Source organism: Thermobifida fusca YX, from assembly GCF_000012405.1.
Lineage (GTDB): Bacteria > Actinomycetota > Actinomycetes > Streptosporangiales > Streptosporangiaceae > Thermobifida > Thermobifida fusca.
Map to the genome: position 1 here is coordinate 2,787,501 of NC_007333.1, position 56,344 is coordinate 2,843,844.

Consider the following 56,344-nt stretch of genomic DNA (forward strand, 5'->3'; position numbering starts at 1 on the left):
GTTCAGTTCCCGGACGTCCGACACTCGAGTATAGCCCGCCTCGGATGGTGCTCTGACCATCCCGCCGCGGCGGGACGCAGGGCTAGGACCGAACACCTTCCGCCCTGCCCTCTCTTCACCTTCCATTATACCCGTCTATCTGGGCAAATGCAGGTTTCTCGGGTCTTTCCCGTTGCGCACCACTACCCGTACTGGACGGGAGCAACTCCTCAGTGAAACGGACTCAGGGACCGGCGAGAAGCTGCGTCCCGCCTGCCCCTGTCTTCCCTGCCACGCACGCTCAGCCCAGCTCCCGGATCTTCTTGGCCAAAGCGCGGAACGCGACACCCCGATGGCTGATCGCGTTCTTCTCCTCCGGGCTCATCTCCGCGGTGGTCTGCGTATACCCTTCCGGCACGAAAATCGGGTCGTAGCCGAAACCGTTCTTCCCACGCGGCTCAGTGGTCAGACTGCCGCGCAGTACCCCTTCCACCACGTGCTCCTCCCCGTCGGGGAGAGCCAACGCCGCGGCACAGACAAACTCGGCCCCGCGACGCTCCGGCGGAACATCCGCAAGCTGGTCCAAGACAAGCTCGAGGTTGGCCGCATCCCGGTCACCGTGCTGCGCCCCGAACCTGCCCGACCAGCGGGCAGACAGGACACCGGGCATTCCGTTCAACGCGTCGACCCGCAGCCCTGAATCGTCCGCCACCGCAGGAAGCCCGGTGTGCTCCGCGATTGCGCGAGCCTTGAGCAGCGCGTTACCAGTGAACGTCGCTTCCGTCTCGGCCACCTCGGGAGCGTCCGGGTAGCCGTCGAGGCTGCGCACTTCGATATCCAGCCCGACCTCGCCCAAGATGGAACGCAGTTCAGGGATCTTCTTGCGGTTACGGGTGGCGAGGACAAGAGTGCTGATACGGCTCACTCTGACAGTGCCTTCTTCTGGATCTCGGTGAGTTCAGCGCACCCGGCAACAGCCAGGTCCAAAAGCGTGTCCAGCAGTTTCCGGTCGAAGGGAGCGTTCTCGGCAGTGCCCTGGATCTCGATGAACTCCCCGGTCCCGGTGACGACGACGTTCATGTCGGTCTCCGCCACCGAGTCCTCCAAGTAGTTCAAATCCAGCCGGGGCTGCCCTTGCACGATGCCGACACTGACGGCGGCGACAGAGCCGGTCAGCGGATTGGTTTTCAGGTCCAGTTGCTTGCGCAGGTAGCGGACGGCGTCGACCAGGGCCACGTAGGCGCCGGTGATAGCGGCGGTCCGAGTCCCACCGTCGGCTTGGAGCACATCGCAGTCGAGGGTGATGGTGTACTCCCCCATCGCTTTGAAGTCGACGACTGCACGCAGCGAACGTCCGATGAGGCGGGAGATCTCGTGAGTGCGGCCTCCGATCTTGCCTTTGACCGACTCACGAGCACTTCTGGTGTCAGTAGCCCGCGGCAGCATGGCGTATTCGGCGGTGACCCAGCCTTCCCCGGTGCCGCGGCGCCAGCGGGGGACGCCCTCTTCCACGGTTGCAGCACAGAGCACGCGTGTCTCACCGAACTCGATGAGCGCTGATCCTTCCGCGTGCCGGAGCCAGTTGCGGGTGATGCGCACCGGACGCAGTTGGTTTGGGGTTCGTCCATCAGGTCGAGGCATGCTGTCGAGCCTATCGGCGTGGCTCAGAGGGCAGAGCCACTTGTCCGAAATGTCACCGGGTTTCGGTGGGGTGCACCGGTTTGCGGACGATTTTCCGTCAGCTTCTTGCCGGGCTCAGCCGCCCGCGGTGATCTCGTAGACCTCCCCGGAAACGGCGAGGCTGATCGGCCCGTTGTAGGTGCTGCGCGCTTCGGCGAGGGTGCACTCGTTGTCGTTCCACGGCACCAGGTGGGTGAGCAGCAGACGGCGGGCGTTGGCCCGGGTGGCCTGCTCACCCGCTTCGCTGCCGGTCAAGTGCATGTCCTTGGGGTGTTCCCGGTGGTCGTGGAAGGAGGCTTCGCACAGGAACAAGTCAGCGTCCCGGGCCAGTTCCACGAGTTCGCTGCAGGCCCCGGTGTCCCCCGAGTAGGTGAGGACTGCACCGTTGTGCTCAAGGCGGATACCGAACGCTTCGATGGGATGGTTGACGTGGTCCACGGTTGCCGTGAACGGGCCGATACGGAAAGTACCGGGGCTGAGTTCGCGGAAGTCGAAGGTTTCCCGCATCCCGGGGTGGGGGTCCAGCCCGTACGCCTGGGCCATCCGATCGGCGACCCCGGTAGGGCCGTAGACGGGGATGCGGGGCCGGGGGCCGTCAGGGTGGTAGGTGCGGGCCACCCAGTAGGGGCACAAGTCCAAACAGTGGTCGGCGTGCAGATGCGAAAGGTAGACCGCATCGATGGTGTACATGTCCACGTGGCGCTGGAGGGTGCTCAGCGCTCCATTGCCCAGGTCGAGTAGCAGCCGGAACCCGTCAGCCTCCACGAGATAACAGGACGCGGGTCCGGCAGGTCCGGGGAAGCTCCCCGAGGAGCCGATGATGGTGAGTCGCACGTCGCACAACCTTTTCGGTGAAGACGTCTGCTGCCGCAGAGACGTCACTGTGTCACGGAGAGTTTCTCCGGGTTTTCCAGGTGGTTACGGTGTACCCCATGTACCAACACGATAGGTACGGACTGTGAGCCGTTACTTAGGCGATGTAGGCCACAGTTTTTCCTCACCGCCGGGTGCCGTCAGCGGCCGACCCGGGCTAATTGGCGGCTCTGTGCAACAAGGCGTCCCCTGGCATCCCATAGGTCGACGTTCTCATCGAACCAGCCGTCGCTGACCAGGGCGCAGGTGGAGCGGAAGGCCAGCGGCCCCGGTTCGGGGATTGCACGCAGGTGCCAGGTGAGTTCGACGGTGGGCGCCCAGCTCCAGTCCACCAGGAGACTGACGATGGGCGGCAGCGCGTCCACGGCGAGCGGGAGGAATGCCAGCGGGTCTTTCGCGGAGCCGCCGTCCCGTGCACTCAGGTCGACATATCCGCACAGTTCAGGGGTGGTTACGGTACGTTCCCGCGCGAGTGCCGCGTAGCTGTCCGGGCTGAAGTCCACGTCGACCCGGGCGAGGAATCCGTCGTCAGGCAGGTGGCTCTGCCGGGGGTCGACTCTTCGGCACTGGTGCTGGGGAGGGATAGCGGGCTGAGGGGCTGCGTAGCGTGGTTCGGCGTGCGGATCGAGCGTGGCAGTGGCGAGCGTGCCGGTGAGGATCGTCCGCCCTTCTTGGAAGAGGGTGGTCTGGACGGTGGTGACGGTCCGCCCGCGTTTGAGCACCCGGGTCTCGATCTCGGCCGGTCCACTGCTAGCGGGACGGTGAAAGTGGTAAGAGGAGGAGACCGCGTGCAGGTGGTCGGATTCGGCGAGTGCGGACCGTTGCAGCACCGTCATGAGGTAGCCGCCGTTCATTGCGGTCCCGATGAGGTATCCGGGATCGAGTTCGACGGCATATCGATTCTCACCGACGCGAACGACCTCGGTCGCGGAGTCGAAGCGGGTCATGGGGACCATTGAATCGAACGCCGTCTTTCCGCGAACGGGCAGGGGGCGGGTTGCTGTCCTACCGGTGCGTGCGCCTTGCGCGCAGGGTGCACCGGTAGGACGGTTCAGGCCCAGAGCTGGCCTTCGAGCCGCTGCGCAGCCTCTTCCAGCGTGCCTTCGTAGGCGCCGGTGGACAGGTACTTCCAGCCTGCGTCAGCGACGACGAATGCGATATCGGCACGCTGCCCTGCTTTGACGGCCTTCTGTGCCACGCCGAGGGCGGCGTGCAGGACCCCTCCGGTGGAGATGCCCGCGAAGATCCCCTCTTTGTCGAGGAGCTCCCGGGTGCGGCGCAGTGCCGCGTCGGAGGGGACAGAGTAGCGGCTGCTGAGGATCGTCTCGTCGTAAAGCTCGGGCACGAACCCTTCGTCAAGGTTCCGCAGACCGTAGACGAGCTCCCCGTAGCGGGGTTCAGCGGCCACGATCTGGACGTCCGGACGGTGCTCCCGCAGGTAGCGGCCGACCCCCATGAGGGTTCCGGTCGTGCCCAGTCCAGCGACGAAGTGGGTGATCTCCGGCAGGTCGGCGAGGAGTTCCGGGCCGGTCGTCTCGTAGTGGGCCCGGGCATTCGCCGGGTTGCCGTACTGGTAGAGCATCACCCAGTCGGGGTTCTCGGCGGCCATCCGTTTGGCGACGCGCACCGCCTCGTTGGAGCCGCCTTCCGCCGGGGAGTAGTAGATCTCGGCGCCCCACATGCGCAGGAGTTGGCTGCGTTCCGCGGAAGTGTTCTCCGGCATGACGCAGACCATCTTGTAACCGCGCAGCCGGGCGACCATCGCCAAGGAAATCCCCGTGTTCCCCGAGGTCGGCTCCAGAATGGTGCACCCCGGAGTGAGCAGGCCGTCCTTTTCTGCCTGCTCGATCATGTAGAACGCCGCGCGGTCCTTGATCGACCCGGTCGGGTTACGGTCCTCCAGTTTGGCCCAGAGCCGCACTTCGGGGGAGGGCGACAGATTAGGCAGCCCGACCAGGGGGGTACCGCCGAGCGAATCCAGAAGCGAATCGAACCTCATGACGCTCAGCGCATACCGCCGGCGACGGCCGGCAGAACCGTCACCGTGTCACCGTCGTTGACCGGAGTGTCAAGCCCGCCGAGGAAACGAACGTCTTCATCGTTGAGGTAGACGTTGATGAAGCGGCGCAGTTGTCCGTTCTCGACGAGGCGCTCACCGATACCGGGGTGGTTCTTGTCCAGGTTGGTGATGAGTTCGGCGAGAGTGCTCCCCTCGCCCTCAACCACCTTGGCTCCACCGGTGAGATTGCGCAGGATGGTCGGGATGCGGACCTCGATGGCCATGGATGTGTCTCCGTCTAGAAGTCTGTGGACGCGGATGGCGGATGCGCGGCGCTCCGCCAGATAGGTTCAACACGCGCGGCGCCCCGGTGATTCCAGGCTGCGTGTCTTCTCACCTTTGCTAGTCGATGATCTCGACTGGCTCCTCGGTGACGACCCCGTCGACGATCCGGTAGGAGCGGAACTCGACGGTCTCGGGATCCCGGGTTGAGACCAGGACGTAGTGGGCGTTCGGCTCGGAAGCGTAACTGATGTCGGTTCGTGACGGGTACGCCTCGGTGGAGGTGTGGGAGTGGTAGATCACCACGGGCTCTTCTCCCCGCTCCTCCATCTCCCGCCACACCTTGAGCTGTTCGAGTGAGTCGAAACGGTAGAACGTGGGGGAGCGTTCGGCGTTGATCATCTCGATGAATCGTTCGGGCCGGTCGCTGCCCTCGGGACCGGCCACAATGCCGCAGGCCTCGTCTGGGTGGTCTCGTCGGGCATGGGCGACGATCTTGTCGTAGATCGAGCGATCAATCCTCAGCATGGCTTTCAGCCTAGCCGAGCCCCACTTTTTCCCTACCCGACAGGTGGGGTGTCCTGGTCGCGGAGGGCGGTCGTGCAGGAGGTGCGGCCCGCGGCGCGCGCCGCCTGGAGCGGGCAGGTCCCGGTCACTCCTCCTGCCACACCGCGCGGACCAGGGAGTCCTGGACATAGGTGAACCATTCGTAGACGTGCATGGCAGCGGCGAGCGACTCGTCGCGGACGGCCGCAGCGCGAAGCGCGTCGGCGTCCTCCTCTGTCTCTATGCCTAGCCGGACCCCCAGGTACAGCCGCACATCGGTGAGGGTTTGGAGCCAGGCTTGCACGTCCTCTGCGTCGAGCACGATCTCGCCGCCCCACTCGGGGATCGCGGAGGCCACGCGACGGGCGTTCTCCCGCTTGTGTCGGCGCAGGTCGCTCTCGGTGTAGCGCCGGAAGTCCGCGGCCGCCTCGGCGTCGTCGGTGTAGGCGTCGGGGAAGAGGCGGGCCAGTGCCGGGTCTTCGGGTTGAGTGGCGGAGCTGCTGATGCCCACGAGAGCGGCGAGCTCGTCCTGCTGCTCGGGTTCTTCCACGACGCGCAGCAGAAAGTCGGCCATGGAGCGAAGGAGCTGGGCCTCGTCCGGGCCGATCGTGATCCGTGCCCCGCCGTGCGGCGCGGAGCGAATTTTGGCGGTCATGAACGGTTGGCCTCCGCGGTCACAGTTGCCTCCAGTCGGTCACTTGTCCTGCTGGAGCGTCGCCCAGAGCCCGTACTGGTGCAGGATGGTGACGTAGCGCTCCATCTCCTCACGGGTACCGCTGGAGACGACCGCCTTCCCTTTGTAGTGCACGTCTTCCATGAGCTTCTGCGCCTTGGCCTTGGGGTATCCGAAGACTTTCTGGAAGACGTAGGTAACGTAGCTCATCAGGTTGACGGGGTCGTTCCAGACGATGGTGACCCATGGCAGGTCCGGTCGGATGTCCTCGCCGATCCGCGGTTCGTCGAGTTCGACCGGCATAGCGGTCACGGTTGCCTCACCTCTCTTTAACTCTCTTGTTCGTCGCCGGCGACGTGTCGCACCTCAAACCTCCTCCCATTGTGGGAAGAGACCGCAGTGTCCGGGGACACCTCACCGGTTTTCTTCCTCATAGTCACAAACTAGGGTGGAATACCATGACTGAACGCTGGAGCAGTGCGCTTCTCACCGACCACTACGAACTGACCATGGTGCAGGCCGCGCTGCACAGCGGCGCAGCGCACCGGCGGTGTGTTTTCGAAATGTTCGCGCGTCGACTACCGGAAACGCGCCGTTACGGTGTGGTCGCGGGGACCGGACGGTTCCTCGATGCGCTCGAACACTTCCGTTTCACCCCCGAGGTCTTGGAGTTCCTCGAGCGGAACGGGATCGTCAACAGCTCTACCCTGTCGTTCCTCGCCGACTACCGGTTCTCCGGAAACATCTGGGGTTATGCCGAAGGGGACTGCTTCTTCCCCGGCTCCCCCATCCTGGTGGTGGAAGGCACCTTCGCTGAATGCGTGGTGCTGGAGACGCTGGCCCTGTCGATCTACAACCACGACTGTGCGATCGCTTCTGCGGCCTCGCGAATGGTCAACGCCGCGCACGGGCGCCCGCTGATCGAAATGGGTTCCCGCCGCACTCACGAGGAAGCCGCGGTGGCCGCAGCCCGGGCCGCCTACCTGGCGGGGTTCAACGCCACCTCCAACCTGGAAGCCGGGCGCCGCTACGGGATTCCCACCACTGGGACGAGCGCGCACGCGTTCACCCTGCTGCACGACAGCGAGCGCCACGCGTTCACTGCCCAGCTCGAATCGCTGGGGACGGGAACCACGCTGCTGGTGGACACCTACGAGGTGATGCGCGCGGTGCACACCGCCGTGGAACTGGCTGGTCCGGACTTGGGCGGGGTGCGGCTGGACTCCGGTGACCTGGAAGAACTGGCGGTGAAGGTGCGCGCGCTGCTCAACGAGAAGGGGGCCGCGAAGACCCGCATCATCGTCACCGGCGACCTCGACGAGTACTCCATCCAAGCCTTGGCGATCGCCCCGGTCGACGGCTACGGGGTGGGCACCGCACTGGTCACCGGGTCGGGGGTGCCGACCGCGTCCCTGGTGTACAAGCTTGTGGCGCGCGCCCAGAGCGACGACCCGGACGCGCCGCTGTCGCCGGTGGCCAAACGTTCCGTGGGTAAACCCAGTAAGGGAGGGCGCAAGTGGGCGGTGCGCCGCTACGACGACAACGGGGTGGCGACGTCGGAGCGGGTCTTCGTGCATGAACCGGAGCTGACTCCGTTGGAGCGGCCTCTGCTGGTTCCGCTGGTGCGCAACGGCGAGGTCGTGGGGCGTGAGCCGCTTCAGGAAGCCCGGGAGCGGCACGTCCGCTGCGTCGCGGAACTTCCGGCGCCCGCGCGCCAAATGTCGCGGGGCGAACCCGCGATCCCCACCGTCTTCGAGCAGCGCCCAGCGCTCTGAGGTGCTTGTTTCCCGCTCAGCTGGTCCGGCGCACGAGGAAGGAAGATCTGCGATGGCGAAAGCACTGATCGTCGTTGACGTACAGAACGACTTCTGTGAAGGCGGCAGTCTGGCCGTGTCCGGTGGTGCCGGCGTGGCCACGGCTATCTCCGACTACCTGGCCAAGCAGGGCAGCCAGTACGCCCACATCGTGGCTACCCGGGACCGCCACATCGACCCGGGGGACCACTTCTCCGACAACCCCGACTTTGTGGACTCGTGGCCGCCGCACTGCGTGGCGGGCACCCCGGGGGCGGAGTTCCACCCCAACCTGGTCACCGGACCGATCGAGGCGGTGTTCGACAAAGGCGCCTACGAGGCCGCGTACAGCGGTTTCGAGGGGAAGACCGCGGATGGCGTGTCTTTGGAGGAGTGGCTGCGGCAGCACGGGATCACCGAAGTGGACGTGGTGGGTATTGCCACCGACCACTGTGTGCGGGCTACTGCCTTGGACGCGGTCCGGGCCGGGTTCCAGGCGCGAGTGCTGCTGGGAATGACCGCAGGGGTGTCCCGCGCAACCACGGAGAAGGCTCTGCGGGAGCTGGCTGAGGCAGACGTGGCCCTGGAAGGTGAGCCGGTGGTGGCCGCCTAAGCGCACAGGTGTCGCAGCGCCTTCCGGCAGAGCGCTTGCCGCAGGGCTAGTCTTCCTCGCTTCTGGAAGCGAACTCGCCGTCGGCGAGGATGGCGTCGATGTCCTCGATCCCGTATTCGTCGACGATGAGGATCTGGGATTCGGGCAGGAACCAGCTCCGCTGGGTGTAGTAGAGCAGTTCCGGGTCCCTGCCGTCAGGGTTGCCGCAGGGCGTCAGGTATTCCCGGTAGAGGGCGCTGCGGTCGCCGACCGGGGCGAGTTCCTCGACGAGAGGGGACTGTCCCGGGAAAGACGCGGGATCAGCCTCGTACGCGTCGATTCCGGGGATGCAGGGCAAGGGATTCTGGGACGGGGCGAACAACCCCGCATCGGGTTCTTCGGTGATCGGCTCATACACTGCGCCTCCATAGGTGATGCCTCCCGGACCGAGGATTCGGATGTGGGGGCATTCCACGAGAGCAGCAGGCCATTCCCAGTGATTCCAGTCAACCTCGGCACAGCCGGGGTTGCCGGGGGGATGGGCAGCGATCCAGTCGTCCACGATTTCCCTGCCCTCATGGTCGGGGCCGAACCCGACGAATTCGATGTCCTCGATGACGTGGACGGTCCAGTCTTCGGGGAACCACAGCGTCAAGTTGCGGAAGCGAACCTCTTGTCCTTCTTTTTCGTCTTCCTCCGGGGATGGTGCCAGGGCAGCAGTCGCGCTCGGTTCGGGGTCGGTGAAGGGCAGCAGCGGCTGGTCGGTGACAGCGCGTCCGACAAGCCATCCTCCAGCCACCGCTGCAGCGGTGGCTCCGGCAGCGACGGTGAGCATTGCTTTACCGCTCAGCCCGGTTCCGGCGGCGGTGACGGTTGCGCTTTTCGTGAGTGTTCCCGCGCCAGCGCCCCAGGATGCTCCTCCCCCGGCGGCGCTTGCCGTGCCGACGAGCTTCCCGCTGCCCGCTGCTGCGCCGCCGCCCGCGGTTCCTTGGGTGGCGAGGGCCGCAGCCCCACCGGCGGCGACGCCCACCCCGCCTGCCGCTGTCCCGAGCGCCATCCACAGTTCGGGGCGGTGCCCGGCCGCGTCGAACCCGGTCCACACCCGGTGCAGCAGGGCGCGCAGCCGCTTCCGGTGGATGGCAGCGGCGTCTTCGCCGGGTTCCTCGATGGCGTCCGCCGCGACCGTGTCCAGAGCCAGCACGGTGTGGAACGCTTCTACCGCGGTGGGCCGCGCCTCGGGGTCGGTCGACAGGGCGCGGGCCACGAGTTCCATGAGCTCTTCAGGGACTCCGGTCAGGTCGCAGTCGCCGGCGCGCACCCGCTCTAAGAGCTCCGCGGAAGTTCCCGTGCCGAACGGCGAGCGTCCAGTGGCCGCGAACACGATGAGGCCGCCCCAGGCGAACATGTCGGCCGCCGGGGTGCCTGGCTGCCGGTCGAGACGTTCCGGGGCAGCCCATCCCGGTGTGCCATACACGTTCTTGTCTGTGGTGTCGCCGATGGCCCGGGCGATCCCGAAGTCGAGCACTTTCGGCCCGTCCGGGGCCAGCATGATGTTGCCGGGTTTGACGTCGAGGTGTACCACGCCAGCCGCGTGGATCGCTGCCAGTGCTTCGGCCGTGCCCGCGGCGAACGCCCGCAGCGCTGCCTCGTCCAGCGGACCGAATTCGCGCACATGCTGCTGCAGGGTGCGCCCCGGCACGAACTCGGTGGCCAGCCACGGCTCTGGGGCGTTCGGGTCGGCGCCGAGGAACCGGGGCGTGCATTCGGCGTCGATGCGGGACACCAGTTCGGCTTCCCGGGCGAACAGTTCCCGGTATTCCGGCCGGCGGACGTGCTCGGCGTGGATCACCTTGACTGCCACGCAGCGGTGCTCCGCGTCCAAGGCTCCGTAGACTGCGCCCATTCCTCCCGAGCCCAATCGGCCTATGACACGGAACGGGCCGATCGTCACCGGGTCTGTGGGCAGCAGCGGCGCGAGTTCCGGGGGCAGCGGGGGAGGTGCGGCGTCGGGCTGGGGCGGCATCACCACTCCAGGAGACAGACGATGAGAAACCGGGACTTTCCTATCGTCTCCGCTTCCTCTGCTCTTCTGAGGCTGGTGGCCGTTTCCGGCCAAACGGCAGCCGCTGCCCTGGTAAAGGAGCTTGGTAGAGGAAAGGGCCTTCGTGGTGAAGGCCCGTGATGCTGCTTCGGGTGTGGAAGCTAGTCGATGCCGATTGCGGCGCGCACTTGGGCGAGGACACGTTGGGCGCGTTCGCGGGCACGGCGGGCGCCTTCGGCCAGCACGTCGTCGAGTTCACTGCCGGAGGCCATGAGCTCCTCGTAGCGTTCCCGCATCGGGGCGATCTCGGTGTTGATCGCTTCGAAGAGGTCGTTCTTCAACTCTCCCCAGCCCATGCCTCCCGCTTCGAGGCGTTTGCGGGTCTCGGCGATCTGCTCGGCGTCAGCGAAGTGGGTGAGCAGTTGGAAGACGACAGAGGAGTCCGGGTCTTTGGGCGCCTCCACCGGGGTGCTGTCGGTGGGGATGCGGCGGATGAGCTTCTTCAGCTTGTTCTCGGGCAGGAACAGCGGAATGTGGTTGTCGTAGGACTTGCTCATCTTGCGCCCGTCGATGCCGGGCAGCACGCTCGCGTCCCCTTCGGGGAAGACTCCTTGGGGGATGCGGAAGGTGTAGCCGTCCCCGAACAGGTGGTTGAAAGACCCTGCGATGTCAGCGGCGTATTCGACGTGCTGGGCCTGGTCGCGGCCGACCGGGACCAGGTCGGTCTCCATGATGAGGATGTCGACAGCCATGAGGATGGGGTAGTTGTACAGCCCCATGTTGATGCCGGCGTCCAGGTCGGTGACTCCGGCGGCGGCGTTGCGGTCGCGCGCGGCCTTGTAGGCGTGGGCGCGGTTCATCAGGCCTTTGCCGGTGACGCAGGAGAGGATCCAGGTCAGTTCGAACGTCTCGGGAATGTCGGATTGCCGGTAGAGGACCGTGCGTTCCGGGTCGAGACCGCAGGCCAGCCAGGTGGCGGCGACCGACCGGATGTTGTGCCTCATCGCCTCGGGGTCGCGGACGGTGGTGAGCGCGTGGTAGTCGGCGATGAAGTAGAACGCGTCGTACTCGCGCGCGGCCTCGAGGGCGGGTTTGATCGCGCCGAGGTAGTTGCCCAAGTGGGGTTCACCAGTGGGTTTGACACCCGTGAGGTAGGTCTTGGTCGCTGCCATGCCAAAAGCTTATCGGCGTGCCGGGTTTGCCGGTTCCCCTCCGTGGCCGGGTGAGTCCGTTTCCGGGCACGGGCAGGCTCGGGGCGCGGCGGTCCGCTGCTGGTGGCCCGGCAGCTACGGGGAGGGGGTGTGTTCTGTAGCCGGTAAGGCGGCAGTGTCCGGGCCGGGGGGCGGTGCGGTCCGGTTTTTCCGGAAGAGCCGGGACAGGGCGCGGGTGATTCGGGCGAGGAGGTGGAGGATTGCCACGATCCAGCCGGAGAGCAGCCACATGGCGAGGAATCCGGCGAGGAGCGCCCCCGTGCCCAAGAGTCCCCACGGCCAGGTTTTCACGGTGGTTTCGAATTCCACGGGTTCGTCCATGCCTGCGATCTCGCCGCGGACCGTGTACGTGCCGATCACCGGGGCAGGCAGGTCGACGGGGAATTCGTAGACGGCTTCGTGGCCTGGTTCGAGTTCGCGGATCCGGGGCGGGTAGACGAGGGTGGTTGCTCGGGTGCCGCGGCCCACGGCGACGGAGACGACGGGGTCGGTGACCGGTTCGACTCCGATGTTGGTTACGGTGAGCTGGGCGGTGCGTTGGACGGGGAGCCCGAACCATGCCTCCCAGTCGTGCCACCACGGGCCGTCTTCGGTGAGGATCCGGAATTTGGTGACGTCGAGCAGGCGGGTTGCTCTGCCGGGGTTGCGTTCGTCGATGCGGCGCTGGCGTTCCTCGGTGGTGAGCACGGGGACGCCTTCGATGGGGAATTCGGCGGTGGCCCGGTGCTGCCCGGTGAGGTCCAGGGCTTCAACAACGCAGGGGCATCCCACTGGCGGTTCGGTGATGGTGAGCAGGCCACGGCCTTCGCCGTTCTCGTTGATGGCCACGGTGATCGCGTCGGTGACCGCGCAGTCGCTGGAGTCGATGTATTCCCCGCCGCCGCAGACGCGGACGGTGACCACGCCTTGGGGCCAGCCGTAGAGGCGGACGGGCACGGTGTCGCCGATGCGGGCCGATGCCGCGTCAAGGGTGAACCCCGGGTCGGCGGGTTGCGCGGCCGCTGGGGTGGTGGCGCACAGCAGGAACGCGACGGCAAGGAGCAGCATCCGACGGAGTCGGGTCATGAGCGGGGCTCCTCGGGTTCGGTCTGCTCGTTGGCGGATCCGCCCTGGTGTGCGGCGGAGTCGGGCTGTTGCTCCGGGGAGTCGGTGGTGGGGTCGGCCGGTGCCTCGGCGGCAGTGGTCTGCGGTGCTCCCTGGTGGGCGGCGTCCTGTTTGCGGGCTTCGGCGACCGCGGCGGCCACTGCGGCTTGGAAGCGGCGCTTGGCGTGGCGGCGCCGCCAGATCAGCACGGCGGTGAGCAGGATCGCAGCGAGGACCGGGAGCCACGGGATGGCGATGACGGAGTCGCCGCGGGTGACCGGGTGCAGGTCGGGGGTCTGTGCGGACTGCGGTGCCGCTTGCGGGGTGAGGGTGACTTCGCCGTTGATCCAGAACAGCGGATAGATGTCCGGGATGGTGTGCGTGTATTCGTACACGGTTCCCGGCAGCATTTCGGGAACGTCTTTGTGGACCGGGTCGCCGAGTCCGACCCCGAAGGGGCCTGCGGCGCCGGCTTCTCCGGAAGCGGTCAGCCGCAGGTTTCCGGCGTTGCGCACCTGGTAGGTGATGGTGACTTCCCCGGTGGCGAAAGGGTTCCACCACGGGGGTGCCTGGTAGTCGGTGCGGATCGCGTCGATGTGCAGGGAGGGGCGGACGGGTCCGTCGACCCGCAGGTAGACGCGGGCGGCGATGCGCCGGTCGACGCGGACGAGCTGTCCTTGCGCGTTGAGGGCGTCGTGGGAGACGGAGGCGATGACCCCGGCGGCGTGGTCGCCCGGCTCGGCGTTGTCGGGGACGGTGATGGTGAACGGGATGACCCGGGTTTCGCCTCCTTTGACCTCGACGGTCTGGTCTTCCCGGGGGATTTCGATCCAGGTGCCGGCGAGGGCGGGTTCTTCGTCGGCGGGCAGGAGAGCGAAGGAGCCGTCGGGGGTGTTGAACGCGTCCGTCCCGTAGACGGAGAAGGTCATCGGCTCTTCGCCGTAGTTGGTGATGGCTACCCAGTCTTCAATGGTCTGGCCGGGTTTGACGTCGTGGACGAAGTAGCTGCGGCCGAGTTCGCCGTTTTCGTTGGAGGGGGCCACCGACCAGCGGAAGTCTTGTTCAGCGCGTGCTGCCGGGGAGGGCGCGCTGTTGTTGTCAGGGCTCGGGTCGGCGAGTGCCGGGGCCGGTGTGGTCAGGGCGTACAGCAGGAGGCCGACCACGCCGAGGCGCGCGATCCGGGATGAGCGGATAGCTGACACAGTTCTGCTCTCCAGGGGACGGGGTGATGTGTCCGACGGTGGGTCGGCCAGGGCGTCTGGGCTAGCTGAGGGTGAGGGTGAGGGTGCCCGCGTACTCTCCGGGTGGAGTGTCCGCGGGAATGCCGAGCTCCAGTCGGGCTTGGCAGGCGAATACTCCGGTGCTGGCGCCTGCTGCTCCTGCGCATAGGGTACGGGGCACCGCGAGGCCGTCACCGGGGCGGACTGCTGCTCCGGGACGGACGGTGGAGCTGTCCGGGCTGTCGAGGACGGTGGCGGTGGGTGCCCAGCCGAGCAGGTGGGCGTCGATGCTACCTCCCGCGCTGCCTTCCAGGTCGCTGACCTGGCCGACCAGGCTCCATCCTGCGTTGGTGCCGCGCAGGTCGACGACGGTGGCGGGGGCCAGGGTCCCGGTGGCGGTCTGGTGGAAGCTGTCCGCGCTCATCCGGGGAGCGGAGAGGTGGACGGGGCCTTCGGGGAGGGTCATCACGAGGACGCCGGGGGGCAGGTCGGCGTGGTCTGCCGCGGGCGCTTCCAGGTGCAGTGGGGCGGGGTCTTCGGGTTCAGGGGTGGCTGCAGGCTCCGTGCTGTCGTGCACCGCGGTGGCAGGCTCTGCAACTGGTGCTGGGGGTTCCGGTGACGGGACCGGCGTGTTCGCTGTCTCTTCCGGGGGTTGCCAGGGTTCGCGGTCGGGGGCAGGCCCGGTGTGGAGGGTGAGGGTGATCTCCGGGGCACCGTCGGCGCTGTCGGTGCGGTTGAGGAGCAGCACGGTGCCGTCACCGGTGATGAGGAAGACGCCCCGTTCGTCGCTCCGCACCGCGACCACGTCGAGGTTGTCGGGCAGGAGGTGGATGTCGACGGTGACGGCGGGTGCGGTGTCGGATCCGTCCTCCTGGTCTGCTGGCGGTTCTTCGGTGGTGTCGGGTTCGCGGTAGCTGGCCAGCAGGGTGTGCTCGTCTTCGGTGGTGTGCACGGTGTAGAGCGTGCTGTCGGGGGCCACGACCAGGAAGTCGGCGGGGGCTGCGACGGGGGTGTGGGCGACCAGGTCGTAGTCGTCCTCGCCGAGGTCTCCGGGGCGGGGGTCGGGGTGGGCGAGGAGTGCTGGGTGGTGGAGGCGGAGGAGTTCCTGGGTGGGAGCCTCGGCGTGTGCTCCGCTGCTGTCTCCCGTGGTGTTCTGTTCCTGGTCCGGCGGTTCCGTGCCGGGAAGGTCGCGGAGCAGGTAGGCGTCGCCGGTGAGCGGGTGGAATGCGTAGTGGGGGTGGTGGGGGTCAGCGAGCGGGGTGGCGAGCGCTGCAGGGCTGCCGCCGAGGGTGAGGAGGACGGCGGCGGCTGCGGCGCTGGAATGCAACCGTGCTTTGCGGGGGAAGAGGATGGGGAGCATCGCTACAACCATGGGATGGGGTGCGGGACAGGGTCCCGTCCCGCACCCGCCGGGATGGTTAGCTGAGGGTCAGGGTCAGCACTGCCGCGTAGTCACCGGGGACCGTGTCGGCAGGGATGCCCAGGGTCAGTTGGGCGTCAGCGGTGAAGGTTCCGGCTGAGGAGCCCGGGGCGGCCGAGGCCAGGGTGCGGGCGATGCCCAGGCCTTGTCCGGGCTGGACGGGGCTGCCGGCGGTCACCGTGCCGGGCGTGCCGACACCGGTGTTCACGGCTGCGGCGCTGGGCGTCCAGCCGAGGTTCTCCGCGCCGATGGTTCCCACGTCACCGGTGAAGTCGCTGACCTGGCCGACGAGGTTCCAGCCGGCGTTGGTGCCGCGCAGGTCGGAGACGGTGGCGGTATTGAGCGCACCGGTGGCGGTCTGGTAGGTGCCGTCGCCGTTCGGTGCGGACTGGGTGAGCTGGACCGTGTCCCCGGCGACCGACAGGATCAGCGGTCCGGCGGCCACGTCGGCGAGGATCTGCTGCTGGGCGCTGCTGCCGCCGTTGGCTGGAGGCTGGTTGCCGCCGCCGTTGCTGCCGCCGACAGTGGCGGTGAAGGAGATCGGGTCGAGTTCGGCTCCCGGCGAGTAGAAGCCCGCGAAGGCGGGGCTGCCCTCCTCGGTGAGGGTGGCCGGGGTAGAGCCGAGGCTCAGCGTGGTGCCGCTGAGGGTGGGCTGGCCGCCGCTGAGGTCGAGGTCAGCCAGGTTGACGTCGGGGTAGCTGACCATCTGCGGGTCGCTGGGGGAGCTGCTGGCCATGTCGGCGTAGAGCTCGCCCTTGCCGTTGGTGATCTCCAGGCGAAGGTCGTCGATGCGGACCCGGAGGACGCCGCCGTGACCCTCGTAGGCGACGGAGCCGCCGAACTGGATGACGGTGTCTCCGGTGGCGGTGTCGTAGCTTCCGGAGACGATGGGGAAGGAGTAGGTGCCGTCAGGGTTTTCGGTCACGCCGCCCGACAGCTCGGTGCTGCCGTGGGCGATGGGGCTCTTGATGTAGTTGCGGAAGGAGAGTTTGACGCCCCAGTCGCCGCTACCGCCGGTGACCGGGAGGGTCGTGGTGGCGGAGGCGGGCAGAATGCTTGCCGCCGCTGCGAGACCTGCGGTCACCAGGACCGTGGCGGCCCGGCGAATACCCAGGTTCATGTGGACTCCTTGTGTGTTGCTCGGTCCGTGGCGAGGACCAGAGGGGGGAAGGTGTGGTTGGGCCGTGGCGACCTCTTCACCCGGCCACACCCGAAGAGAAAGCAAGGTAAAGCTAACCTAACTCTCTTTTTCTGGCAATCGTGGATAAATGTGGGCAAAGTCCCCTTCTTTCCACTCCACAAACACAAAAAAGAGCAGAAAGAATGCGGGCTGTAGCCAGCAGATCCCAGGGAAAACCGCCGCGGCAGATTGCCAATTAAAGTGAGGCTAACCTCACCAATTCTGGACTTAGGTATACCTCAGCTCTTCTGGGCAACGCGAGCAGCCCGACCAGAATTACGTCCTTTTTGTTACTTTTTCTGACCTCTACCGAGCCGTTCGATCACTTTTCGTGCACCGGCGCGGGGCCGCGGGACAAGAGTCACTCCGCCCCGACAGCCCACGCCCGCAGCTTTGCAATGCGCTGCCGCAGTTGCTCCGCGGTTGCCTGCGCCACCGGGGGCCCGCCGCACACTCGACGCAACGTCGTGTGGATCGTGGCGTGCGGTTGGCCAGTGCGATGGTGCCAGGCCCCCACCAGGCTGTTGAGCTCCCGACGCAGCTCGGCGAGCACCTCGTGTTCGGGCCGCTCCCGCTGCTGCGGTTCACTCCGTGCGGTCCGCGCCCGCTCCTGGCGGCGCTTCCGCAGCAGCACCGCCACCTGGTCGGGTTCCAGCAGCCCTGGCAGGCCGAGGAAATCCTCCTCGTCAGGTTCGCCGCCGCCGATCTCGCCGCCGTCGTAGAGCGCCCGGTCGAACTCGGCTTCCGACTCCATGGTCTCGAACGGCAGCTCATCCCCGGCGTCGGGAGTGTCCCGCTTCTTGCGAGCCTCGTTGATGAGCTCCTGCTCCGGGACGAACCCGTCGTCCTCCCGGATCGGCTTGTCCAAGACGTGGTCGCGTTCCCGCTCCATCTCACTGGCGTACTCCAGCAGGACCGGGATGGAGGGGAGAAACACCGAAGCGATCTCACCGCGGCGGCGCACCCGCACGAAACGTCCCACCGCCTGGGCGAAGAACAGCGGCGTGCTCGTGGACGTGGCGTAGACGCCGACCATCAGCCGGGGGACGTCAACCCCTTCCGACACCATCTTCACCGCCACCATCCACCGGTCGTCCGACTCGGCGAACTGGGAGATCTTCCTGCTGGCGGTGGGGTCGTCCGACAGCACCACGGTGGCGCCGCGACCGGTGATCTGCCGCAGGATGCGCGCATAGGCGCGGGCGTTCTCGTGGTCGCTGGCGATCACCAGGCCCCCCGCGTCCGGGGTGTGCTTGCGCACCTCGGTGAGCCGCCGGTCAGCCGCGGCCAGCACTCGCTTGATCCAGTCGCCTTTCGGGTCCAGGGCCGCCCGCCACGCCTGGGAGAGCGCGTCCTGGGTCAGCTCCTCCCCGAGCCGGGCCGCCAGCTCCTCCCCCGCCCTGGTCCGCCACCGCATCTCCCCCGAATAGGCCAGGAAGATGACCGGGCGCACCACACCGTCGGCCAGCGCAGGCCCATAACCGTAGTTGTAGTCCCAGGAGCAGCGGCGCACCCCGGTGTGGTCCTGCACATAGCTGACGAACGGGATCGGGTTGGTGTCGGAGCGGAACGGGGTGCCAGTCAGGCAGAGCCGACGGGTCGCGGGGTCGAACGCCTCGCGGATGGCCTCCCCCCACGACAGCGAGTCGCCCGCGTGGTGGATCTCGTCGAAGATCACCAGGGTGCGCCGCGCCTCAGTGCGGTTGCGATGCAGTGCCGGATGCGCCGCGACCTGCGCATAGGTGACGGCCGCGCCGATGAAGTGCTTGCCGAGCGCTCCCTGGCTGTTCTTGAAGTCCGGGTCGAGGGGGATGTTGAACCGCGCCGCGGCCTCAGCCCACTGCTTCTTCAGGTGCTCGGTGGGGCACACCACGGTGATCGAACGGACCACGTGCCGGGCGAGCAGTTCGCTCGCCAGAGTCAAAGCGAACGTGGTCTTTCCCGCCCCGGGAGTCGCCACCGCCAGAAAGTCCCGCGGCTCGCGCCGGAAGTACTCCTCGAACGCCTCTCGCTGCCAGTGACGCAGTCCGCGCAACCGGTCATCGGTGCTGGTCGTCTGAAGCAGAGTCATCGTGCGCATCCCCTGATCATCACGGCTCGAGGGTATCGGTGGTGTTCGCCCTCGACAGCACTGTGGAGGCCGAGCCCGGCTCGACCTCCACCCCAGGCACCTGGAAACAGGCGGCGCCTACCCGTCCGTGTCCGGCTCGGGTGTCATCCCGTAGACCGATTCATCCCCCTCGACGGTCACGTCGTTGAACGGCAGATAGGGGTCGGCCCACGGAAAGACGACATACCACAGCAGCGCCGCCGCGCCCGCGATGAGCGCGAGGCACACCACGAGCTTGACCACCCAGGGTCCGGGAATGAGCCGCCAGATCAGACCGTACACGTGGCTCACCCCTCCTCGTTCTCAGGCGCCATGTGCGCGATGTTGTCGGGCATGCCCCGTTCCTTGGGGCGGGTGTCAACGAGTTCGGCGTGGACGATCAGCCGATGCGAGTTCTGCAGCTTGGGGTGGCAGGTGGTGAGGGTGAGATAGGCCTTCTCGGGTTCCTCCGTGGACTCCGGGTTGAACGGGTCTGGAGCGATCACCTCGATCGCGTTGGGCAGCACAACCTTGCTCTCCACTACCTGGTAGGTGTAGAAGTTCTCGGCGTCCTCCAGGACCAGTTCGTCGCCTTCCTCCAACTTGTCGAGGTCCCAGAAGACCGCGGCGACCCGGTGCCCGGCGACCGCGTAGTTGCCGGGCTGTCCGGCACGGGCCGCGGGCACCATTCCCTCCGGGGTCCAGGATTCGGGATACCAGCCCGGACCGTACTTGATGTCTTCCGGGCCGACCCCGCTGACCACGACCCAGTTCTGGTCGGTCTTAGGGATGTAGAGCCGGCTGTTGGCTGATCCGGGCAGCGGTTCAGAGTCGGGCCCCTGCTCCCACACCTCGGCGATGGCCTGCTCCAGCCGCTCCTGCTCGGCATCGGTCTGGAACTGCTTGCCCCAGATCTGGAAGGCCGCGAAGAACAGCATGATCAGGCCTGCCGTGAACAGGAGTTCACCGATGGTGCGGAAGATGACGCGCACAACATCGCCGATAGTGACGCGGCTGCGCGGAGCGGGAGCTCTCCTCCGACCCCTGCCGGAACGGCGGCGCCGGTCACTAGGGGGGCGTCGGGAAGTGGAAACCATGTGTCCTAACCCGTCGGGGTCGCTCCGCGCGGCAAAGGGTCATCGGACCGGCAGGACCAGCGGAACCCCGGTGCGCGGATGCGACACGATCTCGACTTCGTATGAGTAGACGTCGCTGAGAAGCTTCGCGGTGAAGACCTCAGCAGGAGGCCCGTATGCCGCGATCTGTCCTTGGGAGAGTATCGCGACTTGGTCCGCGTAGGCGGCTGCCAACGCTAAATCGTGGAGAACAACCACGATCGCATCACCCTGCGCGGCCCGTTGGCGGGCGATGCGCAGCACCGACTCCTGGTGGCGGATGTCGAGCGCGGCCGTGGGCTCGTCCCACAGCATGATCTGGGTCTGCTGGGCCAGGACCCGAGCGAGCATCACCCGGGCCTTCTCCCCGCCGGACAGGGACGGGAACTTGCGGGCGGCGAGCGCGGTGACCTCGGTGGCCGCCATCGCGTCCGCGACGACGCGGTCGTCGTCGACGTCGACGTCGACCGCGGCCCACGGGGCCCGCCCCATGTGCACGACGTCGACCACGTCGAACGGGAAGCTGACCGTGAAGCTCTGCGGCAGGACTGCGCGGCGCAGCGCGAGTTCGGCCGGACTCCACGCGGCCAGGGGGCGGTCCAGGACAGTGACTTCGCCTCTGTCAGGGGGAGTATCCCCGGTGAGGATGGACAGCAGGGTGCTCTTGCCTGCCCCGTTCGGACCGACCAGGGCCAGCACTTCCCCGGTGCGCACGTCGAGGCTCACGTCGTCCAGCACGGTCCGCGCGCCATAGGACTTGCTGAGGTGCCGGGCACCCAGCACCACGGTGCCGCTCGTCACCCGCTGCGGCGGGGTGAGGCGCCGCAGGCCCGAGCCGTGCACGACCGCGCGCATCGTCTGCCGGATGCGTTTCATGCCCAACCTCCCTGTCTGGCGCGGGTCCGGTACAGCAGCCAGAAGAAGAACGGGCCGCCGACCAGTGCGGTGATGATGCCCAAAGGCACCTCCTGGGGGGCGGCAGCGACCCGGGCGACCAGGTCCGCGGCGACGAGGACGAGGGCGCCGCCCAGCACGCTCGCTGGGAGCAGTACGCGGTGCCCCGGCCCGGCGATCATCCGCACCATGTGGGGCACGACCAGGCCGACGAAGCTGATGATCCCGGCGAACGCCACGGCAGACGAGGTGAGCATCGCGATGACGACGATCAGCGCCTGGCGCATCCGCTCTACGTCGACGCCCAGGTGGCGGGCCGGGCTTTCGCCGAGGGAGAGCAAGTCGAGGCGGCGGGCGAAGAACGGTGCCGCGATGATCCCCGCCACGGCCAGCGGCAGCGCGGCGGCCACTTTGAACCAGGTGGCCGCGGCCAAGCTGCCCATCTGCCAGTTGGTGATCGACCGCAGTTCCGCGTCTTCGGAGAAGTAGGTGGCGGCGCCGATGAGCGCCCCGGCGACCGCGTTGACCGCGATCCCGGTGAGCAGCAGGGTGACGACCTCGGTGCGTCCCCCCGAGCGGGACAGCACGTAGACGAGCACGGTGGTGACCATCCCGCTGAGGAAGGACGCGACGATGACCGTCCAGTACCCCAGCGCGGAAGCGCCGAGCGCGATGATGAGGACCGCGCCCACGGTGGCGCCTGAGGAGACCCCGATGACGCCGGGCTCGGCGAGCGGGTTGCCGAAGATGCCCTGCATCATGGCCCCGGCGAGCGCCAGGGAAGAACCGACGATCATGGCGAGGACGACGCGGGGGAAGCGGACGTTCCACAGCACCTCGTCGGCGAGCGGGTCGGCGGCCTCACCCCAGTCGAGGCCCAGGCCGCGGAAGACCGATCCGGCGACTTCGAGCGGGGGAATGTGGTAGGCGCCGATGCCCGCGGCGACGAGGGCCACGGCGCCGAGGGCGATGGCGAGGACGGTCAGCAGGACGGTGCCGCGCAGCACGGTGGCGCGGCGGACCTGGGTGCTGTCGGGGCGGGAAGCGGGGAGCGGGTCCGCCTGCTTGGCGGCGAGGGTCATTGGGCCTCCCCTTCGTGCATGGCGATGAGGTCCTCGGCCATGGCTTTGAGCACCTGCGGGGTGCGGGGCCCGAAGCCGAGCAGGAGGCCGTCTTCGTAGGCGAGGACGCGCCGCTCCTTGCCCGCGGGGGTCTGGGAGATGCCGGGGATCTTCAGCAGACCGTCGATTCCGCCGACCGACTTCAGTCCTCCGGTCATGACGAGCAGGATGTCGGGCTGGGCGTCGATGAGGGCTTCGCTGGTGATCGGGGTGAACGCCCGGTCCAGGCCGATCGCGGTGCCCGCGTCTTCGAGGCCGAGTTCGGCAACGAGCGCGTCGGCGCCTGATCCGGGGCCGCCCAGCAGGTAGACGCCGGCGCTGCCGCGCAGGTAGAGGAAGGCGACGCGGGAGCCGCGGAGGGACTCCGGCAGGCTGTCCCGGACTTCAGCCATCTGGTCTTGGACCCGTTGGACGAGCTGTTCTCCCCGCTCCGGAACACCCAGCATTTCGGCGACTTCGGTGATGCGGGTGTACATCCCGTCCAGGGACCACACTTCGTCGAGGATGACCAGGGTCACCCCGCTGTCGCGCAACTGCTCGATCGCTTCGTAGGGGCCGGTCCAGGTGTCCGCGATGACCAGCGTGGGGTTCAACGAGAGCACGCCTTCGACGGAGATGTCGTGCCCTTGGGTGACCACGGGCAGGTCTTCGGCTTCCGCGAAGGTGGCGGTGGAGTCCCGGCCTATGACGTTGTCGCCCAGGCCCAGGGTGTAGATGATCTCGGCGACACCGCCGTTGAGCGGCAGGATCCGGCTGACGTCGGTGACTTCGACCTGCTCGTAGGTGAGCGGGGTGTCGGCGGTGCGGTTCGCCACCGGGACGACCGAGTCCACGGTGACAGGGAGCGAAGGGTGTGCTTCGCCTTCCAGGGGTTGCAGTCGGTTTTCTTCGAGTGACGGTATGGAGTCGTCGTCGCTGGCGGGTGCCGAGCAGGCCGTGAGCGCGGCGAGGAGGGTGAGCAGGAGCACCGCGCTGTGTTTCAGGATCCGGCGCATCCGGTGTTGGGGAGAGGGGTGAGATGGCATGGGAGTCCCATCGACTGGAAGGGCCGCGGGTCGATGAATGCGCTGGTCGTCACCGTGAGCGTGATAATGACGACCTGTCGTCACAATCTTGACAACCCCGTGCCCTGGTGGTGCACTATCAGAGCCGATCAGGACTTTTAGGTTAGCCTAAGCATATTGACGCGCCCCCGGTGCCCTCGATCCTCCGCACCGTAGGGTCACGTTTCGTCAGGAACGGAGAACCCGCCCCCATGTTCACCATCGTCAGGAGATTTCTGAGCGCTGCCGCCCTTGTCGGCCTGGTGGCGCCGCTCGCGGTCCTGACCGGCTCTGCTGCCTGGGCCGTCCCCGCTGCCCCGAGCGGCGGGCCGAGTTTGACGGTCTCGAAAACCTCGGGGCTCAACCCCGACGGCGAGCAGGTCACTGTGACCGGGAGGGGATACGACACCTCCAAGGGCATCTACGTCTCCTTCTGCGACATCTCCAACGCCAACGCCACCACCCCGCCCGGCCCCTGCATCGGCGGCGTCGACATGAGCGGGGAGAGCGGCTCCTCCGTGTGGATCTCGTCCAACCCTCCCCCCTACGGTCAGGGGCTCGCCCAGCCCTACGAGGGTGAAGGCAAGAACGGGTCGTTCACCGTCCAGCTGACTGTCAAGGCCAAGGACGAGTTCACCGACTGCCTGGCGGAAGGCGTGCAGTGCGCCGTCGTGACCCGCAACGACCACACGCGTTCCTCGGACCGCAGCCAGGACGTGTTCGTCCCGGTGACCTTCGCCGGCCAGGACGACACCGGCAGCGGCTCAGGCTCCGGCGACGGCGCCGGTGACGGGCAGACCGTCGGTACGACGAACAACGGCGGCACCCCGGCCGCGGGCGGAGGCGGAACGAGCAGCGGCGGTAAGGACGGCACCCTGCCGACCACCGGAATCGACTTCGCCCCGTTCGTCCTCGGTGCGCTCGCGGTGACCGGGGCGGGAGTGGCCGCGCTCCTCCGCGCCCGACGCCTGCGCCTGGAAGGCGGCAACAGCTCCCGGTAGCCGGACCCGCTGGTCCGCATCCCGCACCCCACCGGTATCGGGGCATACGCATGAGGCCCGCACACGCGGGCCTCATGGGTCTTTCTTCAGTGATGGAACGCTGCTCTGCGGGCGCCCCGCTGCCACCTCAGGACAGCATCTCGTCGTAGATCTTCTGGCACTCGGGGCAGACCGGGAACTTCTTCGGGTCCCGGTTGGGCACCCACACTTTGCCGCACAGCGCAATCACCGGCATGCCGGTCACCGCGCTCTCGGTAATCTTGTCCTTCTGCACGTAGTGGGCGAACCGCTCGCGGTCGCCGCCGTCGTGCGAGATATCCGGGCGAGTCTCGCTTTCCGGAATGACCTTGGTCATCACGTCCATGGTCATCGTGTCCTCACACCTCCTCGGTCTCTGTCCACGGTATCGGGTGCGCGGCCGATCAGTTCAGTGTCGGGTCGTGGGGGAAGGTGGCCACGAAAGCGAGCTCCCCGCCCTGGCGCCGCAGCACCCGCGACCACAGTCCCCGGGGATCGGCGCAGAACACGTCATCAACGGTCGCTGGGAGAACATACCAGGCTCCCTGGTCAATCTCGGCTCGGAGCTGACCGGCGCTCCACCCCGCGTATCCGGCGAAAACCCGCATCTGGCGCAGCGCGTCAGCGACGAGCTGCGGCGGGGTGTCCAAATCCACCGTGCCCAACCCGTTCGGCCACGTCTTCGCGTCCATCGCGTCCAGCGACTTCCACCCGAGGGGACGCTGCCCGTCGTCCGGTACCGCCAAGGCCAGACCAGCATCCTGACCGACCGGGCCTCCCGCGAACATCACCGCCGGTTGGCTGACGTGCTCCCCCCACTCCGCGAGAACCTCGCCCACCCCTAGTTCGGAAGGACGGTTGAGGATCACCCCGAGCGTCCCCTCATCCGGGGTGTCGTCGATCACAAAAACCACGGAGCGGTAGAAGTTCGGGTCCTCCAGGAGCGGAGTGGCAACGAGCAGCGCCCCGGTCAGACTCAGCCGATCCATGTGTGCTTCCATACCCGGCCCCGTTCGCTACCTCACGCACTGTTGGGCACTGTCTGCTCAACAATGCCCTGATTCGTGCAGTTGTGCTCTAGTTCTCGTGTCTTTCCACGCCGCCCTCCCGGAGCGCTACTTCGCGGACCGCTTCCGCCACCCGCTGCGCCAGTCCCGGGTGGAAGACGCTGGGGATGATGTAGTGCGGGCTCAATTCTTCTTCGGTGACCACCGCAGCGAGCGCACTCGCGGCAGCCAGCATCATGTCCGGGGTCACCCGGTGGCTCTGCGCGTCCAGCAGGCCGCGGAAGAACCCGGGGAAGACCAGCACGTTGTTGATCTGGTTGGGGTAGTCGCTGCGCCCGGTAGCGACGACGGCGGCGTGCAGGGCAGCGATCTCCGGGTCCACCTCCGGCTCCGGGTTGGCTAGCGCGAAGATGATCGCGTCCTCGTTCATCTCCGCGATCTCCTCCCCGGAGAGCAGGTTGGGCGCCGACACCCCGATGAAGACGTCGGCTCCGCGCACCGCGCCCGCCAGGTCGCCCGCATAGCCGTCCGGGTTGGTGTGCTCGGCGATCCACCGCAGGTTGGCGTCGAGGTCGCCCCGCCCCTGGTGGACAGCGCCGTGGACGTCGCAGACGACCACGTCTTTCGCTCCGGCGTGGAGCAGCAGTTTGAGGATCGCGGTCCCTGCCGCACCAGCGCCCGACATCGCGATGCGCACACTGCCGAGCTCCTTGCCGACCACGCGCAGCGCGTTCTTGAGCGCGGCCAGCACCACGATCGCGGTGCCGTGCTGGTCGTCGTGGAACACCGGGATGTCCAGCAGCTCCCGCAGCCGGGCCTCTACTTCAAAGCAGCGGGGAGCAGAAATATCTTCCAGGTTGATACCGCCGAACCCCGGAGCGATGAGCTGCACGGCGCGCACGATCTCATCGGTGTCCTGGGTGTCCAAAGCGATCGGCCAGGCATCGATGTCGGCGAACCGTTTGAATAGGGCTGCTTTGCCTTCCATGACCGGCAGTGCCGCTTCGGGGCCGATATTGCCCAGGCCGAGCACCGCTGAACCGTCGGTGACCACGGCCACGCTGTTGCGTTTGACGGTGAGGCGTCGGGCATCCTCCGGGTTGGCCGCGATTGCCGCGGAGACCCGGGCCACCCCGGGGGTGTAGGCCATGGAGAGCTCGTCGCGGTTGCGCAGCGGCACCTTCGACCGCATCTCGATCTTGCCGCCCAGGTGCATGAGGAACGTGCGGTCGCTGACCTTGTGGACGGTGACGCCCTCGACCGCGTCCAAGGCTTCGACGATCGCCTGGGCGTGGTTGGTGTCGCGGGCCGCGCAGGTGACGTCGATACGCAGCCGCTCGCGCCCAGAGGAGTTCACGTCGAGCGCGGTGACGGCACCGCCCACACGTTCCACGGCATTGGTGAGGCTGCTCACAGCGCTAGCGCGTCCGTCGATCTCCAGACGGACCGTGATCGAATACGAGACGCTGGGAAGGCTGGCCACGGGAAACTCCTCGTTGTGTCTCAGGGTCGACCGTGCGGACAGGTCGCTACCAGGGGGGATCGGCCCGTGCGGAGGGCTGCAGCGACCACTGGCCGAGGCGGGAGGCGAGCACGCGGGACGGAGGACTGGCGTGGGATCCGGATGAGCGTGGTGCGGGCGCCGGATCAGACAGGAGTGTCCGTTCGGCCTCGGTGTGCTTCCGCGCGCTCTCGTGCCAGACGTTCGATGATATCGACACACGTCGAGTGCGCGATCACCGTCGTGTCCAAGACCACCTGGTAGTGCTTGGGGTCAGCAGGGTCGGTCCGATAGAAGCGCCGGACATAGGCGCTGCGCGCCCGGTCGTTGGCGTCGAGGTCGCGCAGTGTAGGGGGACGCCACGGTCCGGGGTCCGCTTCTCCCCGGTGGAGTGCTTCGAACCGTGCCGCCTCGCGCAGTGCGACCGCTTGCCGGAGCCGCCGCTCCCTGGGCCCGTCGAGCCGGACGTGGAGCGCAGTGGGATGGTCGGCGAGGACCAGCGCTCCGGCCCGGCCGAGAATCACCCCGCCGCTCTGCCCGACCGCCGTGATCACCCGTTCCGTGTGCGCCACGAACTCCTGGTCGTAGAGGACTTTGCCTTCGGCGGTGGTGGGACCCAGCAGGACCGGGTCAACGCCGCTGAAGGTGACACTGGGGAACCGTGCCGCGCTGACCAGGAGCCGTTCCAGGCCGACCGGGGCGCGGTCGTCGTATTCGAGAGCCTCCGCCAGGGGACAACCCAGCCGTTCCGCGACCTCCTCAGGGATCGCCCGGTCCAGGAAAGGGACACCCAGCCGTTCCGCTACCGCGGGTCCGATCACACTTCCCGCGGCACCGTAGGTCGCGGAGATCGTCACCACGGGAGCCATCGCAGACCGCCTTCCATTGGATTTATGGGGTTTTTACCCCGTGGAAGGCTGCTTAGCCGGGGACCGTAGCACCGGTCCCCGGAATCCGGGCCGGGCGTGGTTTAAAAGAGCGCGGACGTCAGATTGCGCCGCGCCTTGGCAACCCTCGGGTCTCCTGCCGGAAGCATCTCGAACAGGCCGAGCAGGTGCTTGCGCGCCCGGTCCCGATCGTCGTCACTGGTCCGGCGGACGGTTGCCACCAGCCGGTCGAAAGCGTCCTCGACGTTTCCGGCGTACATGTCGAGGTCGGCGACCGCGCACTGGGCTGCCACGTCAGTGGGATTGTCGGCCGCCTGCTGGCGGACCTTTTTGACGTCGAGGTCACGCACCCGGGCCAGCAGTCGCACCTGGGCGAGGCCCATCGTGTAGTCCGCGTTGCGCGGGTCTTTTTCCAACGCCTCGGTGTAGGCGGCCTCTGCCGCGGCGAAGTCGCCGCGCTGCACTGCCTCAGCGGCCTTCGCCTGCACAGGGTTGTGCTTGGGCTGCTGCTCTGCGGGCTGGGCTGGGCCGACACCGGTGAAGTTCTGCGGCAGCACCCCCTGTTGCCGCAACGCGGAAAAGACTTGGGTGAGCAGGTCACGCGCCTGGTTCTCGTTGATCGCCCCCACCGCGATCGGCTGAATCTGGCCGCCCAGGGCGAGGTAGAGTGCGGGCACCGCCTGGGCACGCAGGGCCTGGGTCAACTGCGGGCTGACCCCGGTGTCGATCTTCGCCAGCAGCCACTGCCCCTGGGATTCGGCAACCAGTTTGTCCAGCGCCTGCTCGGTCTGTTTGGACTCTCCTGACCACCCCGCCAGGAGCACCAGCACAACAGGAACCTGGAGGGACCGTTCCAGGACCTCGCGCTGGAAGTTCTCCTCGGTGACGTCCACGGCGTAAGGATTGGTGTTCCCCGCCTCCGCCGCGGCCTGTCGTTGAGCCTCACGTTCAAGGGCCGCTTTGCGCGCGCCGAGATCGACCGCGCCGTACGTGGAGAATTCCGAAGGCTGCATACCTCCATCCTGCCGTATCCGTGCCGACCGCGGTGAATCTCGCCCCCGTTACCGGTGCGTGCCGTACCTAACTTTCAGCGCGGAAGTCTCCGTAGTTCACCCGCAGTTTCCGGAAAACGGTGTAGATCTCCCACAGCTCTTCGTCGCTGTAGCAGCCCAGGCCGAACTCCATGTCGAGCAGGTCGCGGGTGGCCCGTTCCACGACCTCGCGGCCGGCGTCGGTGATCTCGGCGAGAGTGCCGCGCCCGTCGCGGGGATTGGGTCGGCGCCGGACGAACCCCTGGCGCTCCAGGCGGTCGATGGTGTTGGTGACACTGGTGGGATGCACCATGAGCCGCTCGCCGATCTTGCCGAGCGGCAGCGCGCCAGTGGAGCTGAACGTGAGAAGAACCAGCGCTTCGTAGCGGGCGAAGGTCAGTTCGTACGGCTTCAGCACAGCATCAAGCTGTCCGAGGAGAAGCTGCTGTGCTCGCATGATCGAGGTCACAGCCGCCATGGCTGGGGACTTCCCCCAGCGGGCAGCCCAGTTGTCGTGTGCGCGCTCGATCGGGTCGAACGGGAGGTTCAGCGGGTTTCCCACACGGGACACTCTAGCGACCCCCGTGCTGCGCCCTGGCAGGGGTGCTGCGAGGCCGCTGCCCGGAAGCGCGGGGCAGTCCGGGCAGCGGCAGGAGCCGTCAGGAGGCGGGCACCGACAGCAGGAGGGCGTCGCCCTGCCCGCCGCCGCCGCACAGGCCTGCGGCACCCAGTCCACCGCCGCGGCGGCGCAGCTCGTGGACGAGGTGCAGCACGATCCGTGCCCCCGACATGCCGACCGGGTGGCCTAGCGCGATCGCTCCGCCGTTGACGTTGACGATGTCCTCGCTGACGCCCAGCTCGCGCATGGACTGGATGGCCACGCTGGCGAACGCCTCGTTGATCTCGACGAGGTCGAGGTCAGCGACATCCCGTCCCGCTTTGGCCAGCGCGTGCTTGATCGCGTTCGCCGGCTGGCAGTGCAGGGAGTTGTCCGGGCCTGCGACGTTGCCGTGCGCCTGGATCTCCGCGAGGATCTCGCATCCCAGCTCTTCTGCTTTCGTCCGGCTCATCACCACGACCGCGCACGCGCCATCGGAGATCTGGGAGGAGGATCCAGCGGTGATCGTGCCGTCCGGGTCGAACGCGGGGCGCAGCCGGGCCAGGGCTTCCACAGTGGTGTCGGGGCGCACCCCTTCGTCGGTGTCGACGATCGTGGGGTCGCCTTTCCGCCGCGGTACTTCGACGGGGACGATCTCGTCTTTGAACAGTCCCGCTTCGATAGCGGCGGCGGCCCGCTGGTGGGAGCGCGCCGCGAACGCGTCCTGCTCTTCCCGGGTCATGCCGTGGCGGGCGTTGTACCGCTCCGTGGACAGGCCCATGGACACGTGGTCGAAAGCGTCGGTCAGGGCGTCGTGGGCGGTGGCGTCGAGGACCTCGATGGAGCCGTACTTGTAGCCGTGGCGGGCTTTGGGGAGGACGTGCGGGGCATTCGTCATGGATTCCATTCCGCCGGCCACGACCACGTCGAATTCCCCGGCGGTAATGAGCTGATCAGCCAAGGCGATCGCGTCGAGGCCGGAGAGGCAGACTTTGTTGATGGTGAGCGAAGGCACGCTCATGGGGATTCCGGCTTTGACGGAGGCCTGCCGTGAGGGGATCTGCCCCTGGCCGGCCTGCAGGACCTGGCCCATGATGACGTAGTCCACCTGGTCACCGGAGATCCCTGCCCGCTGCAGGGCAGCTTTGATCGCTATCGCCCCCAGGTCCACGGCGGCGAAACCGGAGAGTGCTCCGAGGAGCTTTCCGATGGGGGTGCGTGCGCCGCCGACAATGACCGATCCAGGCATGTGTCCCAGCCCTCCTTGTTCCGTCCCTCACCTGGTCTGTCACGATACAGACAGCCGCGCCCAACGGGCTGAGGGAGGTAGGACGTTGTTCACTCGCATCGACCACATCGGTATCGCCTGCCGGAATCTCGACGAAGCCATCCGCTTCTACCGGGAGACCTACGGCTTTGAGGTGACCCACGAGGAGGTCAACGAAGAGCAGGGGGTCCGGGAGGCGATGCTGCGGATCAACGGGACGGACGACGGCGGGGCGAGCTACCTGCAGCTCCTGGAGCCGATCTGCGACGACTCTCCGGTCGCGAAGTTCCTGGAGCGCCACGGGGAGGGCGTGCACCACATCGCGTTCGGCACCGCGGACGTGGCGGAGGCCGCTGCGACGGTCCGGGAACGCGGTGTCCGTGTACTCTACGAAACTCCGCGCAACGGCTCGATGGGATCGTTGATCACTTTCTTGCACCCGAAAGACTGTGGCGGGGTGCTCACTGAATTGGTTCAGGCGCGGACGGACGGTGCTCCGTCGGCAGAGTAACCGGCGGTGAAAAACAGCCACCCGGTTCCGCGAGAACAATCACCCTCCGGAACTGGGTGGATACTCAAGCATGCACGGAGTGACCAAAAACTTCGGTTCTCTCCCAAACCACCTCCCGTGAGCGTCATGACTTGATAAAGTCTCCTAGCCGCCTTTTCATCGTCGGCGGGTGCTGTTCCAACCCAGGCGGTCCATGTCTTCGTTTTCTGGTGGGCACAAAACGCCAGTTCGTTAGACAATCAACACAATCCCATAGCATTGCGGTGAACTCACCGCACTATCCGCTGTCGCGGAGTAGGCTCCGGTCCGGAGAGCTATCTTCGCGCCAGGCAGCGCAGACACGGCTCCAGCCGAACGCTGCGACGTTCGCCTCGCCGAAACGAAGACATCCGTCCGTAATGTAGCCGTCTCGTCACCTGTTCAGGATTCCGCCACATGTCGTCCGATATTGACGCCCAGCTCAGTAATTTTTTCGATGAAAACAACCCGGAGACGGAGTTCGACATTGTCCTGCGCGGCTACGACCGTACCCAGGTCAACGAGTATCTCGCTCAACTCCGTCAGGAAGGCCGCCAGGCCCGTGAAGAGGCTGAGAAGCTTCGCAAGGAGCTAGCTGAAGCGAAGCGCCAGCTCCAGGAGCAGGAGCGGCCCACCTATTCCGGTCTCGGTGCCCGCATCGAGCAGTTGCTGCGTCTGGCCGAGGAGCAGGCCACGGAGCTCGTGCAGGACGCTCGGGCCAAGGCTAACGACATCAAGGTGGCCGCCAAGGTGGAGGCCGCTGAGATGCGCGCCGCGGCCGAGAACGAAGCCACCGAGCTGCGTACCACCGCGCAGCGCGAAGCCGACGAGCTGCGTCAGTCCGCCGAGCGGGAGGCGGAAGAGATCCGCACCTCTGCGCAGCGCGAAGCCGACGAGCTGACCGCCGCCACGGAGCGCGAAGTCCAGAAGAAGCGCGCCGCCGTGGACCACGAGATCGCGGAGAAGCGCGCCACCTTCGAGGGTGAGATCGCCAAGCTGCGCACCACGACCGAGCGGGAGTGCGCCCAGGCCCGTGCCGCTGCCAAGCGGGAGCGGGACGAGATGATCCAGGCCGCGAAGCGCCAGGCCGACGAGATGCGGTCGCAGGCGCAGCGGGCCCTGGAGGAGAGCGAAGCCCGGCGCGCCCAGGAAGAAGCCGAGTTCGAGATCCAGCTTGCTGCCCGCCGGGAGGAAGCCGAGCGGCAGGACGCCGAGCGGCTGGCCGCTGCACAGGCCGCCACGCAGAAGCTGGTCGCCGAGGCTGAAGAGCGGGCCGCGAGCGCCGAGCAGCGGGCCGCCAAGGCCAGCGCGCAGGCCGAGCAGACCCGCCGCGATGCGGAGCAGCACGCCAAGCAGGTGGTGGCCAACGCGAAGAAGCAGGCCGAGCAGATTACCTCGGAGGCCAAGTCCAAGGCCCAGCACATGGTCAGCGACGCCAAGGCCGAGGCCGAGCGGATTCTGACCAAGGCCCGCCAGGAGGTCGACGAGCTGACCCGCCAGCGCGACAGCATCCAGTCGCACCTGCAGCAGCTGCGGCAGCTGCTGGGTGGCGGCGGTGGCGCCTTCCCCGCTCCTGCTCCCCCCGCCCCGGAGCCCGCAGCGATCGAGTCGAACAACGGCCAGGAGTCCGGTCAGAAGCAACCGGTTGCTGCGTCGAGCAGCAAGGGCAGCGCCGAGGACGAGGACTGGTGGCAGGAGTAGTCTTCGCGGGTAGCGCGAGCAGCCTGCAGTAGTTGGGGCCCGGTCCGCTGGACCGGGCCCTGACGTTTGTGCGGTGTCGACCCCCGGATGCGGCGCGGTCCGTGGCTAAAGCAGGGTGTCTTTCTCGTAGGGGCCGTCCCATTCGGTGGGCAGGGGGTACGCCTGGGGGGCGACCCGTTTGACGATCTCGTTGAGCACAATGCGCACGTACGGCTCCCCCACCCACAGGTGCCTGGCGTTGGGGACGCCGATCACCTCGGCGTGCGGCACGCGGGCGAAGCGCTTACGCGCCTCGTCGGGGCGCAGGTAGTCGTCGTATTCCGGGACAAGCGCGACCAGGGGACGGCCGAACTCCGCCCAGGCGTCCAAGTCGGCGTCGGTAGCGCGGTGCAGGGGCGGGGACAGCAGGATCGCTCCTTGCACGGCGGGGTCGTGCCCCCATTTGAGGGCGAGTTCGGTGCCGAACGACCAGCCCACCAGCCAAGGTTCGGGCAGGTCTTCGAACTCGGTGAATTCGATGGCCGCGGCAACGTCGTAGCGTTCGGCCTCCCCGTCGCCGAACTCTCCTTCACTAGTGCCGTGCCGGGAGGTGGTGCCTCGAGTGTTGAACCGCAGTACCGCGATGTCGGCGAGGGCGGGCAGCCGGTAGGACGCTTTGCGGATCACGTGACTGTCCATCATCCCCTCGGCGGTGGGGAGGGGGTGAAGGAAGATGATGGTCGCTACCGGGTCGTTGTCCTGGGGAAGGGCGAGTTCGCCGACGAGCGCCAGCCCGTCCGCGGTGTGCAGGGTGATGGGGCGCCGCCGGGCGGGGAGCACGGTGCTCGCACGGATCTCCATAGTTCCTCACCAGTGGGTGTGCCTGGAGTCTAAAGTCCTGGATAGTGCCGGGAGTAGCGGACTGTCCGGTGGGTGCGCCGCTCCCAGCAGGAACTGTGCCAGTGTCGGCGGTCCTCCCCGTCACCGAACGCAGCCCACGCCACCACGTGCGGCATGCCCGGCGGTATCTGCTGGGCGCAGCCCGGGCAGCGGTAGGTCTTGACCGCGGCTGAGCCGCTGATCCGGCGGACCGCCCACTCCCCGTCAGGGCCGCTCTCGTATCGCTCTCCGCCGGTGATGCGGTTGATCAGTGCGGACTCGTCGTCGCGGGTCCGGTCGTTCTTTTTTCTGCGACGGGGTCTGTTACGGCGCGGACTCACATGTGACAGCTTAAGAGGTCCGGCGTGGGCAGGAGCGGCGGGACGGCCGGGCAAAGCCCGGCTGTGGTCGCCGAGGGCTTTCCCGCGGGCCGTCCCGGGGTGCGGCCGGTCAGGACCGGAGCGTGTCCTTCCCTTGCTTGGCCAGCATGGTGAGCAGCGGAGCGGTGTCATCGGTGAAGAGTCCTGCCGCGGCCAGCTCCGCCAAGGTCTCGGTGACGTTCTTCACGCCGCGTTCGTCGAGCATGGCGGCGAGACCCTTGGGGTAGCCGCAGCCCAGCCGCATCGCGGTGTCCACGTCGTCGGCGGTAGCGTACCCGTCGCCGATCATGCGGGCCGCGTCGTTGAGGTGCGGGACCAGCAGGAGGTCGGCGAGGCTGATCTGCCCTGGGCCGTCACCGACGAGCTGGGCCAGCGGTGCGGTCGGCTCCGGTTCCGCGGGGTTGTCGGCGCCGGAGTAGTCGTAGAATCCGCGTCCGCTCTTGCGGCCGAGCAGGCCCGCGGCCACCATGCGGCGCAGCAGCGGGGCCGCCGCGTAGCGGGGGCGGCGGAATTCGTCCCACAGGACGTCCATGACGTCGAGGAGCACGTCCAGGCCGACGAGATCCATCAAGGTGAGCGGCCCCATGGGGAATCCTGCCGCGCTGGTGATGGCGGCGTCGATCTGCTCCCGGGTGGCCAGGCCCTGCTCATAGACGGCGACGGCGTGGTTGAGGTACGGCACGAGCAGCGCGTTGGCCACAAACCCGGCCCGGTCGCCGACCGCTACCGGGGTCTTGCCCAGCCGGGTGACGACCTGGGTCGCTGTCTCGCGCACGTGGGGTTCGGTGACGACCGTGGTGACGATTTCGACGAGCCGCATCACCGGTGCAGGGTTGAAGAAGTGCAGCCCGATGACTTTTCCTGGGCGGCTGGTGAGTGCGGCGATTTCGGTGACGGACAGCGAGGACGTGTTGGTCGCCAGGATCGCGGCGGGCGGCAGGATGCGGTCCAGGTCTGCAAAGACAGAGCGTTTGATGTCGAGGCGCTCCGGGACTGCCTCCACAGCGAGGTGCGCGTCGGCGAGGTCGTCGCGGGATGTGGTGAATGTGACGCGTCCGAGGATGGCGCGTTGCTCGTCTTCAGTGAGTTTGCCTTTGGCGACGGCTTTGGCCAGGGATTTCTCCAGGTGTGTCCGGCCGCGTTCCAGGGCGGCGTCGTCGATTTCGACCCCGGTGACGGTGAAGCCCGCACGGGCGAACACTTCGACGATGCCGGCGCCCATCGTGCCGAGCCCGACCACTCCAACCTTGTTGATTTCCTCCACCATGGCCACCACCCTAGACGGGGCGGTTTCCGCTGTTCGCCGGGCCTCCCCGGTTCACGGGAGGCCCGGGTACCGATGCGGGGCGCGGCTCAGCAGTCGACCAGTTCCGGCGACTGGTTGAGGAGTTGGGCACGGGGCGTGATGAAGTCCTGGTAGGCGGTTTCCGCGTCGGGGCGGAACAGGGCGACTTTGTGGCAGTTCTGGAAGGCCAGGCGCAGTCCGAAGTGCCGTTGGACGGCGCCGCGCATCGCGTCGCTGGCGAGCAGCCGCAGGAGTTGCCCGCGTTCTTTTTCGCCTGGCGGCGGGACTTCGTTGGCCGCGTAGTCGAGGCGGTCGGTGGCGATCTGCTCGGCGAGCCGGGTGATGACGTCCCAGGCGTAGGGGAGTGACTCCCGGATGCAGGCGATGAACTCGTCGTCGGTGACCGGGCCGCGGCGGGCCTTGTCGAGGAGTTCGGGTGAGACCGTGAGCGACATGGTGTCCCCTTTCTGACAGGTCCGGGGGTGGTGCTGCGGCGGAGCGTCCTGCTCTGCTCACGTTCCGCTCCCCCAGTGCGACGTTAGGTCTCGTTTCTCCGAGCGTCATGCGGCAGCGGAGTGAGACCTTGCTTACCGTAATTGAAAATGGTTTTCATTATCAACCCGGTTGGGGCATCCCGCGCCACTCGATCCCGCAGAACCGGTAGCGTGCTCTTCGTGCGTCTCGTTATCGCCCGTTGCAGTGTTGACTACGTCGGCAGGCTCACCGCCCACCTGCCTATGGCGCCCCGCCTGATCCTCATAAAGGCAGACGGGTCGGTGTCCATCCACGCCGACGACCGCGCTTACAAACCCCTGAACTGGATGAACCCCCCGTGCACCCTGCGGGAGCAGCCCGGCGAGGACGGCAACCCCACCGTGTGGACGGTCACCCACGCCAAGTCGGGGGAGAAGCTCGTGCTGACCATCGAGGAGATCCTCCACGACAGCACCCACGAGCTCGGCGTAGACCCCGGCCTGCAGAAAGACGGAGTCGAGGCCCACCTCCAAGAACTCCTCGCCGAACACATCACGACCCTCGGCGAGGGCTACACCCTGATCCGCCGCGAATACCCCACCGCGATCGGGCCAGTGGACATCCTGTGCCGCGACGGCAACGGCACGACCGTCGCGGTGGAGATCAAACGGCGCGGCGAGATCGACGGGGTCGAACAGTTGACCCGCTACCTCGAACTCCTCAACCGCGACCCTACGCTCCGCCCGGTGCGCGGCATCTTCGCCGCCCAGGAAATCCGGCCTCAGGCCCGGGTCCTCGCCGCTGACCGTGGCATCACCTGTGTCACCCTGGACTACGACGCGCTCCGCGGGATCGAACCCGACGAGATGCGGCTGTTCTAGCCGCGACCGTCTCCGGGCGGTCCCGCTGGGCCGCCCGGAGAACCCGGGGGAAAATCAGGGCGTTCCCTGAGCGGAACACGGATCCGCCCCGTCCAGCGGGGAACTAAGCTCTCCGCTATGAGCGACTCTTCCCTGCCCGACCGAGGTGACCTTCGCGCCTCTGACGCCGACCGCGACCGGGCCGCGGCGCGGCTGCGCGAGGCACTGGCTGAAGGGCGGCTTACCCCCGACGAGCACTCCGAACGGCTCGATGCGGTCTACCGCGCCAAAACGCTCGGCGACCTCGCCCCGCTCCTCCGCGACCTGCCGGAGACCTCCGAGTCGCCCGACCTCTCCTTCCGCTCGCCTCGCCCGGTCTACGGACGGGAGCGTGTCGTCACCACCAACCCGGACGGCATCTTCTCCTTCGCACTCATGGGGGCGGCGGAACGGAGCGGTCAGTGGACTGTTGCCCGCACCTACCAGGCGCTGGCAGTGATGGGTGGAGTCGAACTGGACCTGCGGGAAGCCCGGTTCACCTCCCCGCACACCACGATCGTCGCCAACGCACTCATGGGCGCGGTCCAGATCATCGTCCCCGACGACATCGAAGTCCGGGTCAACGGTGTAGGGATCATGGGGGCCTACGAAGCCAAAGGCGGTGCCCCCGCCAGCGTCCTGGAACCGGGAGCCCCGGTGGTGCGGATCGTCGGGGTAGCGCTGATGGGCGCCGTCGAAGTAGTCCGCAAACGCCGCAAACACCAGAAAAAGGAAAAAGGCTCTGACCGCGACGACTGAACAGCCCTTTCCTGCTTCCGCCAAGGTCTGACACCGCAGCCGCCCCGTCGTGACCGCAGGCGGCTGCGGACAGCCTCGCACCGCCGCGCCCCGCACGCGGATCCGCCCTCTCCGGCACCCAGTCCGCTTCCCGTCGGGATTCGACAGCGCGACCAGCGCTTTTCTACGCGACACCGGAATGCCCCTTGCTCACCGTCCTCATTCAGTGACAAGCTGCATCCGTCACTGCTTACTTTCTGCGCCTATCCCACCACCCCGGGGATAGGCGCCCGTCAGGAGGATGAGCGTGTCTACACCACCCAGCCCCCCTGTGCACAGACGCACCAGATCGCGCCTGTCCCTCATCGCCGCCGCTACCACGCTCGCGGCGCTGAGCCTCTGCCCTCCCGCCGCTGCATTCCCGATCCCTGTCGCCGACGCGGAACTGCCTGACCTGGTCACGGTCGACGCCATCCGCACCCACCTGCAGAACCTGGAGACCATCGCCGCCTACAACGGCGGAAACCGGGCCACCGGCACCCCCGGCTACGACGTGACTGCACAGTACGTCACCGACCAGCTACGCCGCGCCGGTTACACGGTCACCCGCGACCACTACTCGTTTAAGCAGTGGGTGGAGCACAGCGACCCGGTCCTCACCCAGACCGCACCCCAACACCGGGAGTTCACCCCCGGCGACGACTTCCTGAGCATGGCCTACTCGGGTGCTGGAGACGTGACCGCGCCCGCCGTCCCCGTGGATGCCACCGGAGCCGACAGCGGCTGCGAGGACGCGGACTTCGCCGACTTCCCCGCCGGAGCGATCGCCATCCTCAAACGAGGGACCTGCACCTTCGAAGAGAAGGCGGCCCGCGCCGCCGACGCCGGAGCCGTCGGTGCGGTGATCTTCAACCACGGGGACACCCCCAACGACACCGGCCCCATCAACGGGACGGTGAGCAACCCCGCCGCGATCCCGGTTGTCGGCGCCTCCACCGAGGTCGGTGAAGCACTCCTCGCCGCAGGGGACGGCCTCGAACTGCACCTCAAAGTCGACGCGAGCGTGGAGGAGGCCCACTCCTACAACCTCATCGCGGAAACCCGGGGCGGCGACCGGAACAACGTGGTGGTGGTCGGCGCCCACCTCGACAGCGTGGCCGAAGGGCCGGGAACGAACGACAACGGCAGCGGGGTCGCCACGGTCCTGGAAATCGCCAAACAGTTGAACCGGCTCGGCACCCCCCGCAACAAGGTGCGCTTCGCCTTCTGGGGCAGCGAAGAATCCGGGCTCATCGGCTCCACCTCGTATGTGGAGCGGCTCTCCGAGAAAGAACGCGAACGGATCGCGCTCTACCTGAACTTCGACATGCTGGGGTCCAGCAACTATGCCCGGCTCATCTACGACGGCCGCAATGAACTGCCCGGCTCTGTCCCTGCACCCTCAGGGTCAGCGGCGATCCAGAAAGTGTTCGAAGACTACTTCACCGCCCGCGGCCTGGCCGCAGAGCCCACCGAGTTCAGCGGTCGCTCCGACTACCGGGCGTTCATGCTGGCCGGAATCCCGTCCGGTGGCTTGTTCAGCGGCGCGGACGGCACCAAGACCGCGGAACAGGCTGCCCGCTACGGCGGTACCGCTGGGGAGCAGTTCGACCCCTACTACCACACTGCCGACGACACCCTCGCCCACATCAACTGGGCGAGCATCGACGAACTCTCCGACGGCGCCGCCTACGCGGTCGAAGTCTTCGCCGACAGCACCCTGCCGGTGAACGGAGTGGCGCCGCTGCGTGCCCGGACCCTGGCCGAGCCCTCCTTCGACCGCTGCGGCGACCGGTGGGAGCGCTGACCCGCACCTCCCCCACTGGCTGAACACCACCCGGGGCCTGCCACGGCGGGCCCCGGGCCGTATCCGTTCCAGACAGGAACGACCGGGGCGGCCGGTGTCCACTCGTCCCCGCGCCGCCGTGCCGGAAAGCCTGGTGGCTAGGGTGAGTCCATGAAAGAACGCGATATCGACACGCCGGTAGTGCTGTCGAAGATCTACACCCGCACCGGTGACGACGGCACCACCGCGCTGGGTGACAGGAGCCGGGTCCGTAAAACCGACGCACGGCTCGTCGCCTACGCCGATGTAGAGGAAGCCAACGCGGCGATCGGGGTCGCGCTCGCGCTCGGGGACGTCCCCGACGAGGTGCGCACGGTGCTGATGCGCATCCAAAACGAACTGTTCGACCTGGGCGCGGACCTCGCCACCCCGGTCGTGCCCAACCCGGAACACCCCCCGCTGCGGGTGGATGCCTCCTATGTGGCCCGGTTGGAAGCGGACTGCGACCGGTTCAACGCGGACCTCCCCACGCTGCGCAGTTTCGTGCTCCCCGGCGGTTCCCCCGCCGCGGCACTGCTGCACACCGCCCGCGTCGTCACCCGCCGCGCGGAACGGTCCGCGTGGTCGGCGATCGAAACCCACGGGGACTCCGTCAACCCGCTGACCGCCACCTATCTCAACCGGCTCTCCGACCTGCTGTTCATCCTGTGCCGGGTGGTGAACCAAGGCAACGATGTGCTGTGGCGGCCGGGCGGCGACCGCCGCTGACCACCGCACGTTCGTGGCGGTGGCCGAACTCGGCCACCGCCACGAACAAGCACGGCTTACTCGTCGTCGCTGTCCCGCCAGAGGACTCCCGGCGGCAACGATTCCAACCAGGACAGGAAACCCGTCAGGGCGGCGTCGCTCATCGCCAGTTCATAGACCGGCTCCTTGGGGTCGGAGCCGTCCGAGGCGGTCCAGCCCACTTCGACGATCACCAGGTCGTCGGTCAGTTCCCGCAGCTCCTCCCGTTCCGGGGTGCGACGCCCCAGAACGACGAGACCGCGGCGCGGCAGCTCGACTGCCGGCCGCGGCCACAGGGAGAAGATGCGATACCAACGCAGCTCGTCAGTCCCGTACCGGCCGCATCCGATCCGCCACGGGCGGCGTTGGCCGTGCACGGGACGGAGATAGCACTCCACCGCTCCGCCACCGCGTTCCAGGGCGTACCGCCGCACGATGATCGCGACGAGCGCCAGCAGAGCGAGGGCGAGCAGCGAGAAGAACGACCATTCGGCGATGTCGAACCACGTTCCGATGTTCAGCTGCTCCCCCAAGAGTCACCCCGCATACGCGGGAAGCCCCGTCTCATGTCCGCGCTGGTGCCACCGCTGGACCGGTTAGGCGGCCTCCTCAGCCTTGGCGGCCCGCAGCCGGCCCCGCGCCCGAGCGACACGCGCCCGCATCTCGGCGTCGCCGAGTGCCTCGCGCTCAGCGCTCTTCAGCGCGGCACGGGCCCGCTCCACGTCGATCTCCTCGGCCAGCTCGGCGATCTCCGCGAGAATCGAGACCCGGTCGCTCAGCGTCACAGACATGAAGCCGCCGTGAACCGCGGCACGTACTTCACCGGACTCGCGGGCCCCCAGGACCCGCACGACCGACCCGGGCGCGAGCAGCGCCAGCACTGGAACGTGCCCCGGCTGGATACCGATCTCGCCTTCGACCGTCTTGGCGATCACCATGTCGCCCTCGCCCGCCCACAGTTCCCGTTCGGGCGTGACGAGCTCAACAAAGAGCTTCTTCGACACTGCCATCTCTCCTCAGCCCGAGGGCCGCTCCACCGGGGAGGAGCAGCAGTCCGCCGCTCCTCCCCGTGCTCGCTAGCTCTGCAGCTTCTTCGCCTTCTCGACGGCCATCTCGATGTTGCCGACGTTCAGGAACGCCTGCTCGGGGAGGTGGTCGTACTCACCGTCGCAGATCGCCTTGAAGGAGGCGATGGTCTCCTCCAGCGGCACGAACACGCCCGGGGTACCGGTGAACTTCTCAGCGACGAACATGTTCTGCGACAGGAAGCGCTCCAGCCGCCGCGCCCGGTGGACGATGATCTTGTCCTCTTCGGACAGCTCGTCGATACCGAGGATGGCGATCTGGTCCTGCAGGTCGTGGTTGCGCTGCAGGATCTCCTTGACGCGCTGCGCCACCTCGTAGTGCTCCTGGCCCACGTACTGCGGGTCGAGGATGCGGGAGGTGGAGGTCAGCGGGTCCACCGCCGGGTAGATACCCTTCTGCGAGATCGGGCGGGAGAGCTCGGTCGTCGCGTCCAGGTGGGCGAAGGTAGTCGCCGGAGCCGGGTCGGTGTAGTCGTCCGCGGGCACGTAGATCGCCTGCATCGAGGTAATCGAGTGGCCGCGGGTCGAGGTAATCCGCTCCTGCAGCAGACCCATCTCGTCAGCGAGGTTCGGCTGGTAACCCACCGCCGAGGGCATACGGCCCAGCAGGGTGGAGACCTCCGAACCCGCCTGCGTGAAGCGGAAGATGTTGTCGATGAACAGAAGCACGTCCTGCTTCTGCACGTCGCGGAAGTACTCCGCCATGGTCAGCGCGGACAGCGCGACCCGCAGACGGGTACCCGGGGGCTCGTCCATCTGCCCGAAGACGAGGGCGGTGTCCGGGAGGACGCCCATCTCCTGCATCTCCAGGAAGAGGTCGGTGCCCTCACGGGTACGCTCGCCCACCCCGGCGAACACGGAGACACCACCGAAGTTGCGGGCGATACGGGTGATCATCTCCTGGATGAGCACCGTCTTGCCGACACCCGCACCACCGAAGAGGCCGATCTTACCGCCGCGCACGTACGGGGTGAGCAGGTCGATGACCTTGATACCGGTGACCAGCATCTCGGTCTTCGCCTCGAGCTGGTCGAAGGCCGGGGCCGGCCGGTGGATCGGCCAGTACTCCTTGACCTGCAGTTCCGACTTCGGGATGTCCTGCGGCTCACCCAGGGCGTTGAACACGTGCCCTTTGACGCCGTCGCCCACCGGAACCCTGATCGGCGCACCGGTGTCGCGCACCTCAGCGCCGCGGACCAGGCCGTCCTGCGGGTTGAGGCTGATGGCGCGGACCAGGTTGTCTCCCAGGTGCTGGGCGACTTCGAGCGTGATGGTCCGGGTCTCCCCGCCGAGGGTGACTTCGGTCTTCAGAGCGTTGTAGATCGGAGGCAGGGAGCCGACGGGAAACTCCACGTCGACGACCGGGCCGATGACCCGGGCGATGCGGCCGGTCACCGTTGTGGGTGCGGCCGTCCCTTCAGCAGTCGCAGTCACTTCTCTTACTCACTCCCCGCGCTGGCAGCAGCAAGTGCGTCGGCGCCGCCGACAATCTCGCTGATCTCGTTGGTGATCTCCGCCTGGCGGGCCTGGTTGGCCTGGCGGGTCAGGGTCTTGACAAGCTCCTCGGCGTTGTCGGTGGCCGCCTTCATCGCGGCGCGGCGCGACGCGTGCTGGGATGCGGCCGACTCGAGGAGGGCGAAGTAGATCCGGTTGGTCACGTACTTCGGAAGCAGCTGGTCCAGCACTTCCTCAGCCCCAGGCTCGAACTCGTAGAGGGGCAGCGGCCCCTGCTCGGCTTCGAGCACCTTGGAGTCGACCTCTTCCACCTCCAGCGGCAGGATCCGGGAAGCCCGGGCCCGCTGGTTGATCATGGAGATGAACTCGGTCGACACGATGTGGATCTCGTCGACGCCGCCCTCCGCGGTCTCCTGGATGAACTTCTCCATCAGGGCCGAGGAGATCTCCATGGCGTGCATGTAGGAGGGGCGCTCAGTGAAGCCCTCCCAGGAGTCCGCCAGGGGACGCTCGCGGAACTTGTAGAAGCCGATGCCCTTGCGCCCCACCATGTAGGTGAGCACCTCTTTGCCCTGCTCGTTGAGGAGCGCAGTGAGGCGTTCGGCTTCCTTGATGGCGTTGGCCGTGTAGGCGCCAGCAAGGCCCTTGTCACTGGTGATGACCAGGACGGCGGCCCGAGTGGGGTTCTCCGCCTCGGTCAGCAGCGGGTGGTCGCTGACCCGAGCGGCCACCGCGGACACCGCCCTGGTGATCTCCCGTGCGTAGGGGGCAGCCGCCTCGGCCGCACGCTGCGCCTTGGTAATGCGCGTTGCGGCGATCAGTTCCATCGCACGGGTGATCTTCGCCATCGACTTCGTCGAGCGGATCCTCCGGCGATAGACACGAAGCTGTGCACCCATGGGCTACTTCCCGCTGGTCTTAGCGACCTTGATGGTCTCCTGGCCGACCTCGGACTCGTCCAGCGCCTCGGCAGGCGCCTCGGTGCCGAGGATGGTGCCGTCGCTGGTCTGGAAGGTCTTCTTGAACTCCTTGATCGCGTCAGTGAGCGCCTCAGCGGTGTCGTCCCCGAAGTCCTCCGTCTCCCGGATAACGTCGAGGATCTTGCTGTGCTCACGGCGCAGGTAGGCGAGGAACTCCGACTCGAAGCGCCGGATGTCCTCGACCGGAACGTCGTCCAAGTGCCCGGTGGTACCAGCCCAGATGGAGACGACCTCCTCCTCCATCGGGAAGGGGGAGTACTGGCCCTGCTTGAGCAGCTCCATGAGGCGGGCACCCCGCTCCAGCTGCGCCTTGGAGGCCGCGTCCAGGTCCGAACCGAAGGCGGCGAACGCCTCCAGGTCGCGGTACTGGGCCAGACCCACGCGCAGGGAGCCGACCACCTTCTTCATGGCCTTGGTCTGCGCGGCGCCACCGACACGGGACACCGAGATACCGACGTTGATCGCCGGCCGCTGTCCCTGGTTGAACAGGTCGGACTCCAGGAAGACCTGACCGTCGGTAATGGAGATGACGTTGGTCGGAATGTAGGCCGACACGTCGTTGGCCTTGGTCTCGATGATCGGCAGACCCGTCAGCGAGCCGGCGCCCATCTCGTCGGAGAGCTTCGCGCAGCGCTCCAGCAGCCGCGAGTGCAGGTAGAAGACGTCACCGGGGTAGGCCTCACGGCCCGGCGGGCGGCGCAGCAGCAGCGAGACCGCGCGGTAGGCCTCGGCCTGCTTGGTCAGGTCGTCGAAGACGATGAGGACGTGCTTGCCCTGGTACATCCAGTGCTGGCCGATGGCCGAGCCGGTGTAGGGCGCGATGTACTTGAAGCCCGCGGGGTCGGAGGCGGGCGAGGCCACGATGGTGGTGTACTCCATCGCTCCGGCCTCTTCCAGCGCGGCGCGCACACCGGCGATGGTGGAGCCCTTCTGGCCCACCGCGACGTAGATGCAGCGCACCTGCTTGTTGGGGTCGCCCGACTCCCAGTTGGCCTTCTGGTTGATGATCGTGTCGATGCAGACCGCGGTCTTTCCGGTCTGCCGGTCACCAATGATCAACTGGCGCTGGCCGCGACCGATCGGGGTCAGGGCGTCGATCGCCTTGATACCGGTCTGCAGCGGCTCGTGAACCGGCTTGCGCTGCATGACCGTGGCAGCCTGGAGTTCGAGCTCGCGACGCTCGGTCGTCTCGATTTCGCCCTTGCCGTCGATCGGCCGGCCCAGGGGGTCGACTACTCGGCCCAGGTAGGCGTCGCCTACCGGGACGGACAAGACCTGTCCGGTCCGCCGCACTGTCTGGCCTTCTGCGATGTTGGTGAAGTCACCGAGGACGACGACACCGATCTCGCCGATCTCCAGGTTCTGCGCAATGCCCTGGGTGCCGTCCTCGAACTCCAGCAGCTCGTTCGCCATCGCAGAGGGAAGGCCACTGACGCGGGCGATGCCGTCACCGGAGTAGGTGACGGTTCCGATCTCCTCGCGTGCGGCGGCGTCAGGCTCGTACGACTGGACGAAGCGCTGCAGCGCGTCCCGGATCTCCTCCGGTCGGATCGTCAGCTCCGCCATCTCACGTATGTCCTTGCTCTCGTTGGCGCCGCAGGTGCGGCGCCGTGCGTCTTGCGTTCGTGCGTCGTCGCGTCAGCCGGCCAGGCGTCGCCGAACTTCGGCGATACGCCCCGCGATGGTGCCGTCGATGACCTCGTCGCCCACGCGGATGGAGAGTCCACCCACGATCTCCGGCGTGATCTCGATGTTCAGGTGGATGTCCCGCCCGTAGATTCGGGTGAGCGCGGCCTGCAGTCGAGACTGCTGTGCTTCGCTCAGCGGAACCGCGGCCCGTACCACGGCGATGTAGTGCTTGGCCCGCTCGGCCACCAGCTGACTGAAATGCTCGAGACCCTGTTCCAGGGTACGTCCTCGAGGCCGGGTGACAGCCTCGGTGACCAAGGTCAGCGTCGCTGTGCTGACCTTGCCCGAGAGCAGGTTCTCCACCAGGGTGCGCTTGTGCTCGATAGAGGCGCCGTCCGTGGTCAGCGCGGCGCGGAGTTCGGGCTGACCCGCGACGATCCGGCCAAACCGGAACAGCTCGTCCTCGACGCCCTCGAGTTCGCGGGCGCTGGCGTGCTCAGCGACCGTCGCCAGTACAGCGGCCTGTTCGACCGCGTCGACCAGGTCGCGCGGCCGGGACCACTGCGCCCGGACGACGTCGCTGACCACGAGGAGGGTTGCCGGGGACACCTTCGTCTCGAGAAGGCTGTTGACCAGCTCGGACTTGCTGTCCGGGGAGCCGGCGGGGTCCGCCAGCCAGCGGCGCAGGGAGTGCTCCTGGTCCAGCAGGGCCACGACCTCGAAGAGCTCGTGGCCCAACGTGGCTGTGTTGGCGGACGGCAGGATGTCGTCGAGGCGCCGGATCACCTCAGTCAAAGAGGTACGGCTGACACCTTGCATCAACGCACCTCTGCCTGCTGATTAGCCCCGCTTTCCAGTTCAGCGAGGAACCGGTCGATGACCCGGCTCTGCGCGGCGGGGTCAGAGAGGGTTTCTCCGACGATCCGAGCTGCCAGGTCCGCGGAGAGCGCCCCGATCTCGGCCCGCAACTGCGCCATGGCCTGCTGCCGGTCGGCCTCGATCTGAGCGTGAGCCGCCTCGATGATGCGTCGCGCCTCGGCCTGGGCCTCCTCGCGCGCCTCAGCGATGATGGCGGCGCTCTGCTCGCTGGCCTTCTGCAGCTCGGCCGCGTAGGACCGGTGTGCTTCCTCCAGCTTCTCCTGGAACTGCTGACGCAGCTCCTCGGCTTCCGCCTCTGCCTTCTTCGCCCGTTCGATGCCGCCTTCAATGGCGTCGGCGCGCTCGTCGAGCATCTTCGTGACCCGCGGCACCGCGTAGCGGTACACCAGTGCGAAGATCACGGCGAAGGCGATGAGGCCGAAGACGAGTTCGTCGATGTGAATGCGTAGAACGTTCTCTTCGGCGGCCAGGCCCAACATGGTCAGCGCCCCTTCACGCTTGGTTGCCTACTTCCTTCGCCGGTTCGCTTTAGCCAAGGGCGAAAGCGAGAACGAAGCCCAGCAGGGCGAGCGCCTCGATCAGGGCGAAGCCGATGTAAATGTTGGTCTGCAGCGGACCACGGGCCTCGGGCTGGCGGGCGATGGCCTGCATGCCCAGACCGAAGACGATACCCACACCGATACCGGCACCGATGACGCTGATGCCGTAACCGATGACGTTCAGGCTGCCTTCCATTTCTTCTCCTTGTTGAGGATCGTGACCACAGGGCCAGATGGGTTGTCGTGTCCTCCGGGCGGAGGCACGAAAACTGTCGAGTCAGGGATCCGGACCGCTCCCACCGGTCCTAGTGCGCTTCCTGAGCCTGGCCGATGTAGAGGGCGGCCAGCAGGGTGAACACAAAGGCCTGCAGGAACATGATCACCAGCTCGAAAGCGGTGAAGATGATGAACGCGAGCAGCGCCGATCCCGAGAACAGCACCGAGATCGTGCCGTAGAGCGGTCCTGCCGACGGGTTGAACATGTACCAGCCGCCCGCAGCGAACGTCGCCAGCAGGAGGTGACCGGCGAACATCGTCGCAAACAGTCGGATGGCGTGCGTCGCGGGGCGGATGATGAAGTTCGAGAGGATCTCAATGGGTACCAGCAACGGAAGGATCCACGCCGGCGCTCCTGAGGGGACCACGGCGCTCTTGAAGTAGCGGCCGAAGCCGTGGGTGCGGATACCCACTGCGATGAAGGTGATGTAGACGACCGCGGCAAGGCCGACCGGGTAGGACAGGTTACTGGTGACCGGCAACTGCAGGAAGGGAATGAGCCCCATGATGTTCATCGCGAAGATGAACAGGAAGAGGGAGACCAGCAGCGGCAGGTACCGGTCGCCCTTCACTCCGATCATGGGCCGCGAGATCTGGTCCCGGATGAAGAGGACGACGATCTCGAAGATGCTCTGCTTCCGGCTGGGGACGATGGCCAGCTTGCGCGTGGTCCACCACAGGAAGAACGCCACTAGGGCCGTGGCGACGACGAGCAGCACCGCGTACTTGGTGATGCCGCTCGTGTAGGGAAGCGCCTCGCTGTAGTCGCCCCAGGACCAGGGGGAGGGAAAGAAGATCCCGACGGAGGGGGCCTCAAAGCCGGGTCCTCCCGGCGTGAACAGACCACCACCGCCCTCGGCAGCGAGGTTGAGCGTGTCAGCACTCACGGCGAACCCTTCCGTCGTGAATCAAGAGGTTCTGTTCAGTCTTGAGCGGACCGGTAATGGCGGTCAGCACGGGTTCTTCCGCCCGTTGCGGTCGGTTCCGTGAACGGAGGGTGAACCCGGTGGAGTGGATCGTTATTTGGAACGAGCGTGAAGCCTGACGAAAACCATGTACAACGCCAGCCCCAGGCCGAGCAGGATACCGATGGGCAGGAAGAGCGCATCGTGATCCGTTAATCGGTCCAGCAGCCACCCCGCCCCGCCCCACACGACCATGCCGGATATGAGCAGGGAGACGATGGTGACTCCGTCGACCGAGGTCTCGGAGGGTTCCGGGGAGCTTTCGTCCGGTTTCCGCGGCTCGCTCATCCCGTCGCTCCGGAACATAGCAGGTTGTCGTGGTCATCCGCACAACAGGGGGCGAGTACTGGGATCCGTGCCGTGCCACACGCATCACGTGCTCTCATGCCGGGACTCCAGGCCGGAGGCGACGCTCGGCTCCGGATCGACGTGCAAGGTCTTGGATGTGGCCAGCACCCGGACGTGACCACCCAGCCAGGCGATCACGCACAGCAGCGAAGTCACGGCGAAGGCGGTGGTATCGATCCAGGCAGGGTCGATGGTGCGCAGCGCCAGGAGTGCCGCCGCCAGGATCAGCGCCTTGATCAGGAAGGCGCCCAGAGTGGCCGGCATGAACAGGTTCGGGTCGCGGCGGCTGAGCCGGGCCACCGCCCATCCCGAAACCCCGAAGAAGGCAAGGACCAGTAGCAGCGCACAGAGTGCGCCGAGCACACCAACCGTGCCTGAGAACACGAGGAAGGCAGCGGTGCTGCCGCCTCCGACCACCAGGGTGGGAATCGCGGCGCCGCGGAGAACCTTGGCGTCGTGTTCCAGCATGCGTGAACTCCGGTGTTGGCTGTGGGTGCTTGCTCGTGAAAGCTATCACAAGGTTTCACCACGCTTTTCCATGGGCACCTTGAGATGCCGCCCGCCGTTGCCGGAAACACTCGCGACACGACACTCTGCTCTCGAAAACCGGGCTCCTTCTCCCAGCCCTTTCCTCCAGGGTTCAATCCCGGTTCACGGCCCCTTACCGGACGCCCCGCTGGTCAAGTGCAGTGCGTCACTTTTTTTCGGCGGAGTTGCTGCCGTCCGTGGCGGTCGCAAGGCGGGTTTTGGCGCGCAGCAGAGCCCGCCGACGCAGCCGCGGCAGTGTGATGAGCCCCACCGCACAAATTGCTACCAATGTGGTAACGCTCAGGACAATCGCGGGGGCGTCGAAGATCGACAGCGATACGGCGGCAAACGAGATGATCGCCGCCCACAGGTACATCAGCAGCACGGCGCGGGCATGCGAGTGGCCGAGCTCCAGCAACCGGTGGTGCAGGTGCTTCTTGTCCGGGGCGAACGGAGACTTGCCGGCCAGGGTGCGCCGCACCACCGCGAGCACCAGGTCGGCCAGGGGAAGGGCGAGGGCCAGCAGCGGCAGCAGGATCGGCAGGAAGGACACGAGGCCGCTGGAGTCGAAGTGGACGACCGCGTTGGCCTGGAATTCGCCGGTCACAGTGATGGTGATTGACGCCAGCAGCAGGCCGATCAGCATCGACCCGGTGTCGCCCATGAACACGCGCGCGGGGTTGAAGTTGTGGATGAGGAACCCCGTGCAGACCCCCACCAGGATGATCGCGATCATGGCGGGATAGGACTGGCGGTCGAACCCCTGGTCGACCGCGACCACGTAGTAGTAGGTGAAGAAGGCCGCGGCCGCGATCGCGACAATGCCCGAGGCCAAGCCGTCGAGGCCGTCAGCGAAGTTGATCGCGTTGATCGTGACCACGATCAGCAGCACGGACAGGAGGGTGCCCAGCTCCGGTCCGAGGACCAGCGTGGTCCCGGGCAACGGCAGCCACAGCAGCTGGACCCCTTGGGAGACGAGGATGCCCGCGGCCACGATCTGGCCGGCGAGTTTCGGCACCGGGGCCATCCCCCACCGGTCGTCGATGATTCCGATCACGACGATCAACGCGCCCGCCACCAGCAGGCCGCGCCACCACGTCTGGTCGAAGAACACTTCACGCAGGTGGGGCAGTTGCGCTGAGATCAGCAGTGCGGCAGCGAAACCGCCGTACATGGCGAGACCGCCCATGCGCGGAATGGGCTCGGTGTGCACGTCCCGGTCGCGGATCGGCGGGACTGCTCCGAAAGCGATTGCGGCACTGCGGACGAGTGGGGTCAGCAGGTGGGTGACCGCCACAGCGATAACGAAGGTGAGCGCGTACTCACGCACGGCGTTGCGGGGCCTTCCGTGGACCGGCCGTGCCCTCCCAGCGGCACGGCACGTGTTCTGTGAGGGGTGACATTGACGCTAGCATCGACCGGCCGCAGCGCGGACTGCTGTTCGGCATGGCCCCGTCCCTTCGGTCAGGGCGCGTCCGAGTCGTCCTTCTGTGCCGGGGGAATCCCGCTGTCTCCCTCGTCTGAGGCGCTGGTCGCCTCCGGTTCCGCGGTGCGGGGGGTTTCGCGGTTCGAGGTCTTGGGCTCCCGTTCGGGGCGCTTCAGTTCAGCGATGACTGTGCCGCACACGGAACGCAGCTGCTCGAGAGTGATCGCTCCGGAGCGGAGGACGCGCGGGACCGCGTAGGTGAGGTCGACGATCGTGGACGGCGGGGTGCTGGTGCAGGGGCCGGCGTCGAGGTAGACACTGACCGCATCGCCGAACTGCGTTTCGGCTTCCTCGACCGTGGTCGCTGCCGGCTTGCCGGTGACGTTCGCACCGCTCACAGCCATGGGGCCGACCTCTTTGAGGAGTTCCAGCGCCACCGGGTGCATGGGCATGCGGACCGCCACGGTTCCCTTGGTGTCCCCCAGGTCCCACGACAGGCTGGGGGTGGCCGCGCACACGAGTGTGAGCGGGCCCGGCCAGAACTCCTCGATCAGGTCTTGGCCGTATTTGCCGAGGTCGTCGATGAGCGCCTGCGCTGCGCGGACCGTGCCGACCAGAACTGCCGGGGGATGCTCCCGGCCGCGCTGCTTGGCGTTGCGGAGCGCGGTCACGGCCGCCGGGTTGAACGCGTCTGCGCCCACCCCGTACACGGTGTCGGTGGGCAGGACAACCAGTTCCCCCCGACGCACTGTGGAGGCCGCATCCGCGATCCCGGCCTTGCGCTGTTCGTCGTCCGCGCAGTCGTACCTGCGGCTCACACCCTCACCTCAGTCTGTCCAGGGTTGTCGATGCGGTTGACTCAGTCCACGGCACGGCGAGCGACCACGAACCGGTCCCGGTGGGCGAGGTCTTTCCGGTTGCGCACCTCGCACCAGCCGAGTTCTTCAGGGAACAGCGGCGGGATGTCGATGCCCTGTCCGTCGCCGTGCTCGATAGCGATGTATCCGCCGGGGCGCAGCAGGCGGCGGCCGACCGCTTCCAACTGGCGGATCATGTCGAGCCCGTCCGGGCCTGCCCACAGCGCGATGGCGGGATCGTAGTCGCGGACTTCCGGGGGGATCTCGTCGGCGCTGTCCAGCGGCACATACGGGGGGTTGGTGATGACCAGGTCCACCCGGCCGTGGTATTCGGGCAGGCAGGTGCGCATATCGGCGTGGTGGGCGGTGATCCGCTCCCCCAGTCCGCTGCGGGCGATGTTGCGTTTCGCCCAGGACAGCGCTGTCGCGTCCACTTCCACCGCGTGGACTCGGGAGCGGGGCACCTCTTGGGCGATGGAGATCGCGATCGCGCCCGACCCGGTGCCCAGGTCCACGACCAGGGGATCGGCGACGTCCATGGCCCGCAGGGTGTCAATCGCCCAGGAGACCATCATCTCGGTCTCGGGACGGGGGATGAAAACGCCGGGGCCTACTTCCAACTCGAGATAGCGGAAGTAGGCGCGGCCGGTGATGTGCTGCAAGGGTTCCCGTGCCGCCCTGCGGGCTACACACTCCCAGTAGCGGGCGTCGAAGTCGCTGTCCGCGACCGTGTGCAACTCTCCTCGACGGACGCCGTGCACGAACGCCGCGAGTTCCTCGGCGTCCGCCCGGGGCGAGGCAACCCCGGCTTCCGCGAGCCGAAGCGTCGCCCGCGCGACCTCGTCGAGCAGGAGGTTCACTGCTGAGCGGCCTCCAACCGCTCCTTGGTGTCGGCGTCGACGAGCGCCTGGATCACGCCGTCCAACTCCCCGTCGAGCACCTGGTCGAGGTTGTACGCCTTGTAGCCCACCCGGTGGTCGGAGATGCGGTTCTCCGGGAAGTTGTAGGTGCGCACCCGCTCGGAGCGGTCCACGGTGCGGACCTGGCTGCGCCGTTCCGCGGCGGCCTCTGCTTCGGCCGCGGCCTGCGCTTCGGCCAGCAGGCGGGCCCGCAGCACCCGAAGCGCCTGCTCTTTGTTCTGCAACTGGCTCTTCTCGTTCTGGCAGGACACCACGATCCCCGTGGGCAGGTGGGTGATCCGCACCGCGGAGTCGGTGGTGTTCACGCTCTGCCCGCCGGGGCCCGAGGAACGGTAGACATCGATGCGCAGATCGCTCTCGTTGATCTCCACCTCGATCTCTTCAGCCTCGGGCAGCACCAGCACGCCAACGGCCGAGGTGTGGATCCGTCCTTGCGACTCGGTGACGGGGACCCGCTGGACGCGGTGGACTCCGCCTTCGAACTTGAGCCGGTGCCACACGCCTTGCCCGGGTTCCACCGTGCCGCGGTTCTTGATCGCGATGGTGATGTCCTTGTAGCCGCCCAGGTCGGAGTGGGTGGCGCTGATGATCTCGGTCTTCCAGCCCTGACGCTCGGCGTACCGCAGGTACATCCGCACCAGGTCGCTGGCGAACAGCGCGGACTCCTCACCGCCCTCTCCCGCCTTGACCTCCAGGATGACGTCTTTGTCGTCGTTGGGGTCGCGGGGGATGAGCAGGGTGCGGAGCCGTTGAACCAGTTCTTCGCGCTGGGCGGCAAGCTGCTTCGCCTCGTCAGCGAAGCTCGGGTCCTCGGCGGCCAGCTCCTGGGCGGTCTCGATGTCGCTTTCGACCCGGTTCAGTTCCCGGTAGGTGGCGACGATGGGGGTGAGCTGGGAGTAGCGCTTGGCCAGGGTGCGTGCCTGAGCCTGGTCGGCGTGCACTGCTGGGTCGGCGAGCTGCTGCTCCAGCTCGTAGTACTCGCCGAGTAGGTCGTCCAGCTTCACTTCTTTTCCATCCCCCACAAGGGTCGGATCGGACTGGCAGTCGCTGCGGTGGTGCGCCCCGGGACACGGGACGCACCGCCACGGACGCTACTTGCGCTTCCCGAAACGCTTCTCGAAGCGGGCGACCCGACCGCCGGTGTCCAGGATCTTCTGCTTCCCCGTGTAGAAGGGGTGGCAGGAGGAGCAGATCTCAGCCCGGATCACTCCATTGGGCGCTGTGCTCCGGGTGACAAAGCTGTTGCCGCACGTGCAGGTCACCTGCGTGACGTGGTAATCGGGGTGAATACCGGGTTTCATGGTGGTTCTCCTCGCTAGTGGCGGTCGCCGGACGCACGCAGCCGTCACCGTTTCACTGCTGAGGCATGCGTGCGCGAACCGGTACCGCGGCGGTCGTCGTACCAGTCTGCCAGACCGTGGAACCGTGGTCGTCCGGATCGTATTCCCGTGCATAGTCGACGGGCAGGACGATGAGCACACGTCACCGCCGAACGATGCTCGGACTCACCCGTTCCGCCGGTGCAGGCCTGCACCGGCGGAACGCTAGTCGTTCGGCCCGATCGTGGTCTTCTGGACCTGCAACAGGAATTCAGCGTTGCTCTTGGTCTTCTTGAGTTTACTCAGGACCAGTTCCAACGCCTGCTGCGTGTCCAGGGCGTGCAGCACCCGGCGGAGCTTCCAGATGATGTTGAGCTCCTCGGGCGACAGCAGGATCTCCTCCTTGCGCGTGCTGGACGCTTCGATGTCCACCGCGGGGAAGAGCCGCTTGTCGGCGAGGCTCCGGCTGAGCTTGAGCTCCATGTTGCCGGTGCCCTTGAACTCCTCGAAGATCACCTCGTCCATCCGCGAACCGGTCTCGACCAGCGCGGTAGCCAGGATCGTCAAGGAGCCGCCGTTCTCGATGTTGCGGGCGGCGCCGAAGAACCGCTTCGGCGGGTAGAGCGCGGTGGAGTCGACACCACCGGACAGGATGCGCCCGCTCGCCGGTGCGGAGAGGTTGTAGGCGCGTCCCAGCCGGGTGATGGAGTCGAGCAGCACCACGACGTCCAGTCCCATTTCGACCAGACGCTTCGCCCGTTCGATAGCGAGCTCGGCAACGGTCGTGTGGTCTTCGGCGGGACGGTCGAAGGTCGAGTGGATGACCTCGCCCTTGACCGTGCGCTGCATGTCGGTGACCTCCTCAGGCCGCTCGTCGACGAGGACGACCATGAGGTGGCACTCGGGGTTGTTCTGGGTGATCGCGTTGGCGATCGCCTGCAGCACCGTCGTCTTACCCGCCTTGGGCGGGGAGACGATGAGGCCGCGCTGCCCCTTGCCGATGGGCGAGATGAGGTCGATGATCCGCGTGGTGAGGATGTGCGGCTCGGTTTCGAGGCGCAGCCGCTCCTGCGGGTACAGCGGGACCAGCTTGGAGAACTCGGGCCGGTTGCGCGCCCGCTCGGGCGGCATGCCGTTCACGCTGTCCAGCCGGACCAGCGCGTTGAACTTCTCCCGACGCTCGCCTTCGCGCGGCTGGCGCACCGCTCCGGTGATGGCGTCACCCTTGCGCAGGCCGTACTTGCGGACCTGGGCCAGCGAAACGTAGACGTCGTTGGGACCGGGCAGGTAGCCGGTGGTCCGCACGAACGCGTAGTTGTCGAGGATGTCCAGGATGCCCGCGACCGGCAGGAGGACGTCGTCCTCGCTGATCACCGGCTCTTGGTCAGCACGCTCCCGGTTGCGGCGGTCACGGCGGTCACGGCGGCGTCCCCGGCGGCGGGACCCTCCGCTGTACTCCTCGTCGTCGCTGTCGCTCTTGGTGCCGTTCTGCTGCTGGGAGGCCTGCTGGTCGCTGCCTCCGTCGCGGTTACGGCTGCGACGGCGCCGCTCCCTGGTGCCGTTCTGGCCGTTCTGGGCGGGCTGTGCGGTTGTGGTCTTCTCAGTTTCTGCGGGAGCCGACGCCGTGGCGTCCTCCTTGGCGCTCTCAGTGGTGTCGCTGCTCTCGGCCGCCGGGGTCTCCGCGGTTTCTTCACCGCTGCGGCGGCGGGAACGGCGACGGGTCCGTTCCGGCTTTTCAGCCGACTCTGTTGCAGTTTTCTCGGTGGTCTTGTCCGCCTTTTCTGCCGCCGGTTCGGTGGCGGGATCCTCAGTCGTGGCGGCGGACTCCTTCTTTTTCGCGGCTGTGGTGCTCGCGGTTTCGGCGGTCTTCGCCGTTGTGGTCTCGGGCGCGCTGACCGGCCCACCCTGCTTGGCTTCGATCGCAGCGATGATCTCGCTCTTGCGCATCCGGCCGGTGCCCGTGATTCCGAGGTCGGACGCCAGACGCTGCAGCTCCGTGAGCTTCAGCGCGGCCAGCCCGGTACCTCCGGAGCGGCTACGGGACCGCGTTGACGCGCTCTTGCCAGCGGGGGGCGCGGCGTCGCCGACGTCCACTTTGGACGAGGTCGTGTCCTGCGTACCGACCGCCGCGTCCTGGTGGAGTTCGGTGGTGTCGCTCACTAAGGGTCCTTCCCAAGGAGCGGGCTGGTGCCGTCATGACGAAGTGATCGGCCAGCCCGGTGGTGCGAACCGGCTAGGGCCGGGTCAGGCGTGCCCAGTGTGGCTGCCGGAACCGCTACTGGACAACGAGTTTTACCCGATCGCGGCAGGCGCTGGACACATCCAGGCACTGGGACGATGGGCTGCATGAAACTGCCCTCGGGCCATCCTGTTGTTTCTGTGCCAGGAAACTAGGGACTTCAATGGAGTGGGCAGAGCCACGGACACGCCGCGGATTCGACACAGTGGCAACCGTGTGAAGCGCTTGCGGAACGGGAACCGCTTGCGCGGTTGACGCGGAAAACACTGCGGCGGATAAGCACAGGCCCCGTGGCGGGGCACCTGGTGCTTCACCTACCCTAACATCACCGGAGCCCACAGCTATTCCTCGGCACAAGTCTATGAACGGGGAGAAGTGACACGTACCCCTACCAGATCAATCGCTAAGGGGCGTATGTGCCATTCAGTACCCGCTCGCCGCCGGATTGAATCAACTATGGCGCTGTTCTTTTGTGGAGATTCGCCGTGGGGATCGCCCGCGGCACCGTGGTAGAGCACTAAGACGGTAGGTCCGGCTCCGGAGATCACCGCCGCCAGGCCGTCGCCGCGCAGGGATTCGACCAGCGCAGCGCTTTCCGGCATGGCTTCGGCCCGATACGACTGGTGCAGCCGGTCCTCGGTCGCCTCGAACAGCAGCTCGGGGCATTCGCGGACGGCCGCGACGAGCAGGGCCGCGCGTCCCGCGGAGAACGCGGCGTCGGAGTGCGGCACCGTCTCAGGCAGCAGCCCCCGGGCCCGCTGGGTGGACAGGCTCCGACGGGGCACGCAGACGATCGGCAGCACCCCGGGTGCGGGAGCTGCCGTCCAGGCACGCCAGGTCTTGGCACCGTGCCAGGAGATGGTGAACCCGCCATAGACACACGGGGCCACGTTGTCCGGGTGGCCTTCGATATCGGCCGCGGTCTGGAACACCCAGTCCCGGTCGAGCCGGCCGCCGCCGACCAGGGCCGCGGTCGCGGCCACGCCCGCCACGATCGCCGAGGCGGACGACCCCAGTCCTCGGCCGTGCGGGATGGCGTTGCGGCAGCGCAGGTCGACACCGGGCATGGTCTGACCGACGGCATCGAATGCGGCGCGCATGGCGCGTACCACCAGATGCGACTCGTCGAGAGGAACGCTGTCCGCTCCTTCCCCCTCGACAGCCACCGTAACATTGCGGTCCTCGCGGACGCGGACTTCGACCTCGTCGGACAGGTCCAATGCGAGTCCAAGAGAGTCGAATCCCGGTCCGAGGTTCGCGCTCGTAGCAGGGGTACGCAC

At 67.2% G+C, this 56,344-nt stretch carries 59 protein-coding genes (1 of these 59 running past the window's edge); 9 read left to right on the plus strand and 50 right to left on the minus strand.

Annotation, left to right across the window (positions count from 1 at the left end; all coding sequences use genetic code 11):
- Positions 1–280: 280 nt before the first annotated feature.
- The 9 genes from rdgB to clpS form a co-directional block, all read right to left on the minus strand.
- Positions 281–904 (minus strand): RdgB/HAM1 family non-canonical purine NTP pyrophosphatase, encoded by a 624-nt coding sequence (rdgB, locus tag TFU_RS11745; RefSeq protein WP_011292787.1) that lies wholly within the window; start codon positions 902–904, stop codon positions 281–283.
- A complete protein-coding gene (gene rph / locus TFU_RS11750) occupies positions 901–1,578 on the minus strand; it encodes a ribonuclease PH (protein WP_038044057.1) in 678 nt (225 codons plus the stop codon). Before rph ends, rdgB begins: the two co-directional genes overlap by 4 nt.
- Before the next feature lie 156 nt (positions 1,579–1,734).
- Positions 1,735–2,493, minus strand: coding sequence for an MBL fold metallo-hydrolase (locus TFU_RS11755; protein WP_016189100.1), 759 nt, complete (start codon positions 2,491–2,493; stop codon positions 1,735–1,737).
- Between the two features lie 179 nt (positions 2,494–2,672).
- On the minus strand, positions 2,673–3,479 hold the full coding sequence (locus tag TFU_RS11760; RefSeq protein WP_370492074.1) for a thioesterase family protein: 807 nt from the start codon (positions 3,477–3,479) through the stop codon (positions 2,673–2,675).
- 104 nt (positions 3,480–3,583) lie between these two features.
- A complete protein-coding gene (locus TFU_RS11765) occupies positions 3,584–4,531 on the minus strand; it encodes a PLP-dependent cysteine synthase family protein (protein ID WP_011292791.1) in 948 nt (315 codons plus the stop codon).
- 5 nt (positions 4,532–4,536) lie between these two features.
- On the minus strand, positions 4,537–4,815 hold the full coding sequence (locus TFU_RS11770) for a MoaD/ThiS family protein (protein WP_011292792.1): 279 nt from the start codon (positions 4,813–4,815) through the stop codon (positions 4,537–4,539).
- A gap of 118 nt (positions 4,816–4,933) precedes the next feature.
- Positions 4,934–5,341, minus strand: coding sequence for a Mov34/MPN/PAD-1 family protein (locus tag TFU_RS11775; protein WP_011292793.1), 408 nt, complete (start codon positions 5,339–5,341; stop codon positions 4,934–4,936).
- Positions 5,342–5,465: 124 nt separating this feature from the next.
- A complete protein-coding gene (locus TFU_RS11780; RefSeq protein WP_011292794.1) occupies positions 5,466–6,014 on the minus strand; it encodes a DUF2017 domain-containing protein in 549 nt (182 codons plus the stop codon).
- Between the two features lie 39 nt (positions 6,015–6,053).
- Positions 6,054–6,335 carry an ATP-dependent Clp protease adapter ClpS gene (gene clpS, locus TFU_RS11785; RefSeq protein WP_016189102.1) on the minus strand — a complete coding sequence of 94 codons (282 nt, stop codon included), beginning with the start codon at positions 6,333–6,335 and terminating at the stop codon, positions 6,054–6,056.
- A gap of 155 nt (positions 6,336–6,490) precedes the next feature.
- Here clpS and TFU_RS11790 point away from each other — a divergent pair, with 155 nt between their 5' ends.
- Together TFU_RS11790 and TFU_RS11795 are read left to right on the plus strand one after the other, a co-directional pair.
- Positions 6,491–7,807 (plus strand): nicotinate phosphoribosyltransferase, encoded by a 1,317-nt coding sequence (locus tag TFU_RS11790; protein ID WP_011292796.1) that lies wholly within the window; start codon positions 6,491–6,493, stop codon positions 7,805–7,807.
- 52 nt (positions 7,808–7,859) lie between these two features.
- Complete coding sequence (locus tag TFU_RS11795) at positions 7,860–8,438, plus strand: nicotinamidase (protein WP_011292797.1); 579 nt, start codon at positions 7,860–7,862, stop codon at positions 8,436–8,438.
- A gap of 46 nt (positions 8,439–8,484) precedes the next feature.
- Here the strand turns inward: TFU_RS11795 and TFU_RS11800 are convergent, their stop codons facing one another.
- The 12 genes from TFU_RS11800 to TFU_RS11855 form a co-directional block, all read right to left on the minus strand.
- A complete protein-coding gene (locus TFU_RS11800) occupies positions 8,485–10,440 on the minus strand; it encodes a serine/threonine protein kinase (protein ID WP_011292798.1) in 1,956 nt (651 codons plus the stop codon).
- 179 nt (positions 10,441–10,619) lie between these two features.
- On the minus strand, positions 10,620–11,630 hold the full coding sequence (locus TFU_RS11805; RefSeq protein WP_011292799.1) for a tryptophan--tRNA ligase: 1,011 nt from the start codon (positions 11,628–11,630) through the stop codon (positions 10,620–10,622).
- Positions 11,631–11,744: 114 nt separating this feature from the next.
- A complete protein-coding gene (locus TFU_RS11810) occupies positions 11,745–12,734 on the minus strand; it encodes a hypothetical protein (protein WP_011292800.1) in 990 nt (329 codons plus the stop codon).
- Complete coding sequence (locus tag TFU_RS11815) at positions 12,731–13,954, minus strand: WxL protein peptidoglycan domain-containing protein (RefSeq protein WP_011292801.1); 1,224 nt, start codon at positions 13,952–13,954, stop codon at positions 12,731–12,733. The genes TFU_RS11810 and TFU_RS11815 overlap by 4 nt, the downstream gene beginning before the upstream one ends.
- A gap of 61 nt (positions 13,955–14,015) precedes the next feature.
- On the minus strand, positions 14,016–15,332 hold the full coding sequence (locus TFU_RS11820; protein WP_155983552.1) for a hypothetical protein: 1,317 nt from the start codon (positions 15,330–15,332) through the stop codon (positions 14,016–14,018).
- 58 nt (positions 15,333–15,390) lie between these two features.
- On the minus strand, positions 15,391–16,512 hold the full coding sequence (locus tag TFU_RS11825; RefSeq protein WP_011292803.1) for an HtaA domain-containing protein: 1,122 nt from the start codon (positions 16,510–16,512) through the stop codon (positions 15,391–15,393).
- A 421-nt stretch (positions 16,513–16,933) separates the two neighbouring features.
- The gene (locus TFU_RS11830; RefSeq protein ID WP_011292804.1) at positions 16,934–18,643 is read right to left on the minus strand and encodes a DEAD/DEAH box helicase; all 1,710 of its coding nucleotides are present in this window, start codon (positions 18,641–18,643) and stop codon (positions 16,934–16,936) included.
- A 117-nt stretch (positions 18,644–18,760) separates the two neighbouring features.
- Positions 18,761–18,964 carry a hypothetical protein gene (locus TFU_RS11835; protein ID WP_011292805.1) on the minus strand — a complete coding sequence of 68 codons (204 nt, stop codon included), beginning with the start codon at positions 18,962–18,964 and terminating at the stop codon, positions 18,761–18,763.
- A 5-nt stretch (positions 18,965–18,969) separates the two neighbouring features.
- Entirely contained in the window at positions 18,970–19,758 is a 789-nt protein-coding gene (locus TFU_RS11840; protein WP_011292806.1) for a class E sortase, read from the minus strand.
- Between the two features lie 39 nt (positions 19,759–19,797).
- Entirely contained in the window at positions 19,798–20,652 is an 855-nt protein-coding gene (locus TFU_RS11845; RefSeq protein ID WP_011292807.1) for a heme ABC transporter ATP-binding protein, read from the minus strand.
- Positions 20,649–21,752, minus strand: coding sequence for a FecCD family ABC transporter permease (locus TFU_RS11850; protein WP_011292808.1), 1,104 nt, complete (start codon positions 21,750–21,752; stop codon positions 20,649–20,651). Before TFU_RS11850 ends, TFU_RS11845 begins: the two co-directional genes overlap by 4 nt.
- Positions 21,749–22,816 (minus strand): heme/hemin ABC transporter substrate-binding protein, encoded by a 1,068-nt coding sequence (locus TFU_RS11855; RefSeq protein WP_011292809.1) that lies wholly within the window; start codon positions 22,814–22,816, stop codon positions 21,749–21,751. Before TFU_RS11855 ends, TFU_RS11850 begins: the two co-directional genes overlap by 4 nt.
- A 230-nt stretch (positions 22,817–23,046) precedes the next feature.
- Between TFU_RS11855 and TFU_RS11860 the strand changes: the two genes are divergently transcribed.
- Complete coding sequence (locus TFU_RS11860; protein WP_011292810.1) at positions 23,047–23,835, plus strand: hypothetical protein; 789 nt, start codon at positions 23,047–23,049, stop codon at positions 23,833–23,835.
- Positions 23,836–23,962: 127 nt separating this feature from the next.
- Here TFU_RS11860 and TFU_RS11865 read toward each other — a convergent pair whose 3' ends face one another.
- From TFU_RS11865 to TFU_RS11895, 7 genes are all read right to left on the minus strand, one after another.
- Complete coding sequence (locus tag TFU_RS11865; protein WP_011292811.1) at positions 23,963–24,205, minus strand: DUF3039 domain-containing protein; 243 nt, start codon at positions 24,203–24,205, stop codon at positions 23,963–23,965.
- Between the two features lie 52 nt (positions 24,206–24,257).
- Entirely contained in the window at positions 24,258–24,842 is a 585-nt protein-coding gene (locus TFU_RS11870) for a YqgE/AlgH family protein (protein ID WP_016189112.1), read from the minus strand.
- A gap of 88 nt (positions 24,843–24,930) precedes the next feature.
- Entirely contained in the window at positions 24,931–26,343 is a 1,413-nt protein-coding gene (locus TFU_RS11875) for an NAD-dependent malic enzyme (RefSeq protein ID WP_011292813.1), read from the minus strand.
- 164 nt (positions 26,344–26,507) lie between these two features.
- Positions 26,508–27,230: an AAA family ATPase gene (locus TFU_RS11880; protein WP_011292814.1), complete on the minus strand. Its 723-nt coding sequence runs from the start codon at positions 27,228–27,230 to the stop codon at positions 26,508–26,510.
- Between the two features lie 101 nt (positions 27,231–27,331).
- Entirely contained in the window at positions 27,332–28,261 is a 930-nt protein-coding gene (locus TFU_RS11885) for a tetratricopeptide repeat protein (RefSeq protein ID WP_011292815.1), read from the minus strand.
- 67 nt (positions 28,262–28,328) lie between these two features.
- Positions 28,329–28,841, minus strand: coding sequence for a MarR family winged helix-turn-helix transcriptional regulator (locus TFU_RS11890; protein WP_016189113.1), 513 nt, complete (start codon positions 28,839–28,841; stop codon positions 28,329–28,331).
- A gap of 97 nt (positions 28,842–28,938) precedes the next feature.
- Positions 28,939–30,126, minus strand: a complete 1,188-nt coding sequence (locus TFU_RS11895; protein WP_011292817.1) for an acetyl-CoA C-acetyltransferase — start codon at positions 30,124–30,126, stop codon at positions 28,939–28,941.
- An 85-nt stretch (positions 30,127–30,211) separates the two neighbouring features.
- On the opposite strand from TFU_RS11895, the gene mce reads away from it, so the two are divergent.
- Both mce and TFU_RS11905 read left to right on the plus strand, forming a co-directional pair.
- Positions 30,212–30,655 (plus strand): methylmalonyl-CoA epimerase, encoded by a 444-nt coding sequence (gene mce, locus TFU_RS11900; RefSeq protein ID WP_011292818.1) that lies wholly within the window; start codon positions 30,212–30,214, stop codon positions 30,653–30,655.
- Positions 30,656–31,090: 435 nt separating this feature from the next.
- Entirely contained in the window at positions 31,091–32,374 is a 1,284-nt protein-coding gene (locus TFU_RS11905; RefSeq protein WP_011292819.1) for a DivIVA domain-containing protein, read from the plus strand.
- Positions 32,375–32,479: 105 nt separating this feature from the next.
- Here TFU_RS11905 and TFU_RS11910 read toward each other — a convergent pair whose 3' ends face one another.
- The 4 genes from TFU_RS11910 to TFU_RS11925 form a co-directional block, all read right to left on the minus strand.
- Positions 32,480–33,214 (minus strand): alpha/beta hydrolase, encoded by a 735-nt coding sequence (locus TFU_RS11910; RefSeq protein WP_011292820.1) that lies wholly within the window; start codon positions 33,212–33,214, stop codon positions 32,480–32,482.
- A gap of 29 nt (positions 33,215–33,243) precedes the next feature.
- On the minus strand, positions 33,244–33,573 hold the full coding sequence (locus TFU_RS11915; RefSeq protein ID WP_011292821.1) for a hypothetical protein: 330 nt from the start codon (positions 33,571–33,573) through the stop codon (positions 33,244–33,246).
- Positions 33,574–33,682: 109 nt separating this feature from the next.
- The gene (locus TFU_RS11920) at positions 33,683–34,879 is read right to left on the minus strand and encodes a 3-hydroxyacyl-CoA dehydrogenase (RefSeq protein WP_011292822.1); all 1,197 of its coding nucleotides are present in this window, start codon (positions 34,877–34,879) and stop codon (positions 33,683–33,685) included.
- An 86-nt stretch (positions 34,880–34,965) separates the two neighbouring features.
- A complete protein-coding gene (locus TFU_RS11925) occupies positions 34,966–35,352 on the minus strand; it encodes an SCO5389 family protein (RefSeq protein WP_011292823.1) in 387 nt (128 codons plus the stop codon).
- A 219-nt stretch (positions 35,353–35,571) separates the two neighbouring features.
- Here TFU_RS11925 and nucS point away from each other — a divergent pair, with 219 nt between their 5' ends.
- The 4 genes from nucS to TFU_RS11945 all read left to right on the plus strand — a co-directional run bounded on the left by nucS (position 35,572) and on the right by TFU_RS11945 (position 39,601).
- Positions 35,572–36,252 (plus strand): endonuclease NucS, encoded by a 681-nt coding sequence (gene nucS / locus TFU_RS11930; protein ID WP_016189118.1) that lies wholly within the window; start codon positions 35,572–35,574, stop codon positions 36,250–36,252.
- A 117-nt stretch (positions 36,253–36,369) separates the two neighbouring features.
- On the plus strand, positions 36,370–37,029 hold the full coding sequence (locus TFU_RS11935; RefSeq protein WP_011292825.1) for a DUF1707 SHOCT-like domain-containing protein: 660 nt from the start codon (positions 36,370–36,372) through the stop codon (positions 37,027–37,029).
- A 280-nt stretch (positions 37,030–37,309) separates the two neighbouring features.
- The gene (locus TFU_RS11940; protein WP_049754971.1) at positions 37,310–38,854 is read left to right on the plus strand and encodes a M20/M25/M40 family metallo-hydrolase; all 1,545 of its coding nucleotides are present in this window, start codon (positions 37,310–37,312) and stop codon (positions 38,852–38,854) included.
- 150 nt (positions 38,855–39,004) lie between these two features.
- Positions 39,005–39,601 carry a cob(I)yrinic acid a,c-diamide adenosyltransferase gene (locus tag TFU_RS11945; protein WP_011292827.1) on the plus strand — a complete coding sequence of 199 codons (597 nt, stop codon included), beginning with the start codon at positions 39,005–39,007 and terminating at the stop codon, positions 39,599–39,601.
- Between the two features lie 56 nt (positions 39,602–39,657).
- Here the strand turns inward: TFU_RS11945 and TFU_RS11950 are convergent, their stop codons facing one another.
- The 18 genes from TFU_RS11950 to thrB form a co-directional block, all read right to left on the minus strand.
- Complete coding sequence (locus TFU_RS11950) at positions 39,658–40,152, minus strand: DUF2550 domain-containing protein (protein ID WP_011292828.1); 495 nt, start codon at positions 40,150–40,152, stop codon at positions 39,658–39,660.
- 63 nt (positions 40,153–40,215) lie between these two features.
- Entirely contained in the window at positions 40,216–40,623 is a 408-nt protein-coding gene (locus TFU_RS11955) for a F0F1 ATP synthase subunit epsilon (RefSeq protein WP_016189120.1), read from the minus strand.
- Between the two features lie 72 nt (positions 40,624–40,695).
- On the minus strand, positions 40,696–42,138 hold the full coding sequence (atpD, locus tag TFU_RS11960) for a F0F1 ATP synthase subunit beta (protein WP_011292830.1): 1,443 nt from the start codon (positions 42,136–42,138) through the stop codon (positions 40,696–40,698).
- A 5-nt stretch (positions 42,139–42,143) separates the two neighbouring features.
- Positions 42,144–43,058, minus strand: a complete 915-nt coding sequence (locus TFU_RS11965; RefSeq protein WP_011292831.1) for a F0F1 ATP synthase subunit gamma — start codon at positions 43,056–43,058, stop codon at positions 42,144–42,146.
- 3 nt (positions 43,059–43,061) lie between these two features.
- On the minus strand, positions 43,062–44,705 hold the full coding sequence (gene atpA / locus TFU_RS11970; RefSeq protein ID WP_011292832.1) for a F0F1 ATP synthase subunit alpha: 1,644 nt from the start codon (positions 44,703–44,705) through the stop codon (positions 43,062–43,064).
- 72 nt (positions 44,706–44,777) lie between these two features.
- Positions 44,778–45,587 (minus strand): F0F1 ATP synthase subunit delta, encoded by an 810-nt coding sequence (locus TFU_RS11975; protein WP_011292833.1) that lies wholly within the window; start codon positions 45,585–45,587, stop codon positions 44,778–44,780.
- The gene (locus TFU_RS11980; RefSeq protein WP_011292834.1) at positions 45,587–46,126 is read right to left on the minus strand and encodes a F0F1 ATP synthase subunit B; all 540 of its coding nucleotides are present in this window, start codon (positions 46,124–46,126) and stop codon (positions 45,587–45,589) included. Before TFU_RS11980 ends, TFU_RS11975 begins: the two co-directional genes overlap by 1 nt.
- A gap of 49 nt (positions 46,127–46,175) precedes the next feature.
- The gene (atpE, locus tag TFU_RS11985) at positions 46,176–46,382 is read right to left on the minus strand and encodes an ATP synthase F0 subunit C (protein ID WP_011292835.1); all 207 of its coding nucleotides are present in this window, start codon (positions 46,380–46,382) and stop codon (positions 46,176–46,178) included.
- A 109-nt stretch (positions 46,383–46,491) separates the two neighbouring features.
- Entirely contained in the window at positions 46,492–47,349 is an 858-nt protein-coding gene (gene atpB / locus TFU_RS11990) for a F0F1 ATP synthase subunit A (protein ID WP_011292836.1), read from the minus strand.
- A gap of 132 nt (positions 47,350–47,481) precedes the next feature.
- Positions 47,482–47,715, minus strand: a complete 234-nt coding sequence (locus TFU_RS11995) for an AtpZ/AtpI family protein (RefSeq protein WP_011292837.1) — start codon at positions 47,713–47,715, stop codon at positions 47,482–47,484.
- An 84-nt stretch (positions 47,716–47,799) separates the two neighbouring features.
- Positions 47,800–48,243, minus strand: a complete 444-nt coding sequence (locus TFU_RS12000) for a hypothetical protein (RefSeq protein WP_011292838.1) — start codon at positions 48,241–48,243, stop codon at positions 47,800–47,802.
- Positions 48,244–48,469: 226 nt separating this feature from the next.
- Positions 48,470–49,633: an MraY family glycosyltransferase gene (locus tag TFU_RS12005; RefSeq protein WP_011292839.1), complete on the minus strand. Its 1,164-nt coding sequence runs from the start codon at positions 49,631–49,633 to the stop codon at positions 48,470–48,472.
- Between the two features lie 134 nt (positions 49,634–49,767).
- A complete protein-coding gene (locus TFU_RS12010; RefSeq protein WP_011292840.1) occupies positions 49,768–50,547 on the minus strand; it encodes an L-threonylcarbamoyladenylate synthase in 780 nt (259 codons plus the stop codon).
- A 41-nt stretch (positions 50,548–50,588) separates the two neighbouring features.
- A complete protein-coding gene (gene prmC, locus TFU_RS12015) occupies positions 50,589–51,446 on the minus strand; it encodes a peptide chain release factor N(5)-glutamine methyltransferase (protein ID WP_011292841.1) in 858 nt (285 codons plus the stop codon).
- On the minus strand, positions 51,443–52,510 hold the full coding sequence (gene prfA, locus TFU_RS12020; RefSeq protein WP_011292842.1) for a peptide chain release factor 1: 1,068 nt from the start codon (positions 52,508–52,510) through the stop codon (positions 51,443–51,445). Before prfA ends, prmC begins: the two co-directional genes overlap by 4 nt.
- Before the next feature lie 87 nt (positions 52,511–52,597).
- Complete coding sequence (rpmE, locus tag TFU_RS12025) at positions 52,598–52,807, minus strand: 50S ribosomal protein L31 (RefSeq protein WP_011292843.1); 210 nt, start codon at positions 52,805–52,807, stop codon at positions 52,598–52,600.
- A 243-nt stretch (positions 52,808–53,050) separates the two neighbouring features.
- Positions 53,051–54,985, minus strand: a complete 1,935-nt coding sequence (gene rho, locus TFU_RS12030; protein ID WP_011292844.1) for a transcription termination factor Rho — start codon at positions 54,983–54,985, stop codon at positions 53,051–53,053.
- A 438-nt stretch (positions 54,986–55,423) separates the two neighbouring features.
- Positions 55,424–56,344: the 3' portion of a homoserine kinase gene (thrB, locus tag TFU_RS12035; protein ID WP_011292845.1), read on the minus strand. 30 nt of this gene lie beyond the right edge of the window; only the last 921 of its 951 coding nucleotides appear in the window; the start codon falls outside the window, past its right edge — the gene reads right to left on this strand; its stop codon occupies positions 55,424–55,426.

Coding starts and splice junctions, on each gene's coding strand:
- TFU_RS11795 (WP_011292797.1), top strand. CDS start 7,860: ATGGCGAAAGCACTGATCGTCGTTGACGTACAGAACGACTTCTGTGAA.
- TFU_RS11895 (WP_011292817.1), bottom strand. CDS start 30,126: ATGCCTGGATCGGTCATTGTCGGCGGCGCACGCACCCCCATCGGAAAG.
- TFU_RS11940 (WP_049754971.1), top strand. CDS start 37,310: ATGAGCGTGTCTACACCACCCAGCCCCCCTGTGCACAGACGCACCAGA.
- TFU_RS11775 (WP_011292793.1), bottom strand. CDS start 5,341: ATGCTGAGGATTGATCGCTCGATCTACGACAAGATCGTCGCCCATGCC.
- TFU_RS11765 (WP_011292791.1), bottom strand. CDS start 4,531: ATGAGGTTCGATTCGCTTCTGGATTCGCTCGGCGGTACCCCCCTGGTC.
- rpmE (WP_011292843.1), bottom strand. CDS start 52,807: ATGAAACCCGGTATTCACCCCGATTACCACGTCACGCAGGTGACCTGC.
- TFU_RS11850 (WP_011292808.1), bottom strand. CDS start 21,752: ATGACCCTCGCCGCCAAGCAGGCGGACCCGCTCCCCGCTTCCCGCCCC.
- TFU_RS11855 (WP_011292809.1), bottom strand. CDS start 22,816: ATGCCATCTCACCCCTCTCCCCAACACCGGATGCGCCGGATCCTGAAA.
- TFU_RS11840 (WP_011292806.1), bottom strand. CDS start 19,758: ATGGTTTCCACTTCCCGACGCCCCCCTAGTGACCGGCGCCGCCGTTCC.
- TFU_RS11800 (WP_011292798.1), bottom strand. CDS start 10,440: ATGCCGCCCCAGCCCGACGCCGCACCTCCCCCGCTGCCCCCGGAACTC.
- TFU_RS11760 (WP_370492074.1), bottom strand. CDS start 3,479: ATGACCCGCTTCGACTCCGCGACCGAGGTCGTTCGCGTCGGTGAGAAT.
- TFU_RS11905 (WP_011292819.1), top strand. CDS start 31,091: ATGTCGTCCGATATTGACGCCCAGCTCAGTAATTTTTTCGATGAAAAC.
- TFU_RS12000 (WP_011292838.1), bottom strand. CDS start 48,243: ATGCTGGAACACGACGCCAAGGTTCTCCGCGGCGCCGCGATTCCCACC.
- TFU_RS11830 (WP_011292804.1), bottom strand. CDS start 18,643: ATGACTCTGCTTCAGACGACCAGCACCGATGACCGGTTGCGCGGACTG.
- TFU_RS11920 (WP_011292822.1), bottom strand. CDS start 34,879: ATGGTGGAGGAAATCAACAAGGTTGGAGTGGTCGGGCTCGGCACGATG.
- TFU_RS11820 (WP_155983552.1), bottom strand. CDS start 15,332: ATGCTCCCCATCCTCTTCCCCCGCAAAGCACGGTTGCATTCCAGCGCC.
- TFU_RS11910 (WP_011292820.1), bottom strand. CDS start 33,214: ATGGAGATCCGTGCGAGCACCGTGCTCCCCGCCCGGCGGCGCCCCATC.
- TFU_RS11870 (WP_016189112.1), bottom strand. CDS start 24,842: ATGGATCGGCTGAGTCTGACCGGGGCGCTGCTCGTTGCCACTCCGCTC.
- TFU_RS11805 (WP_011292799.1), bottom strand. CDS start 11,630: ATGGCAGCGACCAAGACCTACCTCACGGGTGTCAAACCCACTGGTGAA.
- TFU_RS11995 (WP_011292837.1), bottom strand. CDS start 47,715: ATGAGCGAGCCGCGGAAACCGGACGAAAGCTCCCCGGAACCCTCCGAG.
- TFU_RS11865 (WP_011292811.1), bottom strand. CDS start 24,205: ATGACCATGGACGTGATGACCAAGGTCATTCCGGAAAGCGAGACTCGC.
- TFU_RS11885 (WP_011292815.1), bottom strand. CDS start 28,261: ATGCAGCCTTCGGAATTCTCCACGTACGGCGCGGTCGATCTCGGCGCG.
- TFU_RS11980 (WP_011292834.1), bottom strand. CDS start 46,126: ATGTTGGGCCTGGCCGCCGAAGAGAACGTTCTACGCATTCACATCGAC.
- TFU_RS11880 (WP_011292814.1), bottom strand. CDS start 27,230: ATGGCTCCCGTGGTGACGATCTCCGCGACCTACGGTGCCGCGGGAAGT.
- TFU_RS11810 (WP_011292800.1), bottom strand. CDS start 12,734: ATGACCCGACTCCGTCGGATGCTGCTCCTTGCCGTCGCGTTCCTGCTG.
- TFU_RS11975 (WP_011292833.1), bottom strand. CDS start 45,587: ATGCAAGGTGTCAGCCGTACCTCTTTGACTGAGGTGATCCGGCGCCTC.
- TFU_RS11925 (WP_011292823.1), bottom strand. CDS start 35,352: ATGTCGCTCACGGTCTCACCCGAACTCCTCGACAAGGCCCGCCGCGGC.
- TFU_RS11770 (WP_011292792.1), bottom strand. CDS start 4,815: ATGGCCATCGAGGTCCGCATCCCGACCATCCTGCGCAATCTCACCGGT.
- TFU_RS11845 (WP_011292807.1), bottom strand. CDS start 20,652: ATGAAACGCATCCGGCAGACGATGCGCGCGGTCGTGCACGGCTCGGGC.
- TFU_RS11780 (WP_011292794.1), bottom strand. CDS start 6,014: ATGACCGCCAAAATTCGCTCCGCGCCGCACGGCGGGGCACGGATCACG.
- atpA (WP_011292832.1), bottom strand. CDS start 44,705: ATGGCGGAGCTGACGATCCGACCGGAGGAGATCCGGGACGCGCTGCAG.
- TFU_RS11935 (WP_011292825.1), top strand. CDS start 36,370: ATGAGCGACTCTTCCCTGCCCGACCGAGGTGACCTTCGCGCCTCTGAC.
- TFU_RS11945 (WP_011292827.1), top strand. CDS start 39,005: ATGAAAGAACGCGATATCGACACGCCGGTAGTGCTGTCGAAGATCTAC.
- atpE (WP_011292835.1), bottom strand. CDS start 46,382: ATGGAAGGCAGCCTGAACGTCATCGGTTACGGCATCAGCGTCATCGGT.
- TFU_RS11965 (WP_011292831.1), bottom strand. CDS start 43,058: ATGGGTGCACAGCTTCGTGTCTATCGCCGGAGGATCCGCTCGACGAAG.
- clpS (WP_016189102.1), bottom strand. CDS start 6,335: ATGCCGGTCGAACTCGACGAACCGCGGATCGGCGAGGACATCCGACCG.
- TFU_RS11790 (WP_011292796.1), top strand. CDS start 6,491: ATGACTGAACGCTGGAGCAGTGCGCTTCTCACCGACCACTACGAACTG.
- TFU_RS11860 (WP_011292810.1), top strand. CDS start 23,047: ATGTTCACCATCGTCAGGAGATTTCTGAGCGCTGCCGCCCTTGTCGGC.
- TFU_RS11825 (WP_011292803.1), bottom strand. CDS start 16,512: ATGAACCTGGGTATTCGCCGGGCCGCCACGGTCCTGGTGACCGCAGGT.